We start from the raw sequence: 55345 nt of genomic DNA on the forward strand, positions 1-55345 counted from the left end.
ACCGTCACCCGCCTCATGGTCGACACCTGCTGCACCGCCCTGGAGAAGGCCGACCTCGTCTGACCAGCGGCTGCCGTCCGGCACCCACCGCTCCCTGCCGGCCAGCGGCGGGCCTCACAGATCTGGAGAGACATCGATGCCCAAGGGCTTCGACGCGGGCGACACCTCGTTCGTCCTCATCAGCGCGGCACTGGTCATGCTGATGACGCCCGGCCTTGCCTTCTTCTACGGGGGCATGGTCCGGGTCAAGAGTGTGTTGAACATGCTGCTGATGAGCTTCGTCAGCCTGGGCATCGTCAGTGTGCTGTGGGTGGCCTACGGCTACTCCCTGGCCTTCGGTGACGACGCCGGCGGCGGTCTGGTCGGCAACCTCGGTCTCGCCGGCATGCGGGGCATCACCGGCGAGAGCCTGACCGGCACCATCCCGGTGTTCGCCTTCGCCGCCTTCCAGCTGATGTTCGCCGTCATCACACCCGCCCTGATCAGCGGAGCGATCGCGGACCGCGCCAAGTTCGGCGCATGGATGCTGTTCATCACGCTGTGGGTGACCCTGGTCTACTTCCCCGTCGCCCACTGGGTCTGGCAGGCCGACGGCTGGATCTTCAAACTCGGCGTCAAGGACTTCGCCGGCGGCACCGCAGTCCACATCAACGCCGGCATGGCGGCGCTCGGCGCGCTCCTGGTCCTCGGCAAGCGCGTCGGGTTCAAGAAGGAGCCGATGCGCCCGCACAGCCTGCCGCTGGTGATGCTCGGCTCCGGGCTGCTGTGGTTCGGCTGGTTCGGCTTCAACGCCGGCTCCGCGCTGGCCGCCAATGGCACCGCCAGCATCGCCTTCCTGAACACCCAGGTCGCCACCGGCGCGGCCATGATGGGCTGGCTCGCCTGGGAACGCCTGCGCAGCGGGGCCTTCACCTCCCTCGGCGCCGCGTCCGGCGCCGTCGCGGGACTCGTCGCCATCACCCCCGCCTGCGCCGCGGTGAACATCTGGGGCGCCCTTGCCATCGGGGTCGCCGCCGGCGTCGTCTGCGCCTGGGCCGTGGGCCTGAAGGACCGCCTCGGCTACGACGACTCCCTCGACGTGGTCGGCGTCCACGCCGCCGGCGGCCTCGTCGGCACCCTCCTGATCGGCGTCTTCGACACCACCGATGGACTCGTGGCCGGCGCGGGCCCCGAACAGCTCGGCAAGCAGGCCGTCGGAGCCTTCGCCGTCGCCGCCTACTCCCTGGCGATGTCCTGGGTGTTGGCCAAGACCATCGAGATCACCGTCGGCTTCCGCGTTGCACGCCACCACGAAATCGCCGGCCTCGACCAGTACGTGCACGCCGAGACCGCGTACGAGTACTCCACCGTCAAGGAGATCCAGCTCGTGCCGCCGACCGGCATCGCTTCCTGATCACCCGAACACCTGAAACGGCGCCCGCCCGGCGGGACTGCCGGCGGACATCAGCAACCAGCAACGGAGAATCCCATGAGCCCTACCACCAATGAACCCATGGCCGACGTGCGGGACATGTATGTGCTGCACACCCTCTTCGGCCGTGAGATCGGCCTGCTCCCGCGGCTCGTCAGGGCTGTCGCACCGGGAGACACGGAGCGCTCGGAGGTCGTGGGCGCGCACATCGAGCTCCTCAGCGGACTTCTGCACCTCCACCACGAGGGCGAGGACCTGATCCTCTGGCCACTGCTCGACCAGCGGGGCGGGGAGGAGGCCAAGGCCATCGTGCCGGCCATGGAGGAACAGCACCACGCCATCGAGACCGCCAACGCCGAGCTCGCGCGCCTGCTGCCGCAGTGGCGATCCACTGCCCGTGGCGGGAGCGGACTCGCCGATGTCCTCGACCGGCTGCTGGTCGTCCTGCTGGAGCACATGGCCATGGAGGAGGAGCGGATCCTGCCCCTCGCCGAGAAGCACGTCACCGCGGCCGAGTGGAACAAGATGGGTGAGCACGGACTGGCCGAGGCCCCGAAGAAGGCCCTCCCGGTCATCTTCGGCATGGCGATGTACGAGGGCAACCCCGAGGTGATCAAGGCGATACTCTCCGAGGCCCCGCTGCCCGCGCGACTGCTCATGCCCGTCCTGGCCCCGCGCCTGTACGCCAAGCACGCCAAGCGCATCCACGGCACGGCCACCCCGCAGCGCGTCACGCGCTGAGGTGAAAGCGGGGGCCTCTTGGCAGTTCGGGGTGCAATCCACACCGATCTCCAGGAGGCCCCTCTTGCTCTCGCCCTGTTGGATCCCGTGTCCTTGAACAACTGGGCGGTTTCGGACGCTGCCGGCGGACGCAGGGCAGTCCGCCGAACACACCCGCAGTCACATTCCTCCAGCCCTGCAGAGGGCCACGACGCCCTTCCAAGGAAGAACATCAATGACCTCTCAAAGCGACGCCCCTGAATCCGGGGACCGGGACATGACCGCACAACCCGGCTCGTCGTACGACCTGCGTGGGCTCGAGTCGCTCGACGGCTTTCCCTTCCGGGTCTTCGCGAGCCCTGGCGGCGCACCCCGGGGGCGCGCTGTCGCGGAGCGGACCGCGCGTACGGTTGCCTGGCTCCAGGAAGCCGTCGTCCTGCCCGCGACCCCTCCGTTGTTCGTCGTCGGCCCCGAGAACTGGGAACAGGTGGCCACCTTCCCCGTGTACGGCATGCCGCACGTCGAACTCGACAGGATCGTCGTCGGTCAGCGGCCCGCCGCGTTCTGGACCACCGCCATCGAGGCGATCACGCCGCACGTGGACTCCGCGGGCCTCGACCGCCTCCGCCAGGTGTACGGGAACGAGATCGACCTCGGTTCTTTCGCGGACCTCCTGGTTTCCCACGAACTGACACACCTGGCGCACATGGGATCGACGTCCTGGGGGGACAACGGGCGCGTCTCGTTGTGGCTGAGCGAGCTGGCGGCGAACCTCGGCCTGCAGGGGTACGTCCAGGAGGTGGAACCCGACCAGGCGGAACGGCTGGAGACGGCGTTCGAAGTCACCTGGGCCTCTCCCGGCGGACAGTGGCCCGTACGCACCTTGCCCGACATGCGTGACTCGCTCCGGGGCGACGGCTCGAACTACGTCTGGTTCGAGTTCGGCCTTCAGGTCTTGGCCAAGCGCTTGTGGGAGACGGCAGGTGTCGCAGCTCTGCAGACCGTCGTCGACACCCTGCGCGGGCCCGCCCTCGACTTCGATCAGGTGGTGAAACTGCTGGACGAGCTGGACCCGTGGGTGGCGGGCGCGGTCCGGGAGTGGCCCGTCTTCCCGAACGGACCTCGCTCTCGGGCCCGTCCCCGCAGCAACGCTGGGCATCCGCAACCGATGCCTGGCTGAGGATCTGACGGTGGACGGATCCGGTGGGGCGGCAGCCCCACCGGATCGCCGTCTTGGCGGGGGACCACACCCGATTGGTTTCGGGGGCGAGTCGTTGAGCGGTTGGCTCGTGAACCGTCGCCCGGCGTTCGCAGGTCCCCGGTGCGACCTGGTTCACTCCAGTCGTTCGAGGATTCGGTCCGAGATCTGGCCGAGCATCGCGAGTTCCGCCGGCGTCAACGCGTCGACGACGAGTCGGCGAACCGCTGCGACATGACGGGGCGCAGCGGCAGCGATGGCCTCACGACCGGCCGGTGTGATCAGCACGAAGGACACTCGCCGGTCCTCCACCGACTCCTCCCGGGCCACGAGACCGCGCTTGGCCATCCGGTCGACATGGTGGGACATCCGGCTCTTCTCCCACTCCAGCGCCTTCGCCAGTTCCAGCACCGGCTGCCGGCCGTCGGGTATGTCGGTCAGTTGCACCAGCACCCCGTAATCCGCGGCGGACAGTCCCGAATCCGTCAGCAGCTCACGTGTCAGCTGACCGGTGAGCCTGTCACGCATGCGAAGGAAACTGCGCCAGGCCTGCTGTTCCGTTGCGCTGAGCCAGGCGGATGTCTCGGTCATGCGCGTCAGTGTAGATCAAAGGTTGATACGTCACCTTGTGTCGTGCACCGCTCACGATCAGGTGCCCGCACGAGCATCTCCCGCGTGATGTCGGTCGCGTTCCTGCCCTTGAAGAGGCCCTCTTCCCCGCGGACCGACCGGCATGCGCCCCGGTACGAGGGTGGTGAGGGCCAGGCCGACGAGTGCCGCCGCGGCCGCCACGACGAACGAGGTGCGGAACGCCTGTTGTGAGGGAAACGTCGTCGTGCCGACCGCGATGGCGGAGTGGGCCAGAACCAGCACCAGCACCGTGCCGGCGGCCGCACCACCGACGGACCGCATCAAGGTGTTGACGCCGTTGGCGGACGCCGTATCACTCGCCGGGACCGCGTTCGTGATCAGCATCGATGTGGCCGCGATGGCTGTGCCCGCTCCGGCCCCGACCACCGTCGCGGCGATGACGAAGTCGGTGACGCTGCCCATGCGCAGCGCGATGAAGACGTAGCCGGCAGCCATGATCGTCGAGCCCGCCATCATGGCGAGTCGTGCCCCGTACCTCGCGACCACGCGGGTGGCGACCGGGGCGACGAGGAGCGCGGCCAGGCCGTTGGGAAGGACGGCGGCACCGGCTCGTACGAGGCTCAGCCCAAATCCGTAGCCGGTGGTGGTCGGCGCCTGCAGGACCTGCGGGAACACGAAAAGCATGGTGTAGACCGCGAACCCGATCCCCACAGTGGCCAGGTTGGTCATCAGAACCGGGCGCTGTGCGGCGAGCCGCAGATCCACGATCGGGAAGCGTGTGTGCAACTGGTGCGCGCCCCAGGCGAGCAGCACCAGCAGCGCCGCGGCGCCCAGACCGAGGGTCCGGGTGCTGTGCCAACCCCATTCCGCCGCGTTGACGACCGGCAGCAGGAGTCCGATCAACCCCGCGGTCAGACCGACGGTGCCGACAACGTCGAACCGTCCCGTGGAGGTCCGTTGCGACCGGGGGACCAGTAGCGCGACGAGGACGGCGCAGAGCGCGCCCAGCAGGGCCGACGCCCAGAACAGCACGTGCCAGTCGAAGTGCTCGGCGACCAGGCCTGCCAGCGGTATCCCCGCGACGGCACCCAGGCCGAGGATCGCGCTGAGGAAGGCGATCGCACCACTGATCCGGGCGGACGGCAGCGCGTCCCGGAAGACACCCAGAGCCAGCGGTATCACCCCGATCACGCAACCCTGCAGTCCACGGCCGATCACCATCGGCCACAGCGAACTGGTGAGCGCGGAAACCACCGATCCGACGACCGCCGCCGCAAGCGTCAGCAGCAGAGCGCGTCGTTTGCCGAAGAGATCGCCGATGCGGCCGCTCACAGGAGTGACAACCGCACCCGTGATGAGTGTGATGGTCACCACCCATGAGGCGCCCGGGGGCGAGGTGTCCAGCAGCAGGGGGAAGTCCGGGATGAGTGGGACGACCAGTGTCTGCAGCAACGATGCCAGCAGACCGGCGGTGGCGAGCACGGCGACTACGGCCGTGGGGGAACCTGGACGCTTCATATGGATCTCCGCGCGGGCGGCGCTCTCTTGGGTCATGAGCAACCTTGCGATGTGTCGGTCCGGTTGCCGGGGCAGTAGTGGATGTCGCGCGCAGGCGCGGCCGGCGACGCGGGTCCCGGCTCGGGCTCTTCCGTCGCCCGTCGGCTGTGGTCCGGCCGTCCGCCGCGACTACAGCTGCGGGTGATCGGGTCCGGTGGGGATGTTCACGTCGTCGCGCGGCGGCGTGGTGAAGGAACGTCGATCACGAAGGCCGCGGCGAGCGCGCCGGCGAGCATGATGGCTGCCGCCCACCAAAAGGCGGTGGTGAAACCGTGGACCGCTCCGGCGCGGACAATCGCTTGACGTTGAGCGGAGGTCGCCTGTGCCCCGCCGTTCCCGGCGAGGTGCGTCGAGATCCAGTGGCTGGCCGAGCTGGTGGCGATCGTGTTCAACAGGGCAGTACCTATGGAGCCACCCACCTGCTGCGCGGTGCTCACGGCGGCGGAGGTGACGCCCGCGTCCTGGGGAGCGACTCCTGCCGTGGCGGTGGCCATGACGGGCATGAAGACCAGGCCCATGCCGAAGCCGATGAGTACGGCGCCGGGCAGGACGTGGGTGGCGTACGCGGAGCGGGCGCTCAGCGTGGTGAAGGTCAGCATGCCGAGCGAGGCGATGGCCAGCCCCGGGGCGATCATCAGGCGCGGGGCGACGTGGGCCAGCAGTCGGGCGGAGAGCTGAGTGGAGGTCAGAAGGATGAACGCGGACATCGGCAAGAACGCGAAACCGCTTTTCAGGGCGGAGTACCCGAGGACGTTCTGCAGGTAGTAGGTGAGGAAGAAGAACGCCCCGAAGAGTCCGACCATGGCCAGGCACAGGGTCAGCATGGGACCGCCGTGGGCGCGGGAGGCGATGATCCGCAAGGGAAGCAGGGGACTGGCGGCGCGGGCCTGCCACCAGGTGAACGCCGCAAGGAGTACGACGCCACCCGCGAGCAGAGGCAGGACTGTGCCGGACAGCCAGCCGTCGGACTCCGCCCGGCTCACCGTGTACACCACGGTGACGAGGCCGCTGCTGCTCAGGACGATCCCGGGCCCGTCGAATCCGGCCGCGCGGTGTCCGGCGCGGTGGTCGAGGAAGAGCGCCGCGCCGACCACGCCTATGGCTGCGATGGCCACATTGACATACAGGCACCAGCGCCAGTCGAGGTACTGCGTCAGGACGCCGCCGAGCAGGAGGCCGATCCCGCCGCCGGCAGCGGCCAGCGCTCCGAAGACGCCGAACGCCTTGGCGCGTTCCTTGCCGTCCGTAAAGGTCGTGGCCAGCAGGGAGAGCGCGGAAGGAGCAAGGAGCGCGGCGAAGCACCCCTGTCCCGCACGGGCCGCGAACAGCATCGCGGGCCCGGCGGCCGCACCGCCGACCGCGGAGGCCGCACCGAACCCGACCAGCCCGACAACGAAGGCCCGTTTGCGGCCGACACGGTCGGCGACGCGGCCCCCGACCAGGAGCAGCCCGCCGAACGCCACTGTGTATGCGGTCACGACCCACTGCCGGGTGCCATCGGTCAGCCCGAGGTCACGCTGGGCCGAGGGCAACGCGATGCTCATGATGGTGGCATCGAGCACCACCATGAGCTGCGCCAGTGCGATCACGGACAGGGCCCACCATCGCCGGGCGTCCTGCCGCGGCCGGGCAGCGTTCCGACCGGGGGCCATAGCTGTCGAACTGCTCATCGGATCTCCGAATCTCCCGCATCGATCTCTGTGCAGCGCGCACGTGAAGCAGCCTGGGTACAGACGCTCCGCCTGAGCCGCGTATGCACATCCCCCGTCGGTTCGCCCATGGTCAAATAGATGACACATCAACGAGTTTGTTCGGTGGAGCGTATCACGAGAGGTTGAAGATGCAACTAATTCGCCTGCTCGCCGGCAATTCGAGGCCGCACGCGGCCGGGTCGGCGGCGACCGCCGGGGCGAATGCGGGGCGAACCTGCCTACTCGACATAGGTTGACCAGTCAACCTATTCGATATAGGTTCGGCGACACCTCGATGAGCCTTGCCGAGCACAGATCCGGGTGCTGCCGCCCTTCTGAAGGAGCAGCGACGCCCGGCCCCCGCGAGGCCGACGGGACACCTGGCGCCACTGCCTGCACCGGGACATCGCTGTCTCTCACCGCTGCCGAAGCGGCTCCCGAGTGCAGCCCAACCCCTGGAGCACAACTGCAATGACCCTCATCACCCTGCCGGACGGCAGGCACCTCGACATCGCCGTTTCCGGTCCTCCCGGAGGTGTTCCGCTGATTTACCATCACGGCACACCCGGCGCCCTGGCCCAGAACCGCGTCATGCAGAGAGACGCCTGGGACAGGGGCCTGCGCCTCGTCACCTTCTCCCGTCCCGGCTACGGTGACTCGACCCGCAAGCCCGGTCGTAAGGTCCTCGACGTCGCCGCCGACGTCGAGGCGCTGCTCGATCACCTCGAGGAGGAGCGCTGTCTCGTCCTCGGCCACTCCGGTGGCGGTCCGCACGCACTGGCCACGGCCGCGGCGCTTCCCGGGCGGGTGGCCGCCGTGGCGGCTTCGTGCAGCCTCGCGCCGTACGACACACCCGGGTTCGACTTCCTGTCGGAAATGGGGGACCAGAACATCAAGGAGTTCGGGCTGGCCCTGCAAGGGGAAGCCGCTGTGCGGCCCGCGTTGGAAGCGGATGCCGTCGCGATGCGGCGGCCCGATGCGGTCGACGCCGTCCGCGCGATGCTGACGTCCTTGCTGTCCGACGAGGAACGCACAGCCATGTCCTTGGACGCGGAGGGAGGACCGGCGGAGGAACTGGCAGGGCAGTGGGCCCACGCCCTGCGGGACGGAGTCGACGGATGGCTCGACGACGACCTCGCCTTCGTCCGCCCCTGGGGGTTCGACCTGATCGCCATCCAGGTGCCCTGCTTCATCTGGCACGGCGCAGCCGACCGCGTCGTCCCGCCGTCGCACGGACGCCGCCTCAGTGAGCAGATGCCCAACTCACTGCTGCGCATGCTCCCGGACAAGGGCCACCTCATGGTTCAGCTCGACGGGATCGGGGCCATGGTCGACGAGCTCCTGACGACGCTCTGACCTTGCGAACCGAGGTGGACCTCGGTGGTCAGCCCTCCTTGGCAGCGGCAGCGGGCCTGCCGTGTCACTGAGCGTCACGGATCCGCCGGTTCGTCCCGCGAGGCGTCCGGGAGCGGAGGAGCACACACGTGATCACACATGGGTCCCGGTCAGCAGTACCGCTCCGAGAACGACCAGCATGGAGCCGCTCGCAGTCTGTACCAGGCGTGCCACTGCCGGCCTGCGAAGCCAGGCACCGAGCCTGTCGACCAGCAACGCCACGGTGGGGAACCAGACCAGGGCCAGGGTCACGACGATCAGACTGAGTATCAGCGTCAGCGGCATCGCCGGCTGCCCGGGCGGCACGAACTGCGGGAGCAGGCTGAGGAAGAAGACGGGCGCCTTGGGATTGAGCGCGTTGGTCAGGAAGCCCTGCCGCAGCCCCGGAAGGGTTCCGTGAGCGGTGCGTGATGCGTGGCCGGGCGCCGGCTCCACCGTGTGCCGGCCCTGGCGCGCCGCCGCGATGAGGACCCGCGCGCCCAGGTAGACCAAGTAGCCGCCGCCGAGTACCTGCACCAGCAGGAAGAGCGTCGGCACGGCCACCAGTACCGCCGCGAGCCCCGCGACGGCGAGCATCGTGTGCACCAGCAGTCCGCAGGCGACTCCGATGCCCGTGGCGATTCCGGTCCGGCGGGACACCAGCGCGTTGCGCACGACCACGGTGAAGTCCGCGCCGGGCATGACGACCATGCCGGCCGCCACTCCAGTGAAGGTGATGAGCTGTGGGTTCATGCCTGTCATCGTGGAGCCTTGTGGCCTTTAGGGTGTATTTGGAATCTTGACGCCCAGCCCAAAGGGATGCTTAATGTTCGACTCGACCCGTCTCGCTGCACTGGTGGCCGTGGCCGAGGCCGGTTCCATCACCCGGGCCGCCGCTCGCCTCGGCTACACCGCCCCCGCGCTCTCACAGCAACTGGCCAAGCTGGAACGGGAGGCCGGAGCGGAGCTCCTGGTGCGGACGCACCGCGGCGCACGTCTGACGGCAGCCGGTGAAGTGCTCGTCAGTCACGCTCGTCGGGCTCTCGACGAGATGGATCGCGCGCGCCTGGAATTGTCGCAGCTGGCGGGGCCGGCGGGCGGCCGGCTGCGGATCGGCACGTTCACGACCGCGGGCATCCACCTGCTGCCACCCGTACTCACCGCCCTCCGTAGGGAGCATCCGCAGGTGGATGTGGTCGTCGCGGAGTACGAGCCCCCGGCGGGAGTCGCCGCCGTGGCCGCCGGAGATGCCGATCTCGCCCTGACCCACGTCTATGAAGGAGGGCCGGACCCGGCTCCGCCCACAGGGGTGGCGGTCGAGCCTCTGCTGGTGGAGGACCTCGTTCTGATCACTGCCCCCGGGCACCTGCTGGCGGCCGCCCCCAATCCGCTGGAGTGGGCGGAACTGGAGGGTCAGCCTCTGGTGAGCAGCACCCCCGACCACCCGAACCGGCGAGCCATCGAGGCGACACTGCGAGCCGCGGGTGTACGGCCGGTGGTGGTGTGCGAGACACCGGCCTACGTCACAGTGTGCGCGCTCGTGAGCGCCGGCCTCGGAGTAGGACTGGTGCCACGGATGATGGCCGCGTCGTCCGCGGTGCCTCTCGGGGTACGCGCGCTCGCACCACCAGGACTGCACCGGACCATCGCCCTTGCCTCCCGCAACGACGACACCTCGCCGGCGTTGCGCACACTGCGCGCCCTGCTCCTCGGCACCTACCGCAAGCCACCAGCAGGATGACCGAGGATTCGCCGGTCACATCGTCGGCATCACCATTGACGGCGCAGGCGGCCCGATCGCCGCTGTGTCCTGGGCGACGTTCGACGACGCGCGGCGAGGACGCGGGCGCCGGTCGGGCGCTGTCCTTCGGCTGGGGCATCGCGATCATCGAACTGTACGGCTGTACCAGGGAACGTCAGGCGCTGTCGGAGACCGAGCCGCTCTTCGCCTTGCTCGGAGTCGTGGGTCCGGCACCGCGGCACCGCGAGGTCGGCCGCTCGGCAACGTGCTGTACCCAGCGTGCCTCAATCTCGCGGCCGTTTTCGAGGGTGTGGGTCGGCGGCCCGTCAGCGGGGACGAAGCCGGCGGCGGCGAGCGCCCTGGCGGACGCGGTGTTCGTCACCTCGTAGCCCGCGCCGATGGTCGGCAGTCCGAAATGAGTATGCGCGAGCAGTGCGGCCGCCAGGAACAGTTCCGTGCCCATCCCTGTGCCGCGTGCGTGGGGGGCCAGGCATCCGCCGATCAGCTGGAGGTCATGATGCAGGTCGATGGAACCGGCGTATCTGCCGTCGTCACGGCGTACAGCGATGAGAGTCGCTGCTTCGTCTCTGGGCTCAAAGGGCTCGGCACGCATCTGCCGCGTCCACGGGGCCGCATTGAGGGAGTCGGGGTCACCGGGGCGGAGGTTCACCACAGCTTCGCGGACGCGGGCATCAGCCAAGTGGACAGTCGCCTCGTGCTCGGCTACACCGAGCCACCGCTGCGCTTCAGGGTCTGCGGCGGCAGCCAACCTGGCCGCGATGTCCAGAGAGGTCTCCGGTGTGTAGCAGAGTAGGCGCTCTGTCCGGATGACGTGCCGCCGATTCGCGCAGGTGCCCGGCACAGGCAGCATCGGGGCTGCTCGCCCCGCGCGCCGGCGTGACCACAGCATGTCGCCCCCTTGCACCTTGCCCGGGTCCCTCAGCCGGGCATGGTGAGCATTGTATGCAGCCGATTCGGAGCCTTCATGATGGGCCGGGCGTATCTGCCGTATCTGAACGGCGCAGTGTCCGCGCAGTTCACGGCCCTGCGGCGCCGGGGATGCCCGGCCTCAGTCCGGGGTCACGTTGCGGGAGGGAGGCGGAGCCGCATGCACAGCCCGTGCTCCGCCAGCTCGGCGGTAACGCGGCCGCCGTGCATCTCGGCGACCTGTTTGACGATGGCGAGCCCGAGTCCGGAGCCGGGTAGGGACCTGGCGGTCGGCGAGCGGTAGAAGCGGTCGAAGACGAAGGGCAGGTCGTCCGCCGGGATGCCGGGGCCCTGGTCGGTGACCGTGACCGTGCCGTCGGGGGCGACTCGGACCAGCACCTGGCCGCCGTCCGGGCTCCACTTGACCGCGTTGTCGACGAGGTTGCCGAGGGCCCGTTCCAGCGCATCTGGATCGGCGTGCACCAGGCACGGGGCCAGGTCGGTCCGCAGGGTGGCCTGAGGGCCGCGCCGGGCGATACGCGCGACGACCCGCTCGGCCAGGAGATCGAGGCGGGTGTCCTCGGTGTGAAGGTGCTGCTGCCCGTGGCGGGCCAGTTCGACCAGGTCGTTGACCAGGTCCCGGAGTTCCCGGGTCTGCGTGCGGGCCTGCTCGACCAGCGCGGGCGCCTGCGGGTCGGCCACGCCGGGCCCCTCGCTCAGCAGTTCCAGGTTGGTGGTGATACTCGTGAGAGGGGTGCGCAGTTCGTGCGAGGCGTCGGAGACCAGCCGTCGTTGTGCCGTCACCGACTCCTCGACCGCGGCCATCATCGCGGCGAAGGAGCGCGCCAGCCGGGCGATCTCGTCGCGGCCGTGCACGTCGATGCGCGCGGTGAGGTCCTGGGTCGCCGTGATGTGTTCGACGGTGTCGGTGAGTTGCCGCACGGGGCGCAGTACCCGGCCGGCCACGAGGCGGGCGCCGAGCGCGGCCAGCAGGGTGCCGCCGGCGGTGATGACGGCCAGGAGGACGGTGAGCCGGTCCAGGGTGGAGCTGACGACGGACTGCCGGATGGCGGCTCTGACCAGCGCACCGTCCCAGCCGCTCAACGGCGCGGTGTAGACGCGGTACGTCACGCCTTCGTACTCCGCGTCCTGGAAATACGCCGGCGCCCTGCCCCGCGCGACCTCGACGTCGTGGCTGCTGACGGGAAGGAAGCCGCCGCCCGGTCCGGCTGCGACCGGCGGGGCCACGAACTGCAGTTGTGTGGAGCCGACGGTGACCGGCGAGGTCGGCACGGTCAGGCGGGTGCCTTCCCGTTCCATCTGCTCCATCTTGAACTTGAAGTCCTTCAGCAGCTGCGACGCGTCACGGTCGGCGGCGGACGTCAGCACGTCGTCGCTCTGCCGGTGCAGCCCGGCACTGAGCGACGGGTAGATGACCAGCGAGGCCAGCAGCAGGGCCGCGAAGACCACGGTGCCGCCGGCCAGGGCCACCCGGTTGCGCAGAGTCACGGCTCCTCCCGCAGTACGTAGCCCAGTCCGCGGACGGTCTGCAGCAGTCGTGGTTCGCCGTCGGCCTCCAGCTTGGCGCGCAGGTAGCTGATGTAGACCCACAGGGCGTTGGAGGACGGGCCGAAGTCGTAGCCCCACACCGCGTCGAAGATCAGCGAGCGGCTCAGTACGCGATGGGGGTTGCGGAGGAAGAGCTCGAACAGGGCGTACTCGGTACGGGTGAGTTCCAGCGTCCGATCGCCGCGGCGTGCGCGGCAGGCGGCCACGTCCAGTTCCAGGTCGGCGAAGCGGATCAGCTCCGCCTGCGGAGGGCCGCCGCGGCGCAGCAGCGCACGGACACGAGCCCTGAGCTCGTCCAGGGCGAAGGGCTTGACCAGGTAGTCGTCGGCGCCCGCGTCCAGTCCGGCCACGCGGTCCTCGACGAGGTCGCGTGCCGTGAGCATCAGGATCGGCACGCGGTCGCCCCGTGCCCGGATCCTCCGGCACACCTCCAGCCCGTTGGGCTCCGGCATCAGCACGTCGAGGATGACGGCGTCAGCGCGGCCGGCCCCGAGTGCCGCCAGGGCCCCCGTCCCGTCCGCCGCCTCGACCACCTCATGGCCGTCCCGCGCCAGGGCCCGGGAGAGCGCCAGGCGCACCGCGTCGTCGTCGTCCACCACCAGCACACGCATGGCCGTCATCGTCCCGTCCGTGAGGTCAGCAAGGGATAAGGGGCGGCCGGACCGGACTGCTCCGGGCCGGCCGCCCCGCGTGATGGCTCAGCCCTTCGTGGACGGTCCCTGGGCGGCCAGCTCCTGCTTGGTGCCGGACAGGGCCTTCTCGAACCGGGCCGCGCTGACCCCGAGTTCCTTGGCGATGGCCCGGAACTTGGTGCTGCCGACCTCGATGCCGCCCGGTCGGCCGGCCTGCGTGAACAGCTCCCTGACCGCTCGCTCCGCCGCGGCGGTCCCCACACCCAGCCGGGTGGCGACGCCCGCCGCGAAGAGTTTCACGGCCTCGTCACCGTCCGAGCCCGCGTGCTTGATGACGGTCTTGCCGTCTCCCGGCTTGCCCTCGCCCCCGTGCTTGCCGCCTTCGACGTGTCCGCCGATGGCCCGCTTGGTCTCGGTGAGGGCCTTCTCGAGTTCCGCGGGGGTGGCTCCGAGCTTGCCGGCGACGGCGGCGAACTGACGGCTGTTCGGGTCGGTGCCGCCGCCCGGGCCGTCGGCCAGCGCGAACAGTTCCTTCACCGCTTCCTGCGCGGACGCGAGGCTCACGCTCAGGCGGGCGGCGATGCCCTTCGCCAGCGACGCCGCGATCCGTGCACGGTCCTCCTCGGGCCCCCCGGGCTTCCCAGGCTTTCCGGCCTTCTTTGCCTTCTCCGCCTCCGCGGCCGTTCCGGACGTGCCCGGCTTGACCTTCGCCTCGACGGCTGTGGCGGCCCCCGCCTTGGCCGGGCCGGGCGACGGGGCCGCGACTGCGGACGCCGTCAGGCAGCCCACCGTGGCGGCCGCGGCCGCCACGGTGATCCAACGCGCCTTGCTGCTCATGCGTGGTCTCCTTCGGGTTCACGGGCGAACCGGCGGCCGCCGGCGCCCGCGATCCAGCAGACCGTCCGGAACTCAAGGGAACTCTCAGGAAACCTTAGGACGGCCTTATAAGGCGCAATGGGCGCGCGCTCATCACCCACGCTCTCCAATGGCCCCCGTCGGCAGGCTCGTTGACGTCGAGTAGATACTGAGTGTAGACACTGAGGTATGACTGTTCCTCTGGCGCTCCTCGGGCTCCTCGAACGGGAGTCGAGCCACGGCTACGACCTCAAACGCGATTACGACGCCTACTTCGGCCGGGGCAAGCCGCTGCCCGCCGGGCAGGTGTACTCGACCTTGAGCCGCCTCGCCCGCGACGGGAAGGTCGAGGTCGGCGAGGCCGAGCCCGGGTCGGGCCCGGACCGCAAGCGGTACGTGATCACCGAGCTGGGGGTCACGCAGGTCGAGACCTGGCTCACCGAACCCGTGGCGGGTGAACCGCACTTGCAGACCGTGCTGTTCACCAAGGTCGTACTGGCGCTGCTGCTGGAGCGCGACCCCCGCGCCTATCTCGACATCCAGCGCGCCTCCCACATGGAGCGGATGCGGGAACTGACCGAACTGCGCAGGACCGGCAGCACCATCGACTCGCTCCTCGCCGACCACGGCGTCTACCACCTGGAGGCCGACCTCCGGTGGATCGACCAGACCGTGGCACGCCTCGCCGCCCTCACCGCGGAGGTCCGCTCATGAATTCGAACGAAGGCCGGCTCGTGGAAGCCCGCAACGCCGTCCTGTCGTTCGGGCAGACCCCGGCGCTGCGGGGAGCCGACCTCTCCGTCCGCGCCGGCGAGATCCTGGCCGTCACCGGGCCCAGCGGGTCCGGCAAATCCACGCTGCTGCACTGCCTGGCCGGGATCCTGGTCCCCGACGCCGGCGAGATCTGGTTCGACGGACGGCGTCTCGACACCGAGCGCGAAGCCGAGCGCAGCGCGCTGCGCCGGGACCACTTCGGCTTCGTGTTCCAGTTCGGCCAGCTCGTCCCCGAGTTGACCGCCGAGGAGAACATCGCCCTGCCGCTGCTGCTCGCCAAGTCCCGCAGGGCGAGCGCGCTCGCCGAGGCCCGGCGGTGGTTCGGACGGCTCGGCCTGGACGGGCTCGAGGGACGCCGGTCCGGCGAACTCTCCGGCGGGCAGGCCCAACGCGTCGCCCTGGCCCGCGCCCTGGTGTCCCGGCCCCGCGTGCTGTTCGCCGACGAGCCGACCGGGTCGCTCGACTCACTCACCGGCGAGCACGTCATGGACCTGCTGGTCGACTCCGTGCGCCAGGAGGGCACCACCGTCGTCCTCGTCACCCACGAGCCGCGGGTGGCCGCCTTCGCAAGCCGCGAAGTCGTCGTCCGCGACGGCACGGTGACGCCGCTGTCCGTCGGACGGATCGCCTCGTGATCAACCTCGGCCTGCGCCTCACCCTGAACGGCGGCAGAGAGGCCGCCGCCCGGCTCGCCGTCATCGCGGCCGCCGTTGCCGTGGGAGTCGGCCTCCTGCTGAGCATCCTGGCGGCCGTCAATGCCACCGCCACCCAGAACAGCCGCAACGCCTGGCTCAACACCGGCACCGGCAAGAGCGCACCACACGCGTCGGCCGCGGAATCGGACGCGGACGCGGACCCGCTGTGGTGGCTGCTCAGGGCCGACCGCTTCGACGGCAGGCTCATCGGCCGTGTCGACGTCGCCGCCACCGGCCCGAACGCCCCGGTCCCACCCGGACTTCCGCGCCTTCCAGGACCGGGCGAGTTCTACGTGTCGCCGGCCCTCGGCAAGCTCCTCCACTCCACCCCGGCCGCCGAACTCGCCGACCGTTACCCCGGCCACGAGGTCGGTACGGTCGGCACGGCGGCACTCCCGGGCCCCGACTCCCTGGTCGTCGTCATCGGCCACCACCCCGACGAGTTGGCGAAGCGGCCCGGGGCGACCCGGGTCACCTCGATCACCACCGTCGCACCCGGCAACTGCAACGGCACGAACTGCACGGTCAGGGCAGGCATCGACAACAGCGGGATCAAGCTCATCCTCTCCGTCGCGGGCACCGCCCTGATCTTCCCCGTGCTCATCCTCATCGGCACGGCCACCCGGCTGGCGGCCGCCCGCCGCGAGCAGCGCTTCGCCGCGATGCGCCTGGTCGGCGCCACGCCGCGGCAGATCACGGTGATAGCGACCGTCGAATCAACGGTCGCCGCGGTCATCGGCACCGCCGCCGGTTTCGGCCTCTTCTCCTTGTTCCGCACGCAGTTGGCAGCTGTCGACCTCACCGGGACGCCGTACTTCGCCGACGACCTCACGCTCTCCACCGGCAACGTCCTTCTCGTCGCCGTCGCCGTCCCCGTAGGGGCCGCGATCGCGGCCCGGATCGCCCTGCGGCGCGTACAGGTCTCCCCGCTGGGGGTCACCCGGCGCGTCACGCCCCGCCCGCCGCGGATCCACCGGGTGATCCCACTGGTCGCCGGCATCGCCGAACTCTCCTGGGTCATCGGCCGGGTGCCCGAGAGCACCGACGGCCAGATCGTGGTCTTCGTCTCGGGAATCCTGCTGGTCCTCACCGGACTCGTGATCGCCGGCCCGTGGCTGACCATGGGCGGGGCCCGAGTCCTGGCCCGGGCCACCAGCAGGCCGGCGCTGCTCGTCGCGGGGCGGCGGCTCGCGGACGACCCGAAGGCAGGCTTCCGCGCCGTCAGCGGACTGGTCCTCGCCCTGTGCGTGACCAGCACCGCCGTCGGGATCATCGGCGCGCTGAACGCCGAACGCGGCATCCCGCCGGCCGCTCGCGCCGTCGCCGGCGCCGTCGACACCCATTACGTCTACGACTTCGACCACGCGACAGGGCGTCCGATCGGCAGCGTGCCCCCTCCCTCGAAGGCGGCCCTCGACGACCTGAACTCCGTACCGGGCGTCACGGGCGTGTTGGTGATCCACACGAACCCGCTCGGCACACCGGATCCCGGCTACGACGGCCAGGGTTCCACGACACCGCTGGTGGCGGGTCTGGCCTCGTGCGCGCAACTCGCGACGATGCCGGCCCACAACACCTGCGCCTCCGGAGCCGAAGCGGCGTCGGTCGCCCAGTACTTCGGCACCTTCGGGACCTATGAATGGGAGCACTGGCCCGAGGCATGGCCCGCCGCCGGGATCTCCGCCCCACGCCTCGCCCGCCTTCCGGTCGTGGAGATCGTCGTGGCCACCGACGGCTCGACAACGGCGATCGAACGCGCGCGCACCATCCTCATGAACGCGTACCCCGGCCAGGACGTCCCACGGACCGTCGAGGAGGATCACGCCGAAATGGGCGCACAGCTCGCCGGCTACCGGCAACTGGCCGACGTGGTCGTCCTGGTGAGTTTCCCCATCGCCGGCTGCAGCCTGGCGGTGAACGTGGCCGGAGGCCTGCGCGACCGCAAACGCCCCTTCAGCCTGCTGCGGCTGACCGGCACACCGCTCGGGATGCTGCGGCGCGTGGTGCTTCTGGAGTCCGCCGTGCCACTCCTGGTGGTCTCCGCCGTGGCGATCGGCACGGGCTTCCTGGCCGCTCAGCTCTTCCTGCAGGCCCAGTTCGGATACTCGGTCCAGGCACCGGGGATCCAGTACTACGCGATCGTGCTCACCGGGCTCGTGGCCTCGCTGGGGGTCATCGCATCCACGATGCCGCTTCTCCGGCGCATCACGGGACCGGAGACGGCACGCAACGAGTAGCCGAGACGACGACGGTCCGGGCCGGCCCACCTCGGCCGGACCGAGCCGTCCCTCGTTCAGGGCCGCGGAATCGCGCACCGCCTGGTCGAAGAAGCCGGCCCCGCCACGCAGCGATCGCGCAGCCTCGCCGATCACCCGTCGCTGTCGCTGTCACGGCCGCACATCTCACGCCACTCCAGAAACGGGTCGTTCTGCCACCCCACCGCCCTGTGACCGGGTTCCAGGTCCAGCCCGGTCCCGCGGTCATGAGGGTTCAGGCTACGAGCAGGCGGAGGCCGAGCTCTGCTGCGTCGAGATCGACGAGGTCACGGTTGCGCTCGGCCCAGCGGCCTGAGGAAAGGTCGTCGCGCAGGCTGTTCACTGCCCGCTGCTCGGCCTCCGGCCCGACTCTGGTCCATACCGACACCGCGCGGCGCACCTGTTCATCCAGGTACGCCTCGGGCCGGCGCCAGTAGGCCTCGAGGAAGCCGTCAGCGCAGTCCCACGGGATGAGTACCGGCTCCATGCGAGCTCCGATCGCGCGGGCCAGCTGGTCCACCGAGGGCCGGCCGGCGACGAGGCCGGCGACCTCAGGCAGGTAGTCGCGGGTAAGCCAGAACCGGTGACGCCATCCGGTGTCACCGGTGTCGTGCGTGAACACCACCACGCGGCGGGCCACGCGCCGCATCTCGCGCAGCCCGGCGATCGGGTCCTGCCAGTGATGAACGGTGCTGAAGGCCATCGCCGCGTCGAAGGACTGGTCCTCGAACGGGAGGCTCTCCGCCGTGGCGGCCACGCACGGCGCCGCGCCCGTGGGACGCTGCGCCCGCATGACCGCCGACGGTTCCACCGCGGTCACGTCGCGGTCGGGTGGCTCGTAGGAGCCGGTGCCCGCGCCGACGTTCAGTACCGTCGTCGCGTCCCCCAGCGCCTCCCAGATCTTCGCGGCGATCCGCGGCTCGGTGCGCCGTGTCGCTGGGTAGGCGGATCCGATCACTTCGTACAACTGCGCTCCGAACATTGTCAGTTGTTCCTCAGGCGTCGTCCTGATGCCCATGGCCCGTGCCTCCAGTTCTATGTCGATGGCCGTCACCATGGCAGCGGCGCGCTCGCGCTGTTCCAGCAGCAGACCGCGCAGCCGGCGCAGGTGCGCGGCCGCGTCGGTGGCCGGGTCGTGAACCAGATCCGCAATGTCGCGCAATCCGAAACCCAGCCGCCGGTAGGCAAGCACCTCCCGCAGTCGCTCCACGTCGCGAGCCGAGTAGGCCCGGTAACCGGCAGCGGTCCGCGCGGACGGTTGCACGAGGCCGATCTCGTCATAGTGGTGCAGCGTGCGGACGCTCACGCCGGCCAGCTCGGCCACACGTCCCACGGTCAGGTGCTCCTCCACGTCACCGACAATGCGGCATCACGCCACGTGAGGGTCAACGCTCGCCCCTGTCCGACTCTCCCGGGCCCCGGAAGTCCGATCTGCGCCGTCAACCACCCCTGCCCTGGGAGAGTATGTGGGGGAGTGCGGCCTGCCGGCCGAGGTCATTCGGGTGGACTCGGCCGGGTGAGCCCCAGGTCGTAGGCGAAGATGACGGCCTGCACGCGGTCGCGGGCACCGACCTTCATCAGCACCCGCCCGACATGGGTCTTGACGGTCGATTCCGACAGGACCAGACGCTCCGCGATCTCGCCGTTCGTCCACCCCTTTCCGATGGCGACCAGGATCTCCCGCTCGCGTCCGGTCAGGGCGTTCAGCCGGGGGTCGTCGGCCGCCGCGGCACCGGGAGGGCGAGCCGGCAGGTGGTGGGCGTAGGCGTCGAGAAGGCGCCGGGTCACGGCCGGGGCGACGACCGCGTCGCCTTCCGCGACCGCACGGATCCCCGCCAGCAACTCCTCGGGGCGGGCGTCCTTGAGCAGGAACCCGCTTGCCCCGGCGCGCAGTGCGGCATGGGCGTACTCGTCGAGGTCGAAGGTGGTCAGGACGAGGACACGTGAGCGTCCTCCCGTGCCGACGATGAGGCGTGTGGCCTCGATGCCGTCCATGCCGGGCATCCGGATGTCCATCAGCACGACGTCCGGTCTCACCTCCGCGGCCAGCCGCACCGCCTCGGTGCCGTGCCCGGCCTCGCCGACCACGTCCGTCCCCGGCTGGCTCTCGAGGAGCATGCGGAAGCCGTAGCGTTGCAAGGGCTGATCGTCCACGATCAGAACTGTGGTCATGTCAGGCCGCCCACGGTGTCGAGCTCTTGGGGGAGTTCGAGGACGGCCACCACCGTCCAGCCGCCGTCGGAGCCGGGGCCCGCCGTGACCGTTCCGCCGTAGAGGGCGGCGCGCTCTCGCATGCCCGCGAGCCCGTGCCCCTCCTCTCCCGGCCGGAGGCGCGGAGCCTCGCCGGGCGGCCCGCTGTCCTCGACGCGGACCCGCAGCCGGGCACTGTCGGCGGCCACCGTGAGGTGTGCCCGCGTCTGCGGTCCGGCGTGCTTGAGGGTGTTGGTGAGTGCTTCCTGCGCGATGCGGTAGGCCATCAGCTGCAAGCCGCGGTCCAGGGTGTCCAGGTCGCCGCCCGCTGTGTAGACGACCTCGGGTCCGGCCGCGCGGATCCGGGAGCACAGGGCGTCGATGTCGGCGATGCCCGGCTGAGGGTTCAGCTCCGGAGCCTGGTGCGCCGTCTGGTCACGCAGCACGCCGAGCAGACGGCGCAGCTCGCCCAGCGCCTGCCGGCCGGTGTCACCGATCAGCGTCAGGGCCTCCCGGCCGCGCTCGGGGGAGGCCGCCACCGCGTACGCGCCGCCGTCGGCCAGTGTGACGATCACGGAGAGGTTGTGCCCGATGATGTCGTGCATCTCACGGGCCACGCGGGTGCGTTCGCTCGCCGCGGCAAGCCTGCTGCGCTGATCCCTCTCGACCTCCAGGCGGGCCGCCCGCTCCCGCAGGCCGGCCAGCTGGGCACGGCGGATCCGTACCGCGATGCCGACCGCGACGGCCGCGGTCGCGGTACTGAACAGGAAGAACGACGAATCCCAGAAGGACACCGCGGCGGACAGCCGTACCGCCACCAGCGCCAGGCCCCCGGCCATCGCCACGCAGGCCCACGCCAACTGCCGCAGCCGCCCGTGCAACGCCAGGCTGTACAGGGCGACCAGCAGGGCGACGTCCGCCCGGAGCACCGCGCCGAGGGCCCACTGCACCACGAACACCGCCATGACAGCGCCGAAGGCGGTCGCCGGGCGCCTGCGCCGCCACAGCAAGGGCAGCAGCAGACCCGCCTGCAACAGCACCGTCGCGGGCAGCGGCAACTGGGTGAAGGCGATCCGGTGCTCGCGCGGGCCGTCGTCGTCGTGGACCAGATCGGGAACGCAGAACACCAGCAGGACCACGATCACCACCAGCGTGTCCAGCACCCACGGATGGTCGCGGTCCGCCTGCCGCACACGCTGACCGACCCCGGCCAAACGCAGGAAGACCGGATGGCCCGACAGCGGATCGCCGTCCGCGGCCGGCGGCAGGCCCGGGTCGAAAGGGGCGGTGTCCTGATGGCTCATGGATGTCACTCGTTCATCGTCGGCGGGGAAAGGCCGTCGCGGCACCCGGAACGGACCGGATGCCGCGGGACCACGCTGCTCACACGTCGGTGCGCACCAGGCGGACGGCGGCGCCGGCCAGCGCGGCCGCCGTCCACACCACGAAGACCACCAGGCCGGCGAGCGGTGACAGCGTCGTCGCGTCGTGGTGCAGGGTGAACATCGCCTCGCCCGCGTTGCTGGGCAGGTAGGGGCTGATGTTGTCCTGCCACGAGGTGGGCAGGAGCGACACCAGGCCGGGAACGAGCATGAGCGAGGCCACCAGCACCGAGATGCCGCCCGCCACCGAACGCAGGAGCGCACCCAGGGCGACACCGATCACGCCGACCAGGCCGAGGTAGAGCGCCGCACCCAGCAGGCTGCGGACCACGCCCGCATCCGAGAGCGTCATCGCCGCCCGGGTCTGCGCGACGATGCCGCTGTCGGCGAGGAAGGTGGCGAAGACCCCGGCCGTGCTCAGCACGAGCGCGATCACGCCGAAGACCGCGGCCTTGGACCACAGCACCGGGAGGCGGCGCGGTACGGCGGCCAGGGTCGAGCGGATCATGCCGGTGGAGTACTCGCCCGCGGCGACCAGCACCCCCAGGACGCCGAGCGCCAGCTGGGCGAAGTTGGTGCCGAACAGCGACAGGCTCAAGGCGGTGGCATCCGCGAAGTCGTGGTCCATGGGCCGGCCCGAGGAGATCCTCGACTTGAACTGGAACGCGGCGATCAGACCGAACGCGACCAGGAACAGCAGGCCCAGCCCGAGGGTGATCCAACTGGAGCGCAGCGACCACAGCTTGGCCCACTCCGAGCGCAGCACACGCGCCGCGGTCACCTTGTAGGCGGGCCGTTCGGGCAGTACGGCGGACGGCGCGGGAACCGTGTCGGGCGCGATGGTGCTCATGCGGCACTCCTGAGGGTCTCGATGCCGGTCACGGAGCCGTGGTACTCCACGGCGTCCTTGGTCAGGTCCATGAACGCCTCCTCCAAAGAGATCGTCCGCGGGGCCAGCTCGAACAGCGCGATGCCGTGCCCGGCGGCCCTGAGCCCGATCGCACGTGCCGACAGACCGGTCACCAGAAGCTCCTCGGAGCCGGACCGTCCGGTGATCTCCACACCCGGCCCGGCCAGGACCTCGCGGAGCCGGGCGGGGTCGCCGGTCGCCACCTTGACCACGTCACCGCCGGCCTGCCGGACCAGTTCCCGGACCGTGGTGTCCGCCAGCAGCCGGCCGCGTCCGACGATGATCAGGTGGTCCGCGACGAGCGCGACCTCACTCATGAGGTGCGAGGAGACGAAGACGGTGCGGCCCTCGGCGGCGAGCCCGGTGAGGAGGTTGCGGATCCACAGGACGCCCTCCGGATCCAGACCGTTGACGGGTTCGTCCAGCATCACGGTCGCCGGGTCACCCAGCAGAGCCGCCGCGATGCCCAGGCGCTGTCCCATGCCCAGGGAGAACGCGCCGGCGCGCTTCCTGGCGACCGACTGCAGGCCGGTGAGCTCGATGACCTCCTCCACACGGCTGCGGGGAATGCCGTGGGTGTGGGCCTGGGCCATCAGATGGTTGAACGCCGACCGGCCGGGGTGGATCGACTTGGCCTCCAGCAGCGCGCCGACCTCCTGGAGCGGCGCGGCGTGCCCGGCGTAGCGACGGCCGTTGACCTGCACCGATCCACTGGTGGGCGCGTCCAGCCCGACGATCATCCGCATGGTGGTGGACTTGCCCGCGCCGTTCGGACCCAGGAACCCGGTGACGGTGCCGGGGCGCACCGTGAAGTCCAGTGCGTCGACCGCGGTCTTCTCCCCGTACCGCTTCGTCAGCTGGTGTGCCTCGATCATCGGACGCTCCTGGGTCGTCGTGGGTCGGACCGCCCGACCGCCTCACCTGCAACGCTAAGTTCCGCCACGGCGCGATCCGTGGTACCGGGGGCCGATCATCGGCCGGCCGGTAGTACCCCGGTACCACTGGCCGCGCGGACGACGGATCGGCCCTTACGGCTCGGAGCGGGCGCGCGACGGCCCGCCCGCCCAGTGGTCACGCAGTGGTCCCACGGTCAGGCCGCTCTCCTGGCAGGTGTCGAGGATGTGCGGCAGAGCGCCGAGGGCGGACCGCCAGGCACCCGGAGCGGACGTGCAGTCGGAGTCATGGAGCAGGATCGTGCCGCCGCCGCGCAGATCGGCGGTCACCGTGCGGTGGACGGACCGCGGGGTGGCACGCGCTCTCCAGTCCTCGCCCCAGCACGTCCACAGCACCGGCGTCAGGCCCAGTCGGCGCGCGGTCAAGTGCGCGGCAGTGGTCATGACACCGTACGGCGGCCGGAACAACCGGGGCTGCCGGCCGGTGAGGTCGGCGACCAGGTCACGGGCGCGGGCCAGGTCGTCGTACGTGGCTCGGGGACCGCGCAGCAGCAGCGGCCGGTGGCGCCAGCCGTGGACGGCGATCTCATGTCCCGCCAGGGCGATGTCGCGGACCAGGCCGGGGGAGCGGCGCGCCTCGCTGCCCAGGAGGAAGAAGGTGGCATGCACCCGTCGGGCGGCGAGCAGCCGCAGGAAGAAGGGGGTGGACAGCGGGTCCGGGCCGTCGTCGAACGTGAGGGCCACATGGTCGCTTCGGCCCTGCCCGGCCAGGCGGGGCATGACGCGGTTGCGCAGCGGTCCGAACGTGGAGACGACGGGCGCCGCATGGGCGGCCGCGAGCGCGGGCAGCGCCACCAGGGCGGTGGTGCGCAGGAATCGGGCGGTGGTCACGGCTGGCTTCCCTCGAACGTCGGGGCGGGTGTGAAGTCGTCGGGGTCGAGTCGGTGGTCGATCGCGCGCATCAGACCTGGATAGTCGTGCGCGGTGGCCGCCATCCCCAGCCCGACGCCGCCTGCCCACAGCCCGCACGCCACGGCGACGGTGGCGGCCAGCCGGTACACCGCGAGACGCGGCCGGGGCGTCCGGGGGAGGAGCGGGCGCCGTGCGGTCACGCTGCCGGGGTGCGGGACGGATGCGCCGCTCCGACCCGCCCTCAGGACGGCGGCCGCGGGGCCGGTGTCCGGTCCGGCGGCGAACAGGGCCAGTCCTGCGGCCCGTTGCAGCAGTCCTCGTGGGCCGTGGATGAGATCCGCGAGACCAGGGGCGAGAGCGTCGGGCGTACGTATCCACGCGGCGAGCCCTGCCTCGTCCAACGCGGCCGCGTTCGTCAGACCGTGACCGGGGATGCAGCGGTAACTGGCGACCGGAAGCCCGCAGGCGAACGCCTCCAGCGAGGTGAGACCGCCCGCGTTCTGCACCAGGACGTCCGCGGCGTTCATGAGCGCGGGCATGTCGTCGGTCCACCCGAAGACATGCCCGATGTCGTCCGCCCGCAGCCGTTCGGCCAGGGAGGTGTTGCGGCCGCAGACGACGACCGGGATCGCGGCACCGCCGGCACGTATCTCCGCCGCGACCTGCCGCACCGGCCCCACGCCCCAGGAGCCCGCGACCAGCAGAGCCAGCGGAGCATCCTCCGGCAGACCCAGCCGGGCGCGCGCCGCTCGCCGTTCCTGCGGGCCGGCCGGAGCGAATCGCGGATCGGTGACCGGCCCGCACACCCGTACGTCGGACGCACCCAGGGCACGCGCCTGGGCTGCGGGAACGGCGTGCGCGGCCAAGTGGGCGTCGACGCCCGGCGCCACCCAGAGCGGATGCACGGAGAAGTCGGTCAGGTAGGTGAGGACGGGCACGCCCAGCCGGCCGCCCAGGCGCAGCGCGCCGAGAATGCGGCTCGCGCCGGGGTAGGTGGAGACGATCACGCTCGTATCGGGGGGCAGCGCCCGCAGCACCCGCCGTTCGGCGACACGGAGCAGGGCGCCGGCCGCCGGGCCGGTCCCGCCCGCCTGCTCGGTACTGCTGTAGATCCGCTGGTAGGCCCAGGGCGCGTGGACCAGGAGCCGGTGGTAGGCGGTGCCGAGAGCCCGGCCCAGGTGTGCCGGCAGCAGGTCGAGGAGGTCGAACCGGTCCACAGGGGTGCCGCTGAGAGAGATGCGCCGGGCCAGCTCGGCGGCGGCGCCGTCGTGTCCTGCTCCCATGCTGGCGGAGATGATCACGACTCTGCCCGGGGTGTTCAGCGGCTCGGAGAGGGGGACGGCGTCCGCCGTGCTCGGGTCAACCATTCCGCGGACGTTCGACATGGGATTTCCTCCGTGCGCTGGTGGGAGCGGCGAAACTCTACAACATGTAGTAGATGGCGCCGCTCCCGTGCGCTTCTGCCCGCTACAGGCGTCAGGGTGTCCGGCGGTAGCCTGAGGGGCCGAGTCGAGAAAGGGGCGAGCGCAGTGCCCGACAAGCGTGACGAGTCCGGTGCGACGCCCCGTCGTGCACGCGGAGAGCTCGAACGTGACGTCCTCGCGGCCCTCTGGGCCGCGCGCGAACCGATGACGGCCGGCCAGGTGCAGCAGCGACTGTCAGGAGACCTGGCCTACACCACCGTCCTCACGATCCTGGTCCGGCTGCACGAAAAGGGCGCGGTGCACCGTCACCGGCAAGGGCGCGGCTACGCCTACGCGGCGACGCGCGACGAGGCGTCCCACACCGCCCAGCGGATGCGCACCCTGCTCGACGCCGGATCGGACCGGGAGGCCGTGCTGGCCCGCTTCGTCTCCGAACTCTCCACGGCGGACGAGCAGATGCTGCAGCGACTGCTGTCCGACAGTGAGGCGCACGGCGGCAAGGCTTCGTGACGGCCGGTCCGGCCGGGCCGGCTTTCGGGGGGCGGCCGTCGTCGGGCACCTGGTGCATGCGGCGTCCCTTCCGACGGCGAGCCTCGCGGATGCTTTGACCTACAAGACGTAGTAGCTCCGCTCGGGGTTCCCGTGGAGCCGTTCGCCGGCTTTCCGCCCGCCAAGGGGCCCCCGGCCTCGCTCACGCACCGTCGGTCGGTCCGTTCGCCTCCTTGCCGAGTCCGGGGGAGGAGCCACTCGACTCAAGCCGGTACCCGTGCCCCCGCAGGGTTGTGATGTCAGGCGGGCGGACCCCTGGCCGACCGGCGGCGGCACTCTCGTTCAGCCGGCGGCGCAGCGACGCGATGGTGACGTCCAGGGTCTTCGTGGGACCGAACCAGTTCTCGTCCCACACCTGCGCCATCAGCGTCTCCCGGGACACAGCCGTCCCGGAGCGCCGGGCCAGCAGCGCGAGCACCTCGAACTCCTTGGGGCGCAGCATCACTTCGTGATCACCGAGCAGGCAGCGCCGCGCCTCGACGTCGACGGTCAGGTCACCCACCAGCACCGGGCCCTCCTGGGGTGCGGCGACCGATGGTCGGCGCCGCAGGTGCGCCCGGAGCCGGGCCAGCAGCACCGAGAGACTGAACGGCTTGACGAGGTAGTCGTCCGCGCCCGCGTCGAGCCCGGCGATCACGTCGATCTCGTCGCTTCGTGCCGTCAGGATCACGATGAGCAGCGACGGGCAGTCGGTGCGCAGCCGGCGTGCGACGTCGACGCCGTCACTGTCGGGCAGGCCCAGGTCGAGCAGGACCACGTCCGGGTCGGTGCGGGACACCTCGGCGATGCCGCTGGTGCCGGTGCGGCACCAAGTGCAGGCGTAGCCGCCGCCCCGCAGGCCGGTCTCCAGGTGCCGGCCGATCACTTCGTCGTCCTCGATGACGAGGATCCTGGTCTGCGGGGAAGACGGTGCGGCCATGCTGCGAAGGGTAGGGCGTCCTGCTCCGGACGCGGCGGCGCCCGGCTGTGCGGCGGCCTCGGACGGCTCGCGGCGGGTCCCGTTCGAGGGACACGGTTCCCGCCGCGGCCGGTGCCGCGCCGGTGTCACAGATCGCGGAGTTCTTCGACGGCCGGCCGGGTGGCACGACGCGTCGCGTTCATGGCGGCGCCCGCGATCGCCGCGACGGCGATCAGGAGAGTGAGGACGAGGTAGGCCCACGGCACCGCGATGCTTGCCGGTGGCGGGTCGAAGACGCCGGTCAGGACCTTGACGAGCATCTGCGACAGCGCCCACCCGATCAGCACACCTCCGGCCAGCCCTGCCACCGTCAGCACCCCCGCCTCGCTGAAGGCCAGGCCCCGCAGTTGACGGCGCGAGGCCCCCAGCACGGTGGCTATCGCGAAGGTCCGCCGCCGTTCCGCCAGGCCGAGAGCGAGGACGATGCCCCCCGCCCCGGCAGCCAGCAGGACGGCGAAGACCAGCTCGATCCGGGTCAGACCCGACAGGTCCACCGAGGTCAGACTGGAACCCACGGTGGAGCGGGTCCGCGTGATGTCCGTGACGGTCGCGGATGTCCCGAGCGCGTGGTGCAGCCGGGTGGCGACGTCCTTCTGGCCGGTGCCGCCGGTGTCCACGAGGAACGCACCGATCGCGTCACTGCCCGTGGCCCGCGCCACGTAGCTCGCGTTGGCGACGAAGAAGCTGTCACTGGGGGCGGTGGGGAACTCCTTGACGACCCCCGCATAGCGGAACGGCACGGTGTGCAGGGCCTTGCTGCGGCTGTCCTGGAGCCGCAGATTGAGGGTGTCCCCGGGCACCAACTGGAAGTCCTTCACGGTCTCCTCGCTGACCAGCACCGAGTCGGGATGCGCGGCAAGGGTGTCCATCAGGCTCTTTGCGGTGCCGCCCGCGAAGTAGGCGTCCTGCAGCGACGTGGCCGAGGCGATGGTGGTCGGGCGGACGCCGTAGAGGTCCTGCAGGTCCGAGCCGACATAGGCGAATCGGTGCTGGAGGGGTTCCACATGGCGGACGCCGGCGACGGCAAGTCCTTGCGCTGCGTCCGGGCCGACGTAGGTCCCCGGTGACTGGGCGACCGTCACGTCCGCGCCGTTGGTCAGCCGGGCGTCCACCTCGGCCTGCTGTTTGTATGTCGCGTTGAATGTGGCTGTGGACGCCGCGAAGGACACCGCCAGCGCGAGCAGGACCACGGCGCGGGCCAGTGGGCGGCGCCCACGGGACATGCCGGCCGCGGTGGTGCCCGCCAGTGTGCCGGTCAGCGGCCGCACCGCGCGGGCCAGCGGGCCGCGCCCATGGGCGAGGGCCCAGGACACCAGCCGCCACAGCAGCAGCGCGGAGCCCAGCCACAGAAGCGAAGGGCCCAGGAACGCCCAGTAGGACACGGAGACGGCCGCGACACCCTCCGGCGCCAGGACCAGGGCGTACTGATTGCCGCTGGACGCCCGGAACACCAGGAACGCGACGGCGATGAGCAGGAAATCCACGCCGCACCGCATCCACCACGCTGTACGCCCCCGGTCGATGCCGGAGCGGGCCTCGGCGACGGACACGCCGCGCAGATCCCGCACCGCCGGCACCAGCACCGTGGCGCAGGCGATGGCCAGGCCGAGCAGCAGCGCCCCGGAGAACCAGCCCGCAGCCGAAGCGGTGGTGGCGCCGAACGACCCGGCGCCGAAGGCAAGTTTCCCGGCGAGCGCCGCGAGGCCCAGCCCCACCACCCCACCGCACAGGCCGACGGCCAGGGCCTCACCGGCAGCGGCTGCCGCCACCTGACGGGCGCGCAGACCCCGGGTGCGCAGCAGTGCCTGTTCCCGGCGACGCCGCTCACCACCTGCGCCGGCGACGGACGCCGTCAGCAGCGCGGCCAGGACCACCCCGGGAACACCGAGGAACAGGAACAGGATCTGCGCGTACAGGGCGTCCTGGCGCGCCGCGTCCAGCGCCGCGCCGAGATTGTCGCCCACGAGTGCCCCGCCGGCCGTGTGGGCCTCGAGGTTGTGCGCGGCTCCGGTGACGTCGGTGTAGGCGGCAGCAGGGTCGGCCGGCAGCGTGCCGTCGCGGCGGACGTGGAGCTGGGTGGTGACGGAGGCCGGGTCGGACGCCTTCTCCTGCGCGGTGAGCGTGGCGAACATCGCCGAAGGCAGCAGCAGGACGTTGTCGGGCGGTGCGGTCGGCTGGGACTGCGGCGGGGCGCCGACCTTCTGGAACAGGGAGTCTGCCTGGGGAAGGTCGACCACCCCGGCGACCGTCACGGTCGCCGGTCTGCCGCCCGGCAGTTCGACGGTGACCGTGTCGCCGACGCCGGCGTGGAGATTGGCGGCGGTCTGCTGGGCGAGCAGGACCCCGCGGGTGGAGCCGGTCAGCGAGCGGATCTCCGCGGGGAAGTCCCGCTGGTAGCCGTCGGGCAGGCCGAGCACCATGCCGGGGCCGGTGCTCTGCGTGGTTCCGCCGGAGACGGCGCGGAAGCCGGTGCTGCGGGCGAAGCCGACACTCTGCACGGTGTGCACACCGGGCGCTCGGCGCACCGCGCGCAGCACAGTGGCCGGGTCGGCGTCCGGCTGGACCTCGACCTGCCAGTCCACCGCGACAGAACGAACGGCTCGGGCCGTCATCGTCGACTTCGACGCGGTCAGGAACGCGCCCAGGGACGCCACCAGTGCGACGGCCAGGGCGACGCCGAGCGCGGTGCCCAGCAGGCGGCCGCGCCGGTGCCGGATGAGCCCGTTCAGCCAGGTGACGATCACGATGCGTTCTCCCGTGTCCTGGTCGTTGCCGTCGTCTCAGGGGGTGTGCCGGGCACGAGCCGGCCGTCGCTCATGGACCATTGCTGGTCCAAGCGCCGGGCGACGGACGGATCGTGGGTCGTCACCAGCAGCGCGGCGCCGAGGTCGTGGGCGGCCGCGAGCAGGACGTCCATGACGTGCCGTCCGGTGGCCCGGTCCAGCTGCCCGGTCGGTTCGTCCGCCAGAACCAGCCGCGGCCGCATGGCCACGACACGCGCGACGGCCACCCGCTGCGACTGTCCGCCCGACAACTCCTGCGGCAACTTGTTCCGCAGGTCCGCCGCATCCACCTGATCCAGAGCGGCCAGCGCCCGCTGACCGGCACCGCCTTCCGCGACACCGGCCAGAACCAGTGGCAGGGCGGTGTTCTCCACCACGTTCAGCGCGGGGATCAGGCTCGGTCCCTGAAAGACGACGCCGATGCGCGAGGCGACCCGGCCGGTGAGGGCGGGCCAGGTCACCTCCCCCTGTGTGGCGCGTTCCAGTCCGGCCATCAGATGCAGCACAGTGGACTTCCCCGACCCCGAAGGCCCGGTGACCGCGATCCGGTCGCCCGCACGGATCTCGCAGCTGGCGCCGTGCACCGCGACCACCGCGGTCGGGCCCCGGCCGAAGGTGAGCGCGGCATCACGGCAGCGCACCACGACCTCATCCACCTCGTCGGCGGTCATCGCTGAATCCTCCCGTCCCGCAAGGCGATCACCCGATCGGCGATCTTCACCGCTTCGGGGCTGTGCGTGACGATGAGCACGCCGCACCCCGATTCCGCGCGGCCGCGGAGCAGCCGCAGGATCTCCCGCTCCGTGGCGCCGTCCAGTTCCCCGGTGGGCTCGTCGGCGAGCAGCACGTCCGGATCGTTGGCCAGTGCGACGGCCAGACCGGCACGGGCCAACTCCCCACCCGACAACTCCTGCGGCAGGGCACGGGCCCGCCCCCTGATCCCGACCTGATCCAGCAGCACGCCGGCATCCGCAGGACCGGCGCCCCGCGCGGCCCTGCGCGCGAGGCGGATGTTGGCGGTGACGTCGAGGTGGGCGATGAGATTGCCCGACTGCAGCAGGATGCCGACGCGGCGTGCCCGGATCCGCGCCCGCAGTGCCTCGGGCCGGTGGCTGATCCGCTCCCCGCCCACGTGGACATCGCCGCCCGCCGGTTCGTCCAGCCCGGCCAGACAGGCGAGCAGCGTGGACTTGCCGGAGCCCGAAGGCCCGACCACGGCGACGGTCTCCCCACGCCGGACCCGCAGGCTCACTCCACGCAGCGCGAGGGTTTCCTCCTCGCCCGCGCGAAAGAACCGGTAGAGCTCCCGAGCGGTCAGCGCGTCCGGGCCGGGGACGGCCTCGTCCGGCGCCGCAACCGCGGCCATCACTGCCACCGCAGCGAGTCGGACACGATCCGCCAGGGGTCGACGTTGTCGGCCTTCACCGGCCCGGACAGCGTGAGGTCGACCTCACGGCCCTGCTGGTGGAAGGCGTACCGCTCGAAGGCGTCGTGCACCGCTTTGCCTGTGACGGCATTCGTGCCGGAGTCCCCCTGGTAGGTCAGGAGGACCACCGACCCCGCCTTCCGGCTGACGGTGCTGACCTTCCCCAGCGCGAACCCGGGCACCTTCTGCCGCAGTGCCGGCACCACCTGCGAGGTCACCGACTGCGTCGTCGGACCGGCGTTCGACGACGCCGAGACGATCTCGATCCGGTTCAGCTTGTCGGTGAACACGACGGTGTCACCCGATGTCGTGCGGGACCAGCCCTCGGGAACCTCGACCGTGAATCCACCCGCCGGTGGCCGGTAGGTCACGAACGCCTGGTTGTCGGGGATGTCACCGGCCGGGTTGACCTCCTGCGTTCCCGCGGTGCCGCCGTCGGCGGTACCGGACGGATCCGTCCCGCCGCCACATCCGGCCACCAGTGCCGCCATCACGGCACCGGCTGCTGCCGCGGAAAGGACGCACCTGCGTCGCATCATCGAACCGCCCTTCGTACGCGTGGCACGACTTGCCACACCGCCGACGCTAGGAACCGGCCGGTTAAAGGCCCCTTCGCGGAAGGTGAGAGGACGGCAAAACCCGATCATGAGCTGTCGCGGCGACTCCGGAGGTGTCCTGCGGGGGCGACCATGGGGGCATGAGACAGCGTGTGGCCCGGGTGGCTCTGGTTGCCGCCCTCGTGGCCGTCGTTCTGCTGGCCGTGCCCCTGGCCCTGGTGATCCGCGCGGCCCTGTTCGCCGATGAGCGCAACGAACTCGAGCGCGAGGCCCTGGCCGCCGCCGTGCGGGTCAGTCCGCAATTCGCCGCCGGCGACGCGGTGGAGCTGCCGGCAGCCCGGGACGGTGAACTGCTGGGCGTCTACGACACGGCCTGGCGGCGGCGCTGGGGCACGGGCCCCGCCGCGGCCGACGCCGCCGTGCACCGTGCCGCCACAGGGAAGGTGGCACAGCGGCAGTCGGCGGGCGAGATCGTCGTCGCCGTTCCCGTGTCCGACGCCGAGCGTGTCATCGGAGTGGTCCGGGCCTCCACGGACACCGGTGAGGTCTGGAAGCGCATCCTGCTGGCATGGCTGGCGCTGGTGGGCGTTGCCCTGTCCGCGCTGGGGGTGGCCCTGCTCGTCGCCCGGCATCAGGCCCGTGCGCTGACGGGTCCACTGGAAGCCCTCGCTGCCACGTCGGCGAAGGTCACCGAGGGCGATCTCACGGCCCGGGCCGCGCCATCGGGCATCGCCGAGATCGATCAGGTCGGCGCCACGCACAACGACATGGTCGAGCGCCTCGGCGGGCTGCTGCACCATGAACGTGAGTTCGCCACCAACGCGTCCCACCAATTGCGCACCCCGCTCACCGGGCTGCAACTGGGCCTGGAAGCGGCGCTGTCGACATCAGGAGCCGATCTGCGGAGCGCGGCACGCGAAGCGCTGGAGCAGTCGCGGTACCTTCAGCACACCATTGACGAAGTGCTCCGGCTGGCGAGAACCGGGGCATCCGTCCATGACGGGCCCGCGGTCCGCTCCGTCGGCGACGTCCTGGAGCAGGCGGAGCGGCGGTGGCACGGCCCGCTGGCGCAGGACGGCCGCCGCCTGGCCTTCGCACCGGAACCCGGCACCGGTGGCCTCGGTGTTCCCGGTCGGACCAGCGACCAGATCCTGGACGTCCTCCTCGACAACGCCCGCCGGCACGGACGCGGCACGGTGCGCGTGACCGTGCGGGAACTCGGGGGAGTGGTCGCCTTGGACGTGGAGGACGAAGGAACACTCACGCTCGATCCGTCCGCCCTGTTCGCCCGCGGCACCACCACCGGCCAGGGCAGCGGCATCGGCCTGGCGCTTGCCAAGGAGATGGCTGCCGGGGCGGGCGGCCGACTCGGCGTGACCCGCGACCACCCGACGACCTTCACCTTGCTCCTGCCCCACCAGGGGGAGGGCCCCGGCCGGCCGTCGTGAAGTCCTTCGCCCCGGATCCCGGAAGTCACGGCGTGCCCTGACGGAGCCCGGCCGCAGTCCGTCCTACGCTACAGCTCAATGTCTACAAGGCTGTAGGCGTACGAGGGCAGCCATGCTCCGTCCCGCCGAGCCGACGGGTCTCGACGGCAGCGCGGACGGCGACACCGCACCCCACCCTCGACTCCTCCGTGACAGCCGGCATCCCAGGAGGACCGAGATGGAGAAACCGCAATCCCTGGCCGTGCCCCCGGCCGGTGTCGGCGAGAGCGCGGGGGCGTACGCGGTGGAGAAGCTGCCGCAGGTTTCCCTCGCCTTCTGGATCATGAAGATCGCGGCGACGACCCTCGGCGAGACGGCGGGGGACCTCTTCGCCCAGACCCTGAAGATCGGCTACTTCCTCACCACCATCGCCCTGTTCGCCGTCTTCCTGGCCACGCTGGCCGTGCAGCTCCGGTCGCGGCGCTACAACCCCTTCGTCTACTGGACGGTCATCCTCTCGACCAGCACGGCGGGCACCACGATGTCCGACTTCATGAACCGTGACGCCGGCGCCAAGTACCTCTCACCCGGTGCCACGGCACTGGGCCGGGGACCGCAGGGCCTCGGTCTGGGATACCCCACGGGCGCGGCGATCCTGGTCGCGCTGCTGATCGCGATTTTCGCCGTCTGGCGGCTGACCCGGCTGCCCTTCGCCCTCCAGGACATCCGCACCTTCCGCGCGGAGGCGCTGTTCTGGACGGCGATCCTCGTGTCCAACACCCTCGGCACCTCGATGGGTGACTTCCTGTCCGACAGCTCCGGACTCGGCTACGCCGGGGGCGCGCTGCTCATCACGGGCCTGCTCGCGTGTTTGCTCGTCCTGATGTACGTGCCGGCCGTGCCGAACGTCCTGCTGTTCTGGATCGCTTTCGTCCTCACCCGCCCCCTCGGCGCGACCGCGGGCGACCTGCTGACCAAGCCCACCGCGAAGGGCGGCCTCGACCTGGGCACCGCGGGGTCCTCGGCGGTACTCCTCGCGATCCTGCTCGGATTCATGGGCCACGCGTATCTGCGCGAACGCCGAAGTGCCGGTCCCCGGAGCGGGCCGTCCGCCCGAACCGCGTAACCCCCCCCCTCGCGCCGGCTCACGTGCCGACGGCCTCCAGCAGGACATGGAGGTCGCCGACGGCGTCGACGGTCGACAGGGCGGCGACGGCCAGGAACGCCGCGGTGGCGGAGGCGAGCGCCGGGTGGTGGCGGAGCGGCGGGGCGAGCAGCGCGGCCACGCGCCTCGGAACCGGTCCCGCACCGGCGAGCGGCGACGCGCCACGGCCGATGATGCCCAGCGCAGCCCACGCGGGGCGGGCGGGAGCGCGGTGGGCGGCCAGCGCGGCCCTGCCGACCGCGCGCGCGACCCGGCGGCGGTCGCCCGTGCCGGCTGCCGCCTTCTCGTCGGCCCAGCGTTCGATCGTGTAGGTGACGGCGGCGGCGAGAGGGCGCAGGAAGGGGTTGGCGGCGGCGCCGAGCTGGGCGAGGGCGACGAAGGCGTAGTGATGGCCCGACAGGTGGGCCCGTTCGTGGGCGAGCAGGATGTCGCGCTCGGAGACGTCCAAGGTCCGCAGCATGCCGGTGGAGACCACCACGCGGCCGGGCAGGCCGGGGATCGCGAAGGCGTCGGGGACCTCGTCGTCGACCACGACCAGGCCGTCCTGCGCGGGCATGCACGCCGCCTCCAGCACGGCGGCGGCCAGGGACCGGGCACGGCGCCAGAGCATGCGGGCGGCCGTCACCACGGCAGCGCCCAGGAGGAGGCCGGCGATCAGTGCCACGGACAGTTCGGCGGGATCCTTGTGCTGCGCGGCGTGGGCCGACCAATGGCCGAGCCCCGCCAGCGCGGGGATCCGGATCAGCCCGGTGATCGCCAGCAGGCCCAGCGAAACGGTGCTGGCCGCCCCCAGGACCACGCAGACGGCGGTCAGCAGCCAGGTCGCCAGGCGCGGATGGCAGCGGTCCGACAGAGGCCGGGCCCCGAGCGGGGCGAACAGCGACAGCAGCAGCGGCAGGTAGACGGCGATGCGCATCCGGCGCCCCTCTACGGATTCTGGTCGGGGCCGAGCAGCTGACGCAGGAGCTCCGCGTCGGCGGACGACAGGCCGTCGGCGAAGCGCGCGAGCACCGCCTCGCGATCGGGCCGCTCCTCCAGGACGGAACGCATGCGGCGGGCGGCGAAGCCGGGTTCGTCGGTCACCGGGGCGTAGGCGTAGGCCCGGCCGCGCTGCGTGCGGGTGAGCAGGTTCTTGGCGTACATGCGGGTGAGGATCGTCACCACGCTGCTGTAGGCCAGCTCGCCTTCCAGGCGCTCGGCGACCTCGCCAGGGGTCAGCGCACCCTCGGCCCGTTGCAGCACACCGAGGATCTCCGCCTCGCGTTCGCCGTTCGCCCGCTTGGGGCCCCGGCCCTGGGTGGGGGAGCTCATGACGTTTGCCGGTCCTCCTGAAATCTTCTACAGTCACGTAAAACCTCTACGGCGGTGTAGACGCCGTTGCCTCCCGAGTGTGCCATGCGCCCCTACCCGCCGGTCCAGACCCCCCGGCCCGCGCACGGCGGAAAGGCCTGTTGGTGCTCCACGCCCTCAACCCGCTGGATGCCACCTCACTGCTGACGGCGTTCGGCACCGTGGGTGTCTTCCTGGTGCTGTTCGCCGAGACCGGACTGCTGATCGGGTCCTTCCTCCCGGGCGACTCGCTGCTGTTCACCGCGGGACTGCTCTGCACCACCGGCGCCGGCGGCCTGCACCTGTCACTGCCCCGGGTACTGCTCGCGGCGGCGGCCGGGGCGCTGCTGGGAGCGCAAGCCGGCTATCTGATCGGCCGCCGCGCCGGCCGGACCCTGCTGAGCCGCACGCGCAACCGGCATCTGACCGACGGCATGGCCCGCGCCGAGGACCTGCTCGCCCGCTACGGCCACGGCAAGGCCATCGTCCTCGCGCGCTTCGTCCCCGTCGTACGGACCGTGCTCAACCCGCTGGCCGGAATCGTCCGCGTACCCGCCGGGACCTTCGCGCTGTGGCAGGCCGTCGGCGGTGTCGTGTGGACCGTCGGCCTGGTGCTCGGCGGCTACGCCCTCGGCGCGAGCATCCCCAACGTCGACCGCTACCTGCTCCCCCTCGTCGGCGTGATCGTCGCCCTCTCCCTGCTGCCGCTCGCCGTGGAGCTGCTGCGCGCCCGCCGCACCCGCGCCGGCACCGAGCCGGAACGGCAGCCGGAACGACGCTCCGTGTGATGACCCCGTAGCCCCTCGTCCGGCAGCACCGCAGCACCGCCGCACCGCCCGCGACCACCCAGCGACCACAGAAACGGAACCCCATGAGTGCCATCAGCGTCGGCCAGGCCGCAGTCCTGGGAGTCGTCGAAGGAATCACGGAATTCCTTCCCATCTCCTCCACCGGCCACCTGAAGATCACCGAGGGGCTGATGGGTATCCCCGTCGACGACACGTCCGTCGTCGGCTTCACCGCCGTGATCCAGGTCGGCGCGATCGCCGCCGTGCTCGTGTACTTCTTCAAGGACATCGTGCGGATCGTCTCCGCCTGGGGCCGCGGCATCGTCAACCGCCAGGAGCGCTACCACCACGACTACAAGTTCGGCTGGTGGGTGATCTACGCGACGATCCCGGTCGTCGCCGTGGGCCTGGCCGCGAAGAAGCTCATCCAGGGTCCGCTGGCCTCCCTGTGGGTGGTCGCGGGCTCGCTGATCGTGGGCAGCGGTGTGATGTGGGCCGCCGACCAGATGGGCCGGCACAAGCGCGGTGAGGACGACACCTCGCTCAAGGACGCGATGCTCGTCGGCTCGTCCCAGATCCTCGCGCTGCTCTTCCCCGGCTTCTCGCGGTCCGGCGCGACGATGTCCACCGCGCTGATGCTCGACCTGGACCGGGTCGCCGCCACCCGTCTGTCCTTCTTCCTCGGCATCCCCGCCCTGACCGGCGCCGGCCTGTACGAACTGAAGGATGCCGCCGGCGCCGGGACCGGCCTCGCCCCGCTCGTGGTGGGAACCGCGGTCTCCTTCGTGGTCGCCTACGCCTCGATCGCCTGGCTGCTGAAGTTCGTCGCCAAGCACTCGTTCAACGCCTTCGTGGTCTACCGCGTCGTCATCGGCGTGGTGCTGCTCGGCCTGCTCGCCACCGGCGCGGTCAACGCGTGAGCCGGCGCCCCGGATGAGGCCGGTGCGGTCCTGGCATGCAGGCGGCCAGGACCGCACCGCTGTCCGGGCTCAAGCACGTCAGTCCTGATCGGCAGGCGGGGGCGAGAGCACCGGGTCGTCCATGCGGAGCAGGCGGTACCCCTCGCCCTTGCCCGGGGACCGGCCCGGGCGGCGCGGACGGTAGGAGGCCGGCACAAAGTGCTTGGACTTCCGAGGCCGGAGCCTGCGCGCGGCGCGCGTCATCGCCGCGAAAGCGGGTGAGGCGCCGATCAGTTGACGGAAGACCCACGGGGTGAGTCCCGCCAGCCGGGCGGCGGTCTGCCAGCCCTCGCCCCGGCTGATCGCCAGCACGGCGACGCGGACCATCGCCGGCGTGACCACAGGGCCAGGACGCAGGCCGTGCGCGGCGGCCAGCGCGGCCGCCGATTCGACGGCCGCCGCGAAGGCGGGGTCCAACTCCAGCCAGCTCCGCAGGACCTGGCTAGGCACGCCTGCCCACACTGCGGCCGCCTCGGACCCCAGCCCGAGAGCCGTGGCCTGAAGCACGTCGGCCATCCTGGCCGTCGTGGCGTCCCGCTGACCGGGGTCGCGGCCGAGGGCCGCGTGCAGCCCGCGCTCCATCTCCTCCCGCGCGCACAGCCACGCCACCACCTGGGCAGCCGTGGCCTCGGGATCTTCGGCGGCACGGCCTTCGGGTTCGTCCACTGCTACTCCACGGGCGTGGGCTCGGCCGCCTTCTCCGGCCGCGGAGCGGACCGGGTGCGCTCCGGGGCGAGGAAGAAGGCCATCACCGGGATCAGGTACAGCGCCCAGACGAGCACCTGGATCAGGGTGGGGTCGGGCTGGAAGTTGAAGACGCCCTTGAGCAGGGTGCCGTACCAGGAGTCCGGCGGAATGGTGGAGCTGATGTCGAAGGCGAGGTGACCCAGCCCGGGCAGGATGTCGGCCTCCTGGAGGTCGTGGATGCCGTAGGCGAGGACCCCGGCGGCGACGACGACGAGCATCGCGCCGGTCCAGCGGAAGAACTTGGCCAGGTTGATGCGGAGCGCGCCCTTGTAGAACAGCCAGCCCAGGACGGCCGAGGTGGCCAGACCCAGCAGCGCGCCGACGAGGGGACGGATGCCGTCGCCGGTGGCCTGCACGGCGGTCCAGATGAACAGGGAGGTCTCGAGCCCTTCGCGGCCCACGGCGAAGAACGAGGTCACCACCAGCGCGCCGGTGCCGACGGCCAGCGCGGCGTCGAGTCTGCCCTGGAGCTCGCTCTTGAGATGGCGTGCGGTGCGGCGCATCCAGAAGACCATCCAGGTGACCAGTGCGACGGACAGCACCGACAGGCTGCCGCCGAGCGCTTCCTTGGCCTGGAACGTCAGGGTGGAGGAGCCGAACTGGAGCAGCGCGCCGAAGGCGAGACTGAGGCCGACCGCGAGGCTGACTCCGGCCCACACGGGCACCAGTCGGCGTCGGTTGCCGGTCTTGACGAGATAGGCGACGAGGATGCAGACGACGAGGCTGGCCTCGAGGCCTTCCCGCAGGCCGATGAGGTAGTTCCCGAACATGAGGTGGTGTTTCCCTTCCGCTACTTGGCGACCACGACGGCGGCGAGCCTGGACAGCGGCTCGGCCAGCCCGTTCACACCGTCCGAGAGGTCCTTGCGCCGGCTTTCGGGGACCTTGTCGTAGGAGACGTACGCGTGGTCGCCGGAGCCGGTCCGGTACGTGCCCAGCAGCGCGGTCAGGGCGGCGAACTGGTCGTCGAGTTCCCCGGTGAGCGCGGGGTCGTTCCTGGACGCGAGGGGCCTGAGGAGTTCGTAGGACTTCCGGGCACCTTCGAGGTTGCCCTCGAAGTCGACGAGGTCGGTGTGGGAGTAGCGCTCCTCCTCGCCGGTGACCTTGTTGTGGGCGACCTCGTCCAGCAGGCTCTTGGCGCCGTTGGCCATGGAGGTGGGGGTGATCTCGGCGGTGCCGACCTTCCTCACCCAGGTGTTCAGATCGGTCATGAGCCGGTCGGCGAGCTGCTTCTCCCTGTCGCCGATCCTGCCGTCGTGCCACAGCGCCTTCTCGAGCCGGTGCCAGCCGGTCCAGTCCGTGGCCGGGTCCTGGCCGGGGTCCAGACCGTCCTCGCGGAGGTCGACCTTCGGGTCGATGTCGCCGAACGACTCGGCGACGGGCTCGGTGCGCTCCCAGCCGATCCGCGACACGGCGTACAGCCTCTTCGCGGACCGCAGATCGCCCGCCTTCACCGCTTCGGTGAAGGCCTTGGCCTTCGGGAGGGTCTCCTCGGCCTGGGCGAGGACGTAGCTGCGGTAACCGGCGACGGCGGCATCGGCTTCGGGGCTGCGCTTCGCGGCGGTGGTGTCCTGACCGCCGGTGGCCCGCACCTTCTGGCGGATGCCCGCACCGGTCATGCCCGGTTTGCAGGCGACCTCGTAGTCGCCGGGCCTGATCTCGGTGGTGAGCGAGGTCTTGGTGCCCGGGCCTATGTTCTCGCGCTCCGCCGCGATCCGGTCATCGGGGTACAGCACGTACACCTCGGTGATCTTCGAGCCCTTGTTCTCCACCTCCAACGTGACGTGCCCGGAGGGGAATTCGGTCGTCGAGACCTCGCATGCGGTGTCCGAAGCCGTGACCTTGACGGCGCCGTCACCGCTCGCGGCTTTCTGCGCGCATCCGGACAGCGTCGCAACCGCTGCCACGGTGGCGGTGGCGCCGGCCAGCAGGCGCCGAGAGGTGGCGGACATGGGGGTGCCTCGATTCGCGCGGGGAGTGCAGGGCAGACAGGTGGCCCGGCCGCGCTGGAGTCTACAGATCTGTAGACGATAAGGAAAGGCTCCCCTTATTTGTGAGGGTGTCAGCGCAGCGATACGGGGCAGTGGGAGGGGTCTTCCCCCTGGGCCACCTCGACCCCGTCGTGCAGCCAGATCGCCCCGACGGACGAGGAGACGGCCGCGGCACCGCACACCAGGACCATGGCCAGCAGCACCGGGGCGAGGCGGCGGGTCGGAGCCTGCGAGAAGAGGGCCTTCACCCGCGCGGGTACCGGACCGCCGGCCGCACCGGTCGCGAACGAGGGCAGCGGGGCGCGCTCCTGATCACGCGTGACGGCCAGGGCGGCACGGCCGATCGCCCGCGCCGTCAGGGTGCGGTCGCCGGAAGCCTTCGCCGCGGCCTCGTCCGCGGCCCGCTCGGCGGCGAACGACACGTGCGCCACGGCGGCCGCGAGCCCCGGATGGCACCAGCCGGCGAGCTGGGCGACCGCCAGGAACAGATGGTGACGTCCGGCCAGGTGGGCGCGCTCGTGCGCCAGCAGCGCCTCGCGCTCGTTCGGGGCCAGGGCGCGGAGCATTCCGGTGGTCACCACGACGCGGCCCGAACGCAGACGCGCGCCAGGCAGGGCGTAGGCGTCCGGGCGGGAGTCGTCGAGCACGTACAGCCCGCCGGCCTCGGGGGCGCCGGCCACATGGTCGTGCGCCGCGCGGAACCTCCGTACCTCCGCGGTCGCCCGCCGCACGCCGGTCACGCAGGAGACCGCGAGCGCGCCGGTCGCCAGCGCCGACACGGCCACCGCCACGACGTGCGGACCCGCCTCCAGGGGCCGGACGACCTCCGCCCACTCCGCGACCGCCGGCACCTTCAGGGCCAGCGGAAGCAGGAGCACGCCCAGGCAGGCGACCACCCCGACCGCCAGCGCGGCCGACGTCACGGTGACCGCCCACAGCGCCACTTCGGGCCGCACCTGGAGCACGGCCCGCCGCGCCAGCGGCAGCAGGGCGAAGGGAAGCGCCAGCGGAATCAGCAGGAGCGCGATCATCGGCCGCCATCCTCGAGCAGCCTGCGGAGCTCGGCCTCGTCCGCCGGGCTGAGGCCTTCCACGAACCGGGCCAGTACCCGGCCGTGGTCCTTGTCCTGGTCGAGCTCCCGGTGCATCCGGCGAGCGGTGAGGCCGTGGGAGTCCTCCACCGGAAAGTAGGCGAATCCGCGTCCCCCCGGGCTGCGGTCGACCACTCCCTTCTCGTGAAGGCGCGCCAGCAGGGTCGCCACTGTGGTGCGGGCGAGTTCCTGCGGGATCGCCTCTCTGACCTGGGCCGCCGTCTGCGGTTTTCCCGCCGCCCACAGTGCCGCGAGCACGCTGGCCTCCAACTCGCCGGCCGGTCGCCGCTCGCTGTCCGCGTCCGCCATGGAACTGCCCTCTCCCCTCGATCGTCTACAGTGCTGTAGACGACTACTTCTCTGTAGACGCAAGTGTGTTGCCGCCCCGACGCCATTATCAAAGGGACCCGCACCGATGATCCTTCACCACCCCGTTTCACCGCAGGCAATGGACCTGGCCGTGAACGTGCTGGACGCCCAGTCCCTCCTCGCCGCCTTCGGCACGCTCGGCATCGCGATCGTCCTGTTCGCCGAGACCGGCCTGCTCGTCGGATTCTTCCTGCCCGGTGACTCGCTGCTGTTCACCGCCGGGCTGCTGTGCGCCGGTTCCGCGACCGCCCCGGGGCACCTCTCGCTGCCCTGGGTCCTCGCCGCCGCCGCGGCCGGGGCACTCACCGGAGCCCAGACCGGCTACCTCCTCGGACGGCGCGCCGGGCCGGCCTTCCTGAACCGCGTGAAGTCCCGCAAGATCCACGAAGGAGCCGACAGGGCCGGCGAGATCCTCCAGCGCTACGGATACGCGAAGGCGATCGTCCTCGCGCGCTTCCTCCCGATCGTACGCACGGTCCTCAATCCGCTCGCGGGCATCCTCGACGTCCCCGCACGCACCTTCGCCCTCTGGCAGGTCCTCGGCGGCCTGCTGTGGACCGTCGGCCTGGTCCTCGGCGGCTGGGCGCTCGGCGCGTCCGTCCCGAACGTCGACCGCTACCTCCTGCCGATCATCGCCGTCATCGTCGTGATCTCGCTGATCCCCGTCGGCCTGGAACTGACCCGGTCCCGGCGCACCCGCCGCGCCGAAGGCGGTGCATGAGCCGTCCCATGACCGGCCACGCCAACCCCACCCCCGCACTGAGCGAAGCCGAACCGGCCGCATCCGGCAGGCCGGTTCTCCGCTACGGCGGCACAGCCGCGATCGCCTTCGCGGCACTCGCCGCAACCGTCCTGATCTCCGGCGCCCGAGCGTTCCCCGCGGACCTGGACGTCCACCGGTTCCTGCTGGCACACCGCACCGCACCGGTCGTGACCGCTCTGCGCGCCGTGACCGCCACCGGCACCGGCGGTTGGCCCTACCTGCTGGCTGCGGCCGGTGGCCTGCTGGCGGCACCTGCCGTACGTCTTCCCGTCCCACGCGGGCGGGCGGTACGGACCCTGCTGCTCTGCCTCGCCTTCACCGGGTGGCTGGCTCTCGGGCAGGCGGTGAGGTTCGCCCTCATGACGGCCATCGCCCGGCCGCGGCCCCCCGGCGAGGACTGGATCACCCATGCCTCCCGCTGGTCCTTCCCCTCCGGCCACGCCACCACATCGGCGATGGCGGCAGGCCTCCTCGTCACCGCGCTCGCCGTCCGCCGCCCGCCGGCGTGGCGGCTGTGGGCCATCCTGCCGCTGTGCTGGGCCGTTCTGGTCGGGGTCAGCCGCTTGTGGCTCGGCGTGCACTGGGCCAGTGACGTGGTGGGCGGATGGCTGCTGGCGACCACGTGGATCCTCCTCGGCGTCGCGATCGCCGCGGCCTCGGGCCTGTTGACCACACGAACGAGGGGCCGCGGTGACGAACAGGGTGAGAGCTGATCGCCGCGGCTCCTCAGACCGTGGCGAGTGGTGATTCCACGGCGCCGGTGCGGCGGAGTTTCTGCCAGCGCAGACGGCCGCCGGTCAGCGCCGTGATCCAGGACTGCAGCAGGACCAGGTACATCAGCTGCCGGTACAGGATCTGCTGCAGCGGCAGCCAGACGAGGTGGCGCGGTGACTCGCGGTCCAGCCGGAAGGCGTACGCCGCGCAGCCCGCCTGGAGGACGAGCATGAGGCACCACGCCGCCGCGGTGCGCAGGGTGGGCCCGAACACCAGGCCGTAGAGGAGGAAGATGTCGACCAGCGGCGCCAGCAGCGGGGCGACGACCATGAACAGCGACACCAGCGGCAGACCGAGCCGCCCGAAACGCCCCGAGTGCCCGCCCTCCCGGACGGCCCGGCGGTGCTTCCAGATCGCCTGCATGGTGCCGTAGCTCCAGCGGTAGCGCTGCGACCACAACTGCCGCACGGTCTCCGGGACTTCGGTCCACGCGCGGGCGTTCTCCGCGTACACCACGCGCCACCCGGCTCGGTGCAGGGCAATAGTGACGTCGGTGTCCTCGGCGAGCGTGTCGTCGCTCATGCCCCCGACGTCGCGCAGCGCGGCCCGGCGGAAGGCGCCGACCGCCCCGGGGATGGTCGGCATGCAGCCGAGCACGTCGTACATACGGCGGTCGAGGTTGAAGCCCATGACGTACTCGATGTGCTGCCAGGCACCGAGCACGGTCCCGCGGTTGCCGACCTTGGCGTTGCCCGCGACGGCCCCCACGGCGGGGTCGGTGAACGGCTGCACCAGGGCGCGGACGGTGCCGGGTTCAAAGACCGTGTCCCCGTCCATCATCACCACGATGTCGCCGGAGGCGTGTGCCACCCCGTTGTCGAGCGCCACGGGCTTGCCCCCGTTGGGCTGCCGGATCACCCGCACCCCGGGCAGCGCGAGGTCCTCCACGATCCCGGCGGTCCCGTCGGACGATCCGTCGTCGACGACCACGATCTCCAGCGGGTAGTCGCTCGCCGCCAGCGAACGCACCGTGTTGGCGATGCACGCGGCCTCGTTGTAGGCGGGCACCACGACGGTGACGGGCTCGGCGAACTCCTCGGTCCGCCGCGCGTCGCGTTTCCGCGCGCGCCGGGCGTGGACGGCCGAGAGCAGCACCATCAGCGCGAACCGCGCCAGGACGAGCACGCCCACCGCGGCCAGGAGGACCGTGAGCACGCTCATGGTGTGCTCGGAGAGCGTGACGGCGAGGACGAAGGCCTTCCCCTCCCACAGCTGTGGCCCACTGACCGGGATGTTCGCGCTCGGCGCGCCCAGTGCCTGGGTGAGGGTGGGGAACGCATACCCCTGGGCGGTCATCTCCGGCAGCAACCGGTCCAGTGCCGCCACGGTCTGCGAACGGTCGCCGCCGGCGTCGTGCAGGAGGACGATCTCCCCGGCGCCCGGTTCGGCCGGCTCGGCCGCGCGCACGATGGCGTCGACCCCGGGGCGGGCCCAGTCCTCGGTGTCGGCGTCGATGAACACCGTGAGGTATCCGCGCTCGCCCACGTACCTGGTCACGGGCCACGACAGGTCGTCCAGCGCGTTCGCCGTCGACGAGTACGGGGGGCGGAACAGGAAGGAGTGGATGCCGGCCGCGCCGGCCAGGGCCAGCTGGTTCGCGGCGAGTTCGCGGTCGACGCGGGCCCTCGACTGGTACACCAGGTCGGGGTGGTCGAAGGTGTGCAGGCCGATCTCGTGGCCCTCGGCGACGATCCGGCGGACGAGGTCGGGGTGGCGCGAGGCCATGGTGCCCGTCACGAAGAACACCGCGTGGGCGTGGTATTCGGCGAGTTTGTCGAGGACCTCCGGTGTCCACCGCGGGTCGGGCCCGTCGTCGAACGTGAGGACCATGGTGCCGCGAGGGACGGACAGGTTCCGCGGCACGCCACCGCGGGCGTCGACGATCGGGCCGCCGTCAAGGACGGACTCCGGCACCCGGCCGGTGGCGACGGGCGGGTGGACGCGGTGGTCGGCGCCGATCTCGCTGTGGACGACACCGCGCAGGACCAGCATGCCGAGCACCGTCGCCAGCAACAGGGCCGGCAGGACGAACCGCAGCGGGACCGCTGTACGGCGCCTGGCCCGCCGGGACGTTGGGGCCGGGGCGCCGGTCACCCGCCGCCTCCAGTTGTACCCGGGGAGGGGGCAGGTTGCACTGGGTGGCCTTCGGCCGGGATCGTGAGCCGGGGAGCCCGGGGGTCCGCGTCGGCCAGGCCGATCGCCAGCGTCACGGCGCAGCCGGCCCACAGCCCGCCGACGACCCAGCCGATGCCGCGCAGCGTACGGCGCCGCCGCCCACTGGGGTCGACGAACACCGGCCGGTCCGTGGCTTCGGGTGTACGCGACTGCACCGCTTCTGGCCCCTTCCGCGCGAAGCAACCTGACTGCGCGGAAGGGGACGTGCGTGAGCAGCGGTCCGCCGGACGGCGGACCACGAACCCCCGTCGGTGGATCACCTGAGCGCTCTTGGAGCGGTGAATCTACCGGATCCTTGGCCAATTGTGTGCGGCCAGTGAACGATGCGTGGGTTAACTGTGGTGCTCTGTCCGGCGTGGCTGTGCGTCTGTGTCTCTGCGTGCGGCGCCCCGGCTTATGAGCGCGCGGCGGCCGATTCCGGTGCGCCGGCCGGCTCGGGCACCCGCTGGACGTCCTGGACGTCCGCCTTGGTCACCGCCAGGTAGCCGACCACCACGACGATCAGGGCCAGCAGGACCAGGGTCACCGGCCCGTCGCCGAGGCCGAGGCCTCCGACGGAGCGGGGCTTGCCCAGGCCGTCCGCGATCGATGCGCCGAGCGGGCGCGTGATCACGTAGGCGGACCAGAAGCAGAACACGGGATCCCAGCGCAGCAGGCGGTAGCCGGCGGCCGGGACGAGGATCAGCACCGCGAAGACGAGTGCGGAGGTGAAGTAACCCAGGTGCAGGGTGAAGGCGGTGAAGTCGCCGAGCGCGGTGCCCATGGCGAACGTGGCGACGACGGTCGCCCAGTAGAACGCCTCGCGGCGCGGGGAGTCGATGGTGTGGATGGACAGTGTGCCCTCGGTGCGCCGCCACAGCCAGAACACGGCCAGCAGCAGTGCTCCGTACAGCAGGCTGGAGAGGGTGTACGGCACGCCGATGGCGACGTGCATCACGTCGGCCGCCATCGTCCCGAAGACGCCGACCATGGCGACGGCGAACCAGTACGTCCACGCCCGGTAGCGGGCCTGGCGGAACTGGATCACCAGCGCGATGAGGAATCCGGCGAATCCGAGTACGACCGCGAGTTCGGGCGCCATGGCCTGGACGAGATAGTCCGAGGCGCCCTCGCCGAGCGCCGTCGACAACCCCTTTCCCACCCAGAAGGCCGTGACGATCGCGGGAACGCGAACCGCGCCTGAGGAGACGCTTGCGGCGGTGCCGCCTGAATGAGCATGACGCGCTGTCGAAATCACGTGAGCACCCTAGGGATCAAGGCCGCGCTTGTCTACACGGGTGTAGATGGTCTAGCGTTCCGCGGACGAGAGGGACGCCCTCTTCGTCCCGTTACCCGTTGTACGTGAGGGGTTCCATGACGACCACGACGACGCCAGAGCATCGGACGCCCGCCCGGGAACTGCTGAACAAGGTTCCCGAGGTCACCATCTGGTTCTGGGTGATCAAGATTCTCTGCACCACGGTCGGCGAGAGCTTCGCCGACTGGATCAACATGAACCTCGGTGTCGGCTTGATCAACACCGCACTGATCTTCACCGCCGTTCTGGCCGGCGTCCTGGCCTGGCAGCTCAGCGCCACACGCTACATCCCGTTCGTGTACTGGCTCACCGTGGTGGTGGTGAGCGTGACGGGCACGCTCTACACCGACATCCTCACCGACAGCCAGGGTGTCCCCCTCGCGCTGAGCAGCAGTGTGTTCGCCTGCGTCCTCGCTCTCGTCTTCGGGATCTGGTTCGCCCGCGAGCGGACCCTGTCGGTGCACACCATCACCACCCGGCCCCGGGAACTGTTCTACTGGCTCGCCGTCCTGGTGACCTTCGCGCTCGGCACCGCGACCGGCGACTGGACCCTGGAGCTGACCGGCTGGACCCCGGACGTCTCCGTGCTGCTCCCGCTCGGGTTGATCGTCGCGATCGTGTTCGCCTGGCGCCGGGGCGCCAACGCGGTGCTCCTTCTGGCTGGCGTACATCCTCACCCGCCCGCTCGGCGCCAATCTCGGTGACTGGCTCGGCTCACCCAGTGGCGATGGCGGCCTGGGCCTGGGCACCGCGGCGACCAGCGTGATCTTCCTGGCCGCCATCCTCGCCACGGTGCTGTACCTCACGTACAGCCGCAGCGACGTCATCGAGAAGTCGGAGCCGGCACCCGGTGCGGTGAACCCGGCGCGTGAGCGGATGATGCTCGGCTACTACGCCGTCGTGGCGATCGCAGCCGGGGCGCTGCTCGTCTGGGCACACCAGCAGCCCCACGCCGCCGTGGCCGGCGAAGGCGACGCCCCGGCTGCCACGACCGTCCATCTCACGCCGGCGCAGGCGACGTCGTCCTTCCCTCCGGCCGAGATCGCGAAGTTCCGTACCGTTGCGTCGGACACGTTGGCGAAGCTCAACTCGGGTGACCAGGCGGCCGCGACCACCCGGGTGGGCGACCTCGAGACGGCGTGGGACGACGACCAGGCCACCCTGGAGCCCAAGAACGAGCAGGCCTGGGGCTTCCTCGACAGCGAGATCGACCAGGTCCTGACCGCGCTGCGCGATCCGCACCCGGACCAGGCCGCCGAGGTCAAGGCACTCGACACGCTGCTCACATCGCTCAACTGACCGGGCGACCACGGTCGATCGTCCCGGGACCGGCACGCGGCCGCAGTGAATGCGTGCCGCGGCCGGTCCCGGAAGGCCGCCAGGCCGGACGGCGCAGGCCGCCCACTTGCCCGGCGGGCTGTCGGCGTGATGGAGTCGTCCGCCATGTCCGACCTCGACCGTCAGACCGCCTACTGGGACGCCGCGGCGGCGACCAAGACGTTCACGCATCCCCTGCACCTGCCGTGGCTGGACGGCACCGACCGGCAGGCCGCGATCCTGGACTACGGCTGCGGCTACGGACGTACCATGCACGCCCTCGAACAGCACGGCTTCACCCGTCTCTTCGGCGTGGACACCTCACCGGGCATGATCTCCCGGGCACGCGGCTCCCACCCCGCCATGCGCTTCGCCGTGCTGGACGCACCGCCGCTGCTGCCGGCCCATCCGGAGGCGAGCTTCGACGTGGTTCTCCTCTTCGCCGTGCTGACCTGCGTACCCGGCAGCGACGCCCAGCGACGGCTGGTCGGTGAACTGAACCGCGTCCTCAAGCCGGGCGGCATGCTCTACCTCAGCGACGTGCTGCTCCAGGACGACGCGCGCAATCGCGACCGCTATGCCCGGTTCGCCGAACGCTACGGCACCTACGGTGTGTTCGAGACCGGCGACGGTGCGGTCTGCCGCCACCACCCGGGGGAGTGGTTCACCTCTCTGCTGGCCGGATTCGAGGTCGCCGACGCCCGCCACATCACCGTCGCCACAATGAACGGACACGAGGCGAAGGGGATCCAGATCCTGGCCCGTCGAGGGCAGGTCCGCTGAGGCCACCGCCTCGTGCCGACGCGGCCCCCGTCAGGTGAGTTCGTCGGGCACGGGGACGCCGAGGTGTGCGAGAAGCGCGCCGACCTTGCGGTCGAGCTCGCGTCCGACGTCCGTGATCTCCGGCCGGCCGAGCACGGAGACCGTGTCGCTCGGGCGGTCGATCGCGAACACCGCCTCGCCGTAGGGGGCTTCGTGGATCGTGGTGCGCAGTGGCGCGTACATCAGGGCCCCGGCGTCGTGCCGGTACATGCGCTCGGCGATGGTGTGATTGCCCATCAGGTACTCGGTGCAGCGGGCCTGATCGTCGGCCATGCCGAACAGCGGCTGGGCGTCGAACTTCCAGTAGATCATGAAGCCCAGTGGGGCGTTCTCGTCCGCGAGTGCGAGTACGGCGCTCCACGGCGCGCGCTCGGTGACCAGCTCGAAGGTGCGCTGGTAGTCCAGCGGAGGGACGGCCTGCTCGAAGCGGGCGCGGAACTGCTCGTAGTCCGCTCCGACCGGGATCTCCAGTCGCGTGACGGAACGGGGGAGTGCGTGGATCGCGGGGTGCGTCGTCGTGGTGTGGTGGGCCATGACCTGCTCCCTTCTGGCTTGCCTTGCAGGAGCCAGTCTAGGACGCGAAACGGATATATGTGATTTAAGTGAGCACATCAGGCATGGGCGGTCGTGGCGGCGCCGAGCACTTGGGCGAGGTCGCTTTGCCAGGGCCTGACCCAGGCGGCCTCGGAGCGCGGCACCCGCCTGCGGCAACGCGGGCATCGGCGGCCGGGTTCGAAGGACTCACCACAGGTCGTGTGCACGAGGCGCATCGGCTGCGTCGGTGACGCGGACGCACTGTGGGTGTTGCCCCACACCATCATGGCGTGCAGGACGGGAAGCAGGTCCTCACCCGCCCTGGTCAGCCGGTACTCGTCGCGGGTTCGCCCGCCGCCCTCGGGCCGGTACGCGACACGTGCGAGCAGCCCCGCCTCGACGAGCTGCCGCAGACGGCCGGACAGGACGTTGTCCGCGATGTCCAGTCCGGCCTTGAACTCGTCGAAACGCGTCATCCCGACGGTGGCGTTGCGCATGATCAGCAAGGTCCACCGGTCGCCCAGGATGTCGGCGGCCCGTCCGATCGGACACGGCCCATCGGCGGTTCCGCGGTGGGGTCCTGGCATGTCGTACCTCCAGGCTTGCTCAACGCAAGCCTACGTCCGTCGCCGCCGGCCGATGTGACCGTGGAGGCGGATGCGGCGGAGGTGGTCAGAGGGCGGGGTGCCGGTCGCGGACCTCGCTCAGTGTCTCCAGCAGCGAGGCGAGGTGCAGGATCGTCGACTCCGCGTGCCAGGCGGCGACCAGTTGGACACCGATGGGCATGCCGTCGCCGGTCGTGCCGAACCGCATGGACAGGGCGGGGAGCCCTGTCAGGCTGAACGGGACGGTCGTCGAGCTCACGTGGAAGGGGCCCACCGTGCGGCCGTCGAGGACGAAGTCCCCGAGCCCGTGTTCGTGGGCGGGGATCGTCGTCACCGGCAGCAGCAGCGCGTCGTGCTCCTGGAAGTACTCCGCGAAGCCGTCCCGGAGCCGCTCGACACCCTGCTCGGCCCGGACGTAGTCCGCCACGGACGTGTCGGGTGTGCCGAGCAGCGTCTTGGAGTAGGTGAACATCTGGTCCTCGTGGCCTGCGGTGACCTCGCGGACGGCGGGTTTCATCTCCATGACGTGCTGCCGCGCGAAGAGGTCCAGGGGGTTGTCCCGTTCAAGGGCCGGAATATCGACGGCCTCGACCCGGACCCGAGCTCCCCGCAGGGCGTCGGCGGCCTTCCGCACGGTCGCCGCGACCTCCGCGTCGACCGGGCCGAGCCCCGAGTCGACCAGCCAGCCGAGCCGTACGGGCCGGTCCGGTGACGCGCCCAGGCCGGCGTCGAACTCACGCGGAACCACGGAGAAACCGTCGGCGCCGTCCGGACCGGCCAGCAGCGAATACGCCAGCGTGACGTCCCGGACGGTGCGGGCCATGGGTCCGGCGTGCCAGTCACGGCGCGGGGCCCGCGGCCAGAAACCCGTCATCGGGATGCGCCCGTGCGTCGGCTTGAGGGACGTGATGCCGGTGTCGGCGGCCGGACCGCGCACCGAGATGGACAGGTCGCTGCCAAGACCGAGCGGCGACATGCCGGCCGCGATGGCGGCGGACTCCCCGCCGCTCGAACCGCCCGCCGAGCGGTTGAGGTCCCAGGGGTTGTTCGTCTTGCCCGTCAGGAGGTTGTCGGACTCGACCCAGTACGAGAACTCCGGAAGGTTGGTCTTCGCCAGAAGGATTCCGCCGGCCTTCTTCAAGCGCGCCACGGCGGTGGCATCCGTGTCCGGGATCCGCCCGGCGAAGATCGGCGAACCGCGCTGGGTGAGCACACCGGCGGTGTCGTAGGCGTCCTTGACCGTGAAGGGCACGCCGTGCAGCGGCCCGATGTCCCCGCCCGCCGCGAGTTCCTCGTCCGCCGCCCTCGCGGCCTCCAGTGCACCGTCGGCGAGCGTGACAACGGCGTTGATCCTCGGATTGGTGGCCTCGATGCGGTCGAGGTGCGCCTGAACCACCTCGACGGAGGACACCTTCCCGGTCCGGATCAGCTCGGCCAGTTCGCTCGCGTCGGCGTGAATGAGATCGGTGGTCATGGTGACTCCTGTCCTGGGCCGGTCCACTGCTTGGGGCGCTGCCCGGCCTCGGTGAGCCGCGGGCAGCGGGGGCGGGGCTCGTCAGACCTGCGGTCGTCTGGGGCGGCCGCCCGGGAGTCGCCATCGGCCGCGACGCGCACGGCCCGCGACAGGACGGAGATCTCCGCACCCAGTGTGACGACCGGACATCCGCCCGGGCGGTTCTCCGCGGCCTGCGTGTCGCGGAAGCAGCGTCAGGGAGCGCCGGCCTGTCGCGGGCCGGTCGGGCCGGATCATGGGCCGCTCGGCCTGCCCCGCGCGAGGCGCCGGCGGGGCGGAACCGAGGGCGCCTCAGTGCAGTGCGCCCTCCACGACGGGGAGCGCGAGATGCCACAGGCGGTCCGCCGTCCCGGGGTCAGCCGACCACTCGGCGACGCCCGTGGCGGGCTCGGGGCCGCCTGGGACGACCGGCTGCTCCTGGTTGTCCTCGAAGTAGCCGCCCGTCACGCCTTCCAAGAGAGGTGACGCGGCCAGCAGCACCGTGGTCGCCGCTCCCTGCTCAGGGGTCTTGGCGTAGTCGGGGATGATCAGGTTGCCGTCCCCGTCCATCACGCCGATGGCCTTCAGGACTTCGGGCGGAATGTGCCGCCCGAGGTTCGTGCGGGGGATGGCGCCGGGGGCGCAGGAGGTCGCGGCGATGCCCGCATCGCCCCAGTGACGGGAAATGCCCACGGCCAGCAGCACATCGGCGGCCTTGGACTGCGCGTACGCGGTGAACGGATCGTAGGGCCGCCGCTCGAACTGGGGGTCCTCGAAGTCGACACCGGCGCGGAGCTGCGCGCCGGAGCTGACGACGACGACCCGGGACCGGCCCGCCGCCGCCAGCGCGGGTCGCAACCCCGCGGCCAGGGCGAAATGGCCGAGGTAGTTGGTGGCCAGCTGCATCTCCCAGCCCTGGGCATTGCGCTCAAGGGTGGGCAGCATCATGATCCCGGCGTTGGCGACGAGTATGTCCAGGGGCCCCTCCCATGTCTGGCAGAACGCCCGCACCGACGCCAGGTCGGCGAGGTCGATCGGCACCGCGTCGACCTGGGGGAACATCTCGACGATCTCTTTCGCCGTGCCCGGGTCACGCGTCGCGATCGTGACCCGGGCGCCGGCCGCGGCCAGGGCCCGGACCGTTTCCGCGCCGAGTCCGGAAGCGCCGCCGGTGACGATCGCACGCCGTCCCGTGAGGTCGACGTCCGCTGTCACCTCCATCGCGGTGGCCCGCGGCCCGAACGGTGTGGTGATGAGTGACATGCAATGCCTTTCAGGAGGAGGGGAAAAACGCCGCCGCGATCGGGCGGGATTTCTCACGAGCCGCTGGGCTTGCCCTGTGCGAGGCGCGAGAGGTGGTCCCACTGCTCCAGCCCGGCGAGCCGGCCGGCGTACTCGGTGCGCAGGGCCTCCAGACCGCCCGTCCCGAACAGGACCCGCAGGGGCGGCTCGGGCGCGTCCACGAGCGCGAGGAGGGCCGCGGACGTCGCCGCGGGATCGCCCGGCGTGAATCCACTGGCCTCCGCCCCCGCGTAGAGCGCCTGCCGGGTATGGGCGTATGCCGGGTCCTGCGGGATCTGCGGGGAAGCGGACGCCAGACCGGTGGGGAACATGAGCGGCTCGATCAAGGTGATGTGGATGCCGTAGGCGGCCACTTCGGCGGCGAGTGATTCGCTCATCGCCTCCAGGGCCCACTTGGTGGCCTGGTAGATGCCGAGCGCCGGATAGGCGACCAGGCCCCCGAACGAGGAGACCTGCAGGATCCGGCCCGCACGGCGCTCGCGCATCCCGGGCAGCACTGCCCGGGTGGCGGCCAGCGCGCCGAAGTAGTTGACGTCCATCTGGGCCCGGGCCTGCTCCTCCTCGATCTCCTCGACGGCGCCGACCAGCATGTGGCCCGCGTTGTTGACCAGCACGTCGATCCCGCCGAACGTCGCCTCGGTGCTCCGTACGGCGTCGCGGACGGCCGCGGTGTCGGAGACGTCGAGTCGCAGCGGCAGGAAGCGGTCGCCGTAGCGCTCGGACAGCGGCGCCAGCGCCGCGGTGTCGCGGGCGGCCGCCGCGAGCCGGTCGCCGCGGGCGAGCACCGCCTCGGCCCAGTGCGCGCCCAGCCCGCGGGACGCTCCGGTGAGGAACCAGGTCCGGTCGGTCGTTGCCTTGCTCATGGGGTCTTCTCCGTCGTCGTACGACCGGGCGGCTCCCGGTCCGGCGACCAGCGTTCCGCTGATCGGAGCCGGCAGGCAGAGTCGCCCTAACCAGGGATCGGCAGTCTCTGGCTGCCGGTGCGGTCGTGCCGCAGACTCGAAGGGTGGACACCAAGGAGCTGGCCGACTTCCTGCGGGTGCGCAGGGAGGCGCTCGACCCCGGGGACGTCGGCCTTCCCGGCACGGGGCGCCGGCGCACCCCCGGGCTGCGCCGTGAGGAGGTCGCGCGGCTGGCCGACATCTCCACGGACTACTACACCCGGCTCGAGCAGGACCGTGCGCCGCAGCCGTCACCGGGTGTGCTGCGGGCCGTCACCAGGGCACTGCGTCTGACGCTGGACGAGCGTGACCATCTCTTCCGGCTGGCCGGGCACCGTCCGCCGGACCGCATGCGGTCGGACGAACATGTCGCGCCGAGCCTCCTCGCCGTGCTGGACCGCCTTGCCGACGTCCCGGCCCAGGTGATGACCGACCTCGGTGTCACGCTCGTGCAGAACGACCTGGCACGGGCCGTCTTCGGCGATCTCACCCGGCTGCGCGGTGCCGCGGGCACGGTGGTCCACCGCTGGTTCACCGATCCCCGCGTCCGGGCCGGATATCCCGTCCAGGACCACGCGACGGAGTCCCGGGCACTCGTCGCCGACCTGCGCGCCGCGGTCGTCCGCCGCGACGACGCGCAGTCGCGGGACCTGGTCGAACGGCTGCTGGAGGCGAGTACGGAGTTCGCGGCGCTGTGGCGTCTGCACGCGGTGGGGGTGATGCGCGACAGGCGCAAGCGGATCCAGCACCCCCAGGTGGGCCTGCTGGAATTCGACTGCCAGATGCTCCTCGACGAGGAGCGCACCCAGATCCTCGCCCTGTTCTCACCGGCGGCGGGCACGCCGACGGCGGAGCGTCTCGCGCTGCTCGTTTCCCTGGGACCGCTCGCCGCACAGCGCTCTTCCCGGTGAGGCCGTCCGCCGGGGGGCCGGCCGCGCCGTGGGGGTATCGTCGTCCGCTGCGGACCTCGGAGGAGCGGATGGACGACATACTCGGCGCGATCATGCGCCCCATCGTTCGCGGCGTCGTATCGCTGATCATGGACCTGGTCGGCGAGGCGGTGCTGGAACGCCTGGTCAAGATCATCAAGCGCACGTTCAGGTCGCTCCGGCGTCGCCGGGTGCCGTACGCGGCCGAGGTCTCGCTGGAGAAGCCGTAACGGGCGGAACGGGGAACCCCGGGGCATGGCCCCGGCCCCCGTCCGTGGCCCATTCGAGGGGTGTTCGCCACTCCCGCTTGTCCGATAACCGGTCGGACTCGTGCGGCGGGCTAGCGTGACTTCGCACCGCCCGGGCACCGCAGGATCTGCGCGACGGCCGTGGCGCCCCGGCGGTCCTTCACCGTGCGAGCAGAGGAAGGACCCCCCATGTCCAACCACTTCACCGGCCTCAGCCTTGGACCGCCGCTCGGCGACCAGCGTCTCGATCTGTGCGACCTCTTCGCCTTCGCGGCCCCCGGCGATCCCAGCAGGACCGTTCTGATCCT

General features: G+C 71.2%; 56 protein-coding genes and 1 pseudogene (1 of these 57 cut by a window edge). 22 read left to right on the plus strand and 35 right to left on the minus strand.

From position 1 onward, the window contains the following. The first annotated feature begins 136 nt into the window (after positions 1-136). From ACIP64_RS24725 to ACIP64_RS24735, 3 genes are all read left to right on the plus strand, one after another. Positions 137-1393, plus strand: coding sequence for an ammonium transporter (locus ACIP64_RS24725; protein ID WP_401590634.1), 1257 nt, complete (start codon positions 137-139; stop codon positions 1391-1393). Positions 1394-1468: 75 nt separating this feature from the next. Further along, positions 1469-2152, plus strand: a complete 684-nt coding sequence (locus ACIP64_RS24730; protein ID WP_401590637.1) for a hemerythrin domain-containing protein — start codon at positions 1469-1471, stop codon at positions 2150-2152. Between the two features lie 256 nt (positions 2153-2408). Further along, positions 2409-3311, plus strand: coding sequence for a hypothetical protein (locus ACIP64_RS24735; protein WP_401590640.1), 903 nt, complete (start codon positions 2409-2411; stop codon positions 3309-3311). Between the two features lie 153 nt (positions 3312-3464). Here ACIP64_RS24735 and ACIP64_RS24740 read toward each other — a convergent pair whose 3' ends face one another. The 3 genes from ACIP64_RS24740 to ACIP64_RS24750 form a co-directional block, all read right to left on the minus strand. Next, positions 3465-3920, minus strand: coding sequence for a MarR family winged helix-turn-helix transcriptional regulator (locus ACIP64_RS24740; RefSeq protein ID WP_401590643.1), 456 nt, complete (start codon positions 3918-3920; stop codon positions 3465-3467). 57 nt (positions 3921-3977) lie between these two features. Further along, the gene (locus tag ACIP64_RS24745; RefSeq protein ID WP_401590646.1) at positions 3978-5474 is read right to left on the minus strand and encodes an MFS transporter; all 1497 of its coding nucleotides are present in this window, start codon (positions 5472-5474) and stop codon (positions 3978-3980) included. 167 nt (positions 5475-5641) lie between these two features. After that, complete coding sequence (locus ACIP64_RS24750) at positions 5642-7147, minus strand: MFS transporter (RefSeq protein ID WP_401590649.1); 1506 nt, start codon at positions 7145-7147, stop codon at positions 5642-5644. Positions 7148-7639: 492 nt separating this feature from the next. On the opposite strand from ACIP64_RS24750, the gene ACIP64_RS24755 reads away from it, so the two are divergent. Continuing rightward, complete coding sequence (locus ACIP64_RS24755; protein WP_401590652.1) at positions 7640-8524, plus strand: alpha/beta fold hydrolase; 885 nt, start codon at positions 7640-7642, stop codon at positions 8522-8524. Between the two features lie 132 nt (positions 8525-8656). On the opposite strand, the gene ACIP64_RS24760 is transcribed toward ACIP64_RS24755, so the two are convergent. Further along, positions 8657-9295, minus strand: a complete 639-nt coding sequence (locus ACIP64_RS24760) for a LysE family translocator (RefSeq protein WP_401590654.1) — start codon at positions 9293-9295, stop codon at positions 8657-8659. 73 nt (positions 9296-9368) lie between these two features. Between ACIP64_RS24760 and ACIP64_RS24765 the strand changes: the two genes are divergently transcribed. Next, on the plus strand, positions 9369-10283 hold the full coding sequence (locus ACIP64_RS24765; protein ID WP_401590657.1) for a LysR family transcriptional regulator: 915 nt from the start codon (positions 9369-9371) through the stop codon (positions 10281-10283). A gap of 175 nt (positions 10284-10458) precedes the next feature. Here the strand turns inward: ACIP64_RS24765 and ACIP64_RS24770 are convergent, their stop codons facing one another. The 4 genes from ACIP64_RS24770 to ACIP64_RS24785 all read right to left on the minus strand — a co-directional run bounded on the left by ACIP64_RS24770 (position 10459) and on the right by ACIP64_RS24785 (position 14248). After that, positions 10459-11193: a GNAT family N-acetyltransferase gene (locus tag ACIP64_RS24770; RefSeq protein ID WP_401590660.1), complete on the minus strand. Its 735-nt coding sequence runs from the start codon at positions 11191-11193 to the stop codon at positions 10459-10461. 170 nt (positions 11194-11363) lie between these two features. Next, entirely contained in the window at positions 11364-12719 is a 1356-nt protein-coding gene (locus ACIP64_RS24775) for a sensor histidine kinase (protein ID WP_401590663.1), read from the minus strand. After that, on the minus strand, positions 12716-13390 hold the full coding sequence (locus ACIP64_RS24780) for a response regulator transcription factor (protein ID WP_360908249.1): 675 nt from the start codon (positions 13388-13390) through the stop codon (positions 12716-12718). The genes ACIP64_RS24775 and ACIP64_RS24780 overlap by 4 nt, the downstream gene beginning before the upstream one ends. A gap of 87 nt (positions 13391-13477) precedes the next feature. After that, entirely contained in the window at positions 13478-14248 is a 771-nt protein-coding gene (locus ACIP64_RS24785; protein ID WP_401590666.1) for a hypothetical protein, read from the minus strand. 207 nt (positions 14249-14455) lie between these two features. On the opposite strand from ACIP64_RS24785, the gene ACIP64_RS24790 reads away from it, so the two are divergent. Genes ACIP64_RS24790 through ACIP64_RS24800 form a run of 3 tightly spaced genes read left to right on the plus strand, consistent with a single transcriptional unit; the run spans position 14456 to position 17972 of the window. Then, positions 14456-14980 carry a PadR family transcriptional regulator gene (locus ACIP64_RS24790; RefSeq protein ID WP_360907915.1) on the plus strand — a complete coding sequence of 175 codons (525 nt, stop codon included), beginning with the start codon at positions 14456-14458 and terminating at the stop codon, positions 14978-14980. After that, entirely contained in the window at positions 14977-15675 is a 699-nt protein-coding gene (locus ACIP64_RS24795; RefSeq protein ID WP_401590669.1) for an ABC transporter ATP-binding protein, read from the plus strand. Before ACIP64_RS24790 ends, ACIP64_RS24795 begins: the two co-directional genes overlap by 4 nt. Beyond that, complete coding sequence (locus tag ACIP64_RS24800) at positions 15672-17972, plus strand: FtsX-like permease family protein (protein WP_401590672.1); 2301 nt, start codon at positions 15672-15674, stop codon at positions 17970-17972. The genes ACIP64_RS24795 and ACIP64_RS24800 overlap by 4 nt, the downstream gene beginning before the upstream one ends. Before the next feature lie 253 nt (positions 17973-18225). Here ACIP64_RS24800 and ACIP64_RS24805 read toward each other — a convergent pair whose 3' ends face one another. The 7 genes from ACIP64_RS24805 to ACIP64_RS24835 form a co-directional block, all read right to left on the minus strand. Then, positions 18226-19314: a methyltransferase domain-containing protein gene (locus ACIP64_RS24805; RefSeq protein WP_401591112.1), complete on the minus strand. Its 1089-nt coding sequence runs from the start codon at positions 19312-19314 to the stop codon at positions 18226-18228. 170 nt (positions 19315-19484) lie between these two features. Further along, complete coding sequence (locus tag ACIP64_RS24810; RefSeq protein WP_401590675.1) at positions 19485-20162, minus strand: response regulator; 678 nt, start codon at positions 20160-20162, stop codon at positions 19485-19487. Then, a complete protein-coding gene (locus ACIP64_RS24815; protein WP_401590677.1) occupies positions 20159-21484 on the minus strand; it encodes a sensor histidine kinase in 1326 nt (441 codons plus the stop codon). Before ACIP64_RS24815 ends, ACIP64_RS24810 begins: the two co-directional genes overlap by 4 nt. Before the next feature lie 79 nt (positions 21485-21563). Continuing rightward, positions 21564-22412 carry an ABC transporter permease gene (locus ACIP64_RS24820; RefSeq protein WP_401590680.1) on the minus strand — a complete coding sequence of 283 codons (849 nt, stop codon included), beginning with the start codon at positions 22410-22412 and terminating at the stop codon, positions 21564-21566. After that, positions 22409-23347: an ATP-binding cassette domain-containing protein gene (locus tag ACIP64_RS24825; protein ID WP_401590683.1), complete on the minus strand. Its 939-nt coding sequence runs from the start codon at positions 23345-23347 to the stop codon at positions 22409-22411. Before ACIP64_RS24825 ends, ACIP64_RS24820 begins: the two co-directional genes overlap by 4 nt. A gap of 153 nt (positions 23348-23500) precedes the next feature. After that, entirely contained in the window at positions 23501-24256 is a 756-nt protein-coding gene (locus ACIP64_RS24830) for a polysaccharide deacetylase family protein (RefSeq protein WP_401590685.1), read from the minus strand. Further along, positions 24253-25644 carry a glycosyltransferase gene (locus ACIP64_RS24835; protein ID WP_401590688.1) on the minus strand — a complete coding sequence of 464 codons (1392 nt, stop codon included), beginning with the start codon at positions 25642-25644 and terminating at the stop codon, positions 24253-24255. Before ACIP64_RS24835 ends, ACIP64_RS24830 begins: the two co-directional genes overlap by 4 nt. Positions 25645-25806: 162 nt before the next feature. Between ACIP64_RS24835 and ACIP64_RS24840 the strand changes: the two genes are divergently transcribed. After that, positions 25807-26211, plus strand: a complete 405-nt coding sequence (locus ACIP64_RS24840) for a BlaI/MecI/CopY family transcriptional regulator (RefSeq protein ID WP_401590691.1) — start codon at positions 25807-25809, stop codon at positions 26209-26211. A gap of 181 nt (positions 26212-26392) precedes the next feature. On the opposite strand, the gene ACIP64_RS24845 is transcribed toward ACIP64_RS24840, so the two are convergent. The 5 genes from ACIP64_RS24845 to ACIP64_RS24865 all read right to left on the minus strand — a co-directional run bounded on the left by ACIP64_RS24845 (position 26393) and on the right by ACIP64_RS24865 (position 31908). Beyond that, positions 26393-27169 carry a response regulator transcription factor gene (locus ACIP64_RS24845; RefSeq protein ID WP_401590694.1) on the minus strand — a complete coding sequence of 259 codons (777 nt, stop codon included), beginning with the start codon at positions 27167-27169 and terminating at the stop codon, positions 26393-26395. A 125-nt stretch (positions 27170-27294) separates the two neighbouring features. Next, positions 27295-29952 carry an FtsX-like permease family protein gene (locus tag ACIP64_RS24850; protein WP_401590696.1) on the minus strand — a complete coding sequence of 886 codons (2658 nt, stop codon included), beginning with the start codon at positions 29950-29952 and terminating at the stop codon, positions 27295-27297. Further along, on the minus strand, positions 29949-30662 hold the full coding sequence (locus tag ACIP64_RS24855; RefSeq protein WP_401590698.1) for an ABC transporter ATP-binding protein: 714 nt from the start codon (positions 30660-30662) through the stop codon (positions 29949-29951). Before ACIP64_RS24855 ends, ACIP64_RS24850 begins: the two co-directional genes overlap by 4 nt. After that, entirely contained in the window at positions 30659-31357 is a 699-nt protein-coding gene (locus ACIP64_RS24860; protein WP_401590701.1) for an ABC transporter ATP-binding protein, read from the minus strand. Before ACIP64_RS24860 ends, ACIP64_RS24855 begins: the two co-directional genes overlap by 4 nt. Next, positions 31357-31908 carry a hypothetical protein gene (locus ACIP64_RS24865; RefSeq protein ID WP_360907944.1) on the minus strand — a complete coding sequence of 184 codons (552 nt, stop codon included), beginning with the start codon at positions 31906-31908 and terminating at the stop codon, positions 31357-31359. Before ACIP64_RS24865 ends, ACIP64_RS24860 begins: the two co-directional genes overlap by 1 nt. A gap of 206 nt (positions 31909-32114) precedes the next feature. On the opposite strand from ACIP64_RS24865, the gene ACIP64_RS24870 reads away from it, so the two are divergent. Both ACIP64_RS24870 and ACIP64_RS24875 read left to right on the plus strand, forming a co-directional pair. Continuing rightward, positions 32115-33422, plus strand: coding sequence for a sensor histidine kinase (locus ACIP64_RS24870; protein ID WP_401590704.1), 1308 nt, complete (start codon positions 32115-32117; stop codon positions 33420-33422). 217 nt (positions 33423-33639) lie between these two features. Further along, positions 33640-34527 carry a hypothetical protein gene (locus ACIP64_RS24875; RefSeq protein WP_401590706.1) on the plus strand — a complete coding sequence of 296 codons (888 nt, stop codon included), beginning with the start codon at positions 33640-33642 and terminating at the stop codon, positions 34525-34527. 19 nt (positions 34528-34546) lie between these two features. Here ACIP64_RS24875 and ACIP64_RS24880 read toward each other — a convergent pair whose 3' ends face one another. Further along, positions 34547-35482 (minus strand): M56 family metallopeptidase, encoded by a 936-nt coding sequence (locus ACIP64_RS24880; protein ID WP_401590708.1) that lies wholly within the window; start codon positions 35480-35482, stop codon positions 34547-34549. Between the two features lie 11 nt (positions 35483-35493). Next, positions 35494-35877 (minus strand): BlaI/MecI/CopY family transcriptional regulator, encoded by a 384-nt coding sequence (locus tag ACIP64_RS24885; RefSeq protein WP_401590711.1) that lies wholly within the window; start codon positions 35875-35877, stop codon positions 35494-35496. A gap of 140 nt (positions 35878-36017) precedes the next feature. Between ACIP64_RS24885 and ACIP64_RS24890 the strand changes: the two genes are divergently transcribed. Both ACIP64_RS24890 and ACIP64_RS24895 read left to right on the plus strand, forming a co-directional pair. Then, a complete protein-coding gene (locus ACIP64_RS24890) occupies positions 36018-36683 on the plus strand; it encodes a DedA family protein (protein ID WP_401590713.1) in 666 nt (221 codons plus the stop codon). A gap of 83 nt (positions 36684-36766) precedes the next feature. Then, on the plus strand, positions 36767-37603 hold the full coding sequence (locus tag ACIP64_RS24895; RefSeq protein ID WP_401590715.1) for an undecaprenyl-diphosphate phosphatase: 837 nt from the start codon (positions 36767-36769) through the stop codon (positions 37601-37603). 78 nt (positions 37604-37681) lie between these two features. Here ACIP64_RS24895 and ACIP64_RS24900 read toward each other — a convergent pair whose 3' ends face one another. The 5 genes from ACIP64_RS24900 to ACIP64_RS24920 all read right to left on the minus strand — a co-directional run bounded on the left by ACIP64_RS24900 (position 37682) and on the right by ACIP64_RS24920 (position 41778). Beyond that, positions 37682-38308, minus strand: a complete 627-nt coding sequence (locus tag ACIP64_RS24900) for a hypothetical protein (RefSeq protein WP_401590718.1) — start codon at positions 38306-38308, stop codon at positions 37682-37684. A 2-nt stretch (positions 38309-38310) separates the two neighbouring features. Beyond that, positions 38311-39159 carry an iron uptake transporter permease EfeU gene (gene efeU, locus ACIP64_RS24905; RefSeq protein WP_401590721.1) on the minus strand — a complete coding sequence of 283 codons (849 nt, stop codon included), beginning with the start codon at positions 39157-39159 and terminating at the stop codon, positions 38311-38313. 20 nt (positions 39160-39179) lie between these two features. Further along, the gene (gene efeO / locus ACIP64_RS24910) at positions 39180-40340 is read right to left on the minus strand and encodes an iron uptake system protein EfeO (RefSeq protein WP_401590724.1); all 1161 of its coding nucleotides are present in this window, start codon (positions 40338-40340) and stop codon (positions 39180-39182) included. Positions 40341-40450: 110 nt separating this feature from the next. Further along, a complete protein-coding gene (locus ACIP64_RS24915) occupies positions 40451-41410 on the minus strand; it encodes a M56 family metallopeptidase (RefSeq protein WP_401590726.1) in 960 nt (319 codons plus the stop codon). Beyond that, positions 41407-41778 carry a BlaI/MecI/CopY family transcriptional regulator gene (locus tag ACIP64_RS24920; RefSeq protein WP_401590729.1) on the minus strand — a complete coding sequence of 124 codons (372 nt, stop codon included), beginning with the start codon at positions 41776-41778 and terminating at the stop codon, positions 41407-41409. Before ACIP64_RS24920 ends, ACIP64_RS24915 begins: the two co-directional genes overlap by 4 nt. Positions 41779-41884: 106 nt before the next feature. On the opposite strand from ACIP64_RS24920, the gene ACIP64_RS24925 reads away from it, so the two are divergent. Beyond that, a complete protein-coding gene (locus ACIP64_RS24925) occupies positions 41885-42559 on the plus strand; it encodes a DedA family protein (RefSeq protein ID WP_401590732.1) in 675 nt (224 codons plus the stop codon). Continuing rightward, complete coding sequence (locus ACIP64_RS24930; RefSeq protein WP_401590734.1) at positions 42556-43314, plus strand: phosphatase PAP2 family protein; 759 nt, start codon at positions 42556-42558, stop codon at positions 43312-43314. Before ACIP64_RS24925 ends, ACIP64_RS24930 begins: the two co-directional genes overlap by 4 nt. A 13-nt stretch (positions 43315-43327) precedes the next feature. Here ACIP64_RS24930 and ACIP64_RS24935 read toward each other — a convergent pair whose 3' ends face one another. The 3 genes from ACIP64_RS24935 to ACIP64_RS24945 form a co-directional block, all read right to left on the minus strand. Beyond that, positions 43328-45469: a bifunctional polysaccharide deacetylase/glycosyltransferase family 2 protein gene (locus ACIP64_RS24935; protein WP_401590737.1), complete on the minus strand. Its 2142-nt coding sequence runs from the start codon at positions 45467-45469 to the stop codon at positions 43328-43330. Beyond that, on the minus strand, positions 45466-45705 hold the full coding sequence (locus ACIP64_RS24940) for a hypothetical protein (protein ID WP_401590740.1): 240 nt from the start codon (positions 45703-45705) through the stop codon (positions 45466-45468). Before ACIP64_RS24940 ends, ACIP64_RS24935 begins: the two co-directional genes overlap by 4 nt. A gap of 239 nt (positions 45706-45944) precedes the next feature. Then, positions 45945-46691, minus strand: a complete 747-nt coding sequence (locus ACIP64_RS24945) for a hypothetical protein (protein WP_401590743.1) — start codon at positions 46689-46691, stop codon at positions 45945-45947. 212 nt (positions 46692-46903) lie between these two features. Between ACIP64_RS24945 and ACIP64_RS24950 the strand changes: the two genes are divergently transcribed. The 4 genes and pseudogenes from ACIP64_RS24950 to ACIP64_RS24965 all read left to right on the plus strand — a co-directional run bounded on the left by ACIP64_RS24950 (position 46904) and on the right by ACIP64_RS24965 (position 48947). Then, positions 46904-47551 (plus strand): hypothetical protein, encoded by a 648-nt coding sequence (locus tag ACIP64_RS24950; protein ID WP_401590746.1) that lies wholly within the window; start codon positions 46904-46906, stop codon positions 47549-47551. After that, positions 47517-47603: pseudogene (locus ACIP64_RS24955) on the plus strand (hypothetical protein); the annotation flags it as partial. The gene ACIP64_RS24950 and the pseudogene ACIP64_RS24955, both read left to right, overlap by 35 nt. Positions 47604-47609: 6 nt before the next feature. Further along, the gene (locus ACIP64_RS24960; RefSeq protein ID WP_401590749.1) at positions 47610-48146 is read left to right on the plus strand and encodes a hypothetical protein; all 537 of its coding nucleotides are present in this window, start codon (positions 47610-47612) and stop codon (positions 48144-48146) included. 144 nt (positions 48147-48290) lie between these two features. Further along, positions 48291-48947, plus strand: a complete 657-nt coding sequence (locus ACIP64_RS24965; RefSeq protein WP_401590751.1) for a class I SAM-dependent methyltransferase — start codon at positions 48291-48293, stop codon at positions 48945-48947. 30 nt (positions 48948-48977) lie between these two features. Here the strand turns inward: ACIP64_RS24965 and ACIP64_RS24970 are convergent, their stop codons facing one another. The 5 genes from ACIP64_RS24970 to ACIP64_RS24990 form a co-directional block, all read right to left on the minus strand. Further along, positions 48978-49520 (minus strand): hypothetical protein, encoded by a 543-nt coding sequence (locus ACIP64_RS24970; protein ID WP_401590754.1) that lies wholly within the window; start codon positions 49518-49520, stop codon positions 48978-48980. Positions 49521-49597: 77 nt separating this feature from the next. Next, positions 49598-50107, minus strand: coding sequence for a winged helix-turn-helix transcriptional regulator (locus tag ACIP64_RS24975; protein ID WP_401590756.1), 510 nt, complete (start codon positions 50105-50107; stop codon positions 49598-49600). Positions 50108-50192: 85 nt separating this feature from the next. After that, positions 50193-51599: an amidase gene (locus tag ACIP64_RS24980; protein ID WP_401590759.1), complete on the minus strand. Its 1407-nt coding sequence runs from the start codon at positions 51597-51599 to the stop codon at positions 50193-50195. Between the two features lie 330 nt (positions 51600-51929). After that, a complete protein-coding gene (locus ACIP64_RS24985) occupies positions 51930-52880 on the minus strand; it encodes an SDR family NAD(P)-dependent oxidoreductase (protein ID WP_401590761.1) in 951 nt (316 codons plus the stop codon). 53 nt (positions 52881-52933) lie between these two features. Further along, positions 52934-53782, minus strand: coding sequence for an SDR family NAD(P)-dependent oxidoreductase (locus tag ACIP64_RS24990; protein ID WP_401590763.1), 849 nt, complete (start codon positions 53780-53782; stop codon positions 52934-52936). A 143-nt stretch (positions 53783-53925) separates the two neighbouring features. Here ACIP64_RS24990 and ACIP64_RS24995 point away from each other — a divergent pair, with 143 nt between their 5' ends. The 3 genes from ACIP64_RS24995 to ACIP64_RS25005 form a co-directional block, all read left to right on the plus strand. Next, the gene (locus ACIP64_RS24995) at positions 53926-54771 is read left to right on the plus strand and encodes a helix-turn-helix transcriptional regulator (RefSeq protein ID WP_401590766.1); all 846 of its coding nucleotides are present in this window, start codon (positions 53926-53928) and stop codon (positions 54769-54771) included. Positions 54772-54839: 68 nt separating this feature from the next. Beyond that, a complete protein-coding gene (locus ACIP64_RS25000) occupies positions 54840-55019 on the plus strand; it encodes a hypothetical protein (RefSeq protein ID WP_401590768.1) in 180 nt (59 codons plus the stop codon). Between the two features lie 207 nt (positions 55020-55226). Continuing rightward, positions 55227-55345: the 5' portion of a DUF4331 family protein gene (locus ACIP64_RS25005; protein WP_401590771.1), read on the plus strand. Its footprint extends 901 nt past the window's final position; only the first 119 of its 1020 coding nucleotides appear in the window; the start codon lies at positions 55227-55229; its stop codon lies off the right edge, out of view.

Source organism: Streptomyces sp. NPDC088733 (genome assembly GCF_044751185.1).
Lineage (GTDB): Bacteria > Actinomycetota > Actinomycetes > Streptomycetales > Streptomycetaceae > Actinacidiphila.

Bases quoted from the DNA above. Each gene is read 5' to 3' on its own strand.
- ACIP64_RS24885 (WP_401590711.1), bottom strand. From the start codon at position 35,877: ATGAGCTCCCCCACCCAGGGCCGGGGCCCCAAGCGGGCGAACGGCGAA.
- ACIP64_RS24875 (WP_401590706.1), top strand. From the start codon at position 33,640: ATGGAGAAACCGCAATCCCTGGCCGTGCCCCCGGCCGGTGTCGGCGAG.
- ACIP64_RS24785 (WP_401590666.1), bottom strand. From the start codon at position 14,248: ATGAGCAGCAAGGCGCGTTGGATCACCGTGGCGGCCGCGGCCGCCACG.
- ACIP64_RS24985 (WP_401590761.1), bottom strand. From the start codon at position 52,880: ATGTCACTCATCACCACACCGTTCGGGCCGCGGGCCACCGCGATGGAG.
- ACIP64_RS24750 (WP_401590649.1), bottom strand. From the start codon at position 7,147: ATGAGCAGTTCGACAGCTATGGCCCCCGGTCGGAACGCTGCCCGGCCG.
- ACIP64_RS24825 (WP_401590683.1), bottom strand. From the start codon at position 23,347: ATGATCGAGGCACACCAGCTGACGAAGCGGTACGGGGAGAAGACCGCG.
- ACIP64_RS24920 (WP_401590729.1), bottom strand. From the start codon at position 41,778: ATGGCGGACGCGGACAGCGAGCGGCGACCGGCCGGCGAGTTGGAGGCC.
- ACIP64_RS24815 (WP_401590677.1), bottom strand. From the start codon at position 21,484: ATGAGCCATCAGGACACCGCCCCTTTCGACCCGGGCCTGCCGCCGGCC.
- ACIP64_RS24790 (WP_360907915.1), top strand. From the start codon at position 14,456: ATGACTGTTCCTCTGGCGCTCCTCGGGCTCCTCGAACGGGAGTCGAGC.
- ACIP64_RS24865 (WP_360907944.1), bottom strand. From the start codon at position 31,908: ATGGCGGCACTGGTGGCCGGATGTGGCGGCGGGACGGATCCGTCCGGT.
- ACIP64_RS24980 (WP_401590759.1), bottom strand. From the start codon at position 51,599: ATGACCACCGATCTCATTCACGCCGACGCGAGCGAACTGGCCGAGCTG.
- ACIP64_RS24965 (WP_401590751.1), top strand. From the start codon at position 48,291: ATGTCCGACCTCGACCGTCAGACCGCCTACTGGGACGCCGCGGCGGCG.
- ACIP64_RS24745 (WP_401590646.1), bottom strand. From the start codon at position 5,474: ATGACCCAAGAGAGCGCCGCCCGCGCGGAGATCCATATGAAGCGTCCA.
- ACIP64_RS24810 (WP_401590675.1), bottom strand. From the start codon at position 20,162: ATGACCACAGTTCTGATCGTGGACGATCAGCCCTTGCAACGCTACGGC.
- ACIP64_RS24795 (WP_401590669.1), top strand. From the start codon at position 14,977: ATGAATTCGAACGAAGGCCGGCTCGTGGAAGCCCGCAACGCCGTCCTG.
- ACIP64_RS24765 (WP_401590657.1), top strand. From the start codon at position 9,369: ATGTTCGACTCGACCCGTCTCGCTGCACTGGTGGCCGTGGCCGAGGCC.
- efeO (WP_401590724.1), bottom strand. From the start codon at position 40,340: ATGTCCGCCACCTCTCGGCGCCTGCTGGCCGGCGCCACCGCCACCGTG.
- ACIP64_RS24860 (WP_401590701.1), bottom strand. From the start codon at position 31,357: ATGGCCGCGGTTGCGGCGCCGGACGAGGCCGTCCCCGGCCCGGACGCG.
- ACIP64_RS24760 (WP_401590654.1), bottom strand. From the start codon at position 9,295: ATGAACCCACAGCTCATCACCTTCACTGGAGTGGCGGCCGGCATGGTC.
- ACIP64_RS24925 (WP_401590732.1), top strand. From the start codon at position 41,885: ATGATCCTTCACCACCCCGTTTCACCGCAGGCAATGGACCTGGCCGTG.
- efeU (WP_401590721.1), bottom strand. From the start codon at position 39,159: ATGTTCGGGAACTACCTCATCGGCCTGCGGGAAGGCCTCGAGGCCAGC.
- ACIP64_RS24780 (WP_360908249.1), bottom strand. From the start codon at position 13,390: ATGCGTGTGCTGGTGGTGGACGACGACGACGCGGTGCGCCTGGCGCTC.
- ACIP64_RS24835 (WP_401590688.1), bottom strand. From the start codon at position 25,644: ATGGTTGACCCGAGCACGGCGGACGCCGTCCCCCTCTCCGAGCCGCTG.
- ACIP64_RS24870 (WP_401590704.1), top strand. From the start codon at position 32,115: ATGAGACAGCGTGTGGCCCGGGTGGCTCTGGTTGCCGCCCTCGTGGCC.
- ACIP64_RS24725 (WP_401590634.1), top strand. From the start codon at position 137: ATGCCCAAGGGCTTCGACGCGGGCGACACCTCGTTCGTCCTCATCAGC.
- ACIP64_RS24855 (WP_401590698.1), bottom strand. From the start codon at position 30,662: ATGACCGCCGACGAGGTGGATGAGGTCGTGGTGCGCTGCCGTGATGCC.
- ACIP64_RS24895 (WP_401590715.1), top strand. From the start codon at position 36,767: ATGAGTGCCATCAGCGTCGGCCAGGCCGCAGTCCTGGGAGTCGTCGAA.
- ACIP64_RS24970 (WP_401590754.1), bottom strand. From the start codon at position 49,520: ATGGCCCACCACACCACGACGACGCACCCCGCGATCCACGCACTCCCC.
- ACIP64_RS24930 (WP_401590734.1), top strand. From the start codon at position 42,556: ATGAGCCGTCCCATGACCGGCCACGCCAACCCCACCCCCGCACTGAGC.
- ACIP64_RS24730 (WP_401590637.1), top strand. From the start codon at position 1,469: ATGAGCCCTACCACCAATGAACCCATGGCCGACGTGCGGGACATGTAT.
- ACIP64_RS24880 (WP_401590708.1), bottom strand. From the start codon at position 35,482: ATGCGCATCGCCGTCTACCTGCCGCTGCTGCTGTCGCTGTTCGCCCCG.
- ACIP64_RS24950 (WP_401590746.1), top strand. From the start codon at position 46,904: ATGACGACCACGACGACGCCAGAGCATCGGACGCCCGCCCGGGAACTG.
- ACIP64_RS24740 (WP_401590643.1), bottom strand. From the start codon at position 3,920: ATGACCGAGACATCCGCCTGGCTCAGCGCAACGGAACAGCAGGCCTGG.
- ACIP64_RS24820 (WP_401590680.1), bottom strand. From the start codon at position 22,412: ATGAGCACCATCGCGCCCGACACGGTTCCCGCGCCGTCCGCCGTACTG.
- ACIP64_RS25000 (WP_401590768.1), top strand. From the start codon at position 54,840: ATGGACGACATACTCGGCGCGATCATGCGCCCCATCGTTCGCGGCGTC.
- ACIP64_RS24990 (WP_401590763.1), bottom strand. From the start codon at position 53,782: ATGAGCAAGGCAACGACCGACCGGACCTGGTTCCTCACCGGAGCGTCC.
- ACIP64_RS24975 (WP_401590756.1), bottom strand. From the start codon at position 50,107: ATGCCAGGACCCCACCGCGGAACCGCCGATGGGCCGTGTCCGATCGGA.
- ACIP64_RS24770 (WP_401590660.1), bottom strand. From the start codon at position 11,193: ATGCTGTGGTCACGCCGGCGCGCGGGGCGAGCAGCCCCGATGCTGCCT.
- ACIP64_RS24755 (WP_401590652.1), top strand. From the start codon at position 7,640: ATGACCCTCATCACCCTGCCGGACGGCAGGCACCTCGACATCGCCGTT.
- ACIP64_RS24845 (WP_401590694.1), bottom strand. From the start codon at position 27,169: ATGGCCGCACCGTCTTCCCCGCAGACCAGGATCCTCGTCATCGAGGAC.
- ACIP64_RS24915 (WP_401590726.1), bottom strand. From the start codon at position 41,410: ATGATCGCGCTCCTGCTGATTCCGCTGGCGCTTCCCTTCGCCCTGCTG.
- ACIP64_RS24735 (WP_401590640.1), top strand. From the start codon at position 2,409: ATGACCGCACAACCCGGCTCGTCGTACGACCTGCGTGGGCTCGAGTCG.